Source organism: Massilia phyllostachyos (genome assembly GCF_021044825.1).
Taxonomy (GTDB): Bacteria; Pseudomonadota; Gammaproteobacteria; order Burkholderiales; family Burkholderiaceae_D; genus Telluria; species Telluria phyllostachyos.
In genome coordinates this window covers 54,578-111,874 of the sequence record NZ_JAJNOC010000012.1, presented here as the reverse complement: position 1 = coordinate 111,874, position 57,297 = coordinate 54,578, and the positions used below count along the sequence as shown (strand labels likewise).

Below are 57,297 nucleotides of genomic sequence, written 5' to 3'. Positions count from 1 at the left end.
CAGGCCGCGCAGGGTCGAGAAGCGGTCCACCGGCACGCTCGCCTCAAGCAGGATGTCGCCGGTGTCGAGGCCGGCGTCCACGCGGTGGACCGTGACGCCCACGCTGTCTTCGCCGTTGTGCAGTTCCCAGAAGCCGGGCGGCATGCCGCGGTAATGCGGCAGGCGGCCCTTGTGCAGGTTGATGGTGCCCATGCGCGGCAGCGCGAACAGGGCCGGTTTCAGGATTGGTGCGCCGAGCGCGATGCCGAGGTCGGGCTGGCGCTCGGCGGCCCAGGCGCAGGCTTCCGGCCCGTTAATGGCCGCGACCCGCTTGATGGCGATGCGCGGATGCTGCTGCAGCGCTTCCAGGGTGAAGGCCTGGCCGGGACGGTCAGGACTTTGCTGTGGACGCGATGCGAAACGGCCGGCCGCCAGTCCCACGATTTCCGCACCCTGGTAGGGAATCCAGCGCCAGCCGTGGCGGCGCAGGTTCTTCCACTGGTTGCGCAGCAGGGTGGACGCACCCTTGCGCGGCGCATGGACCAGCACCGAGAACCGGCAGTCTGGGTATTGGTCGGCCAGCGAGACGATATTCCACCGGACATTGAAATCGAGATGGGCGGTGAAGATGACGATGTTCATGTTCTGTTGTCTTATTGTTGCCGTGCCTGTACCAGGGCCGCATCGATCGCGCCGAAATTCTGGGCCAGGAAGGTGCGCAGGATGGCGCGCGCCGCGTCCTGGCTGTCGGCAGCCGGAGCGGCGAGCGCCAGCAGCGCGCCGTCGTCGCCGCGGAACTGCAGCTTGCCCTGGGCCTGGCGCAGCTTGCCGGCCACGTTGCTGGTCGTGTACTGGCCGTCGACCCACAGGACGTGCCATACCACCAGCGGGCCGTCAGGACCGCGCATGATGGCTTCGCGCAGCGCCAGCGAGCGGCCGCCGGCCTGCTCGGTACGCACGCTGGCGGCGATCTCGTGGTAGGCGGCTTTTTCGCCGGCGAGGCGGTTGACCGAACTGATCAGGCCTTTCTGCTTGGTCTGGTTGCGGTAGTACAGCAGCTGCATCTGCACCAGGCGGCCGTCCGGCGCCGCGTAGACGCGCTTCACGCGCGCGTCCGGCTCCATGTAATGGACTTCCCAGTCGGCGAAGCCGGCCGCCTGCGGCCAGGCCACGCCCGGTTCGCCGAGCTTGACCGGCTGCGGATTGTAGTTGGCGCGCTCGTTGACGACGGCGAAGGCGGGCCATGCGGCGCAAACCGCCACCACCGCCACCGCCATCGGCAGCAGCGCACCGGCTTTCCCGGCGCTCCCGACCGCCGGGGCCGCTGCCTTGCCTCCTGCCGCGGATGCGGGCTGCTCGTCCTCGCGCCAGTAGCTGCCGATCCAGAACATGATGAACATGATCAGGCCGAAGAACAGCCAGCCGTAGACCAGGTGGTCGACGCCGGTGGCCAGCTCCATGCCGCTCATGTGGCCGATCATCACGATGCCGTAAGCGCGCAGCCAGTTGGCCACGATCGGCACCACGATCGACAGGCCGATGAAGACGGCACGCCGCGTGTTCGAGCGGTAGGTCAGGTAGGCGTACAGGCAGCCCAGGGTGATCGAGGAGATCAGGTAGCGGATGCCGCTGCAGGCCTCGACCACCGACCAGCTGCCGGTCGGCAGTTCGAAGCGGGTGCCGTTGCGCAGCACCGGGATGCCGGTGGCCTGCACCGCCCACACCGTGAAGTCGGCGGTGTACTCGATCAGGGGGCCGACGAAGATCTCGCCGAACGGCACCGCGAACAGCAGGAACAGCAGCGGGAAGGTGAATTTCGAGGCCAGGCGCGGCCCCAGCAGGGTCAGCGCGGCCAGCGGCAAGGTCGCGACGAAGGCGTACTGCATCACCACCTGCACGTCGCCCATGCGGCCGGCCAGCCAGGCGGCGCCGGCGCCGGCCAGCAGCACCAGGCCCGGCCACCAGGGCCGCGCCGGCAAGAGCGCGAACCAGGCGCGCTGGCGCCAGATCAGGCCGAGGCTGATCGGCAGGATCACGTAGCCGTGGGCGAAGGTCTCGGAGCTGTTCCAGATCGCGACCATCGAGGCCGCGGTCTGCCAGTACAGCAGGAAGGGCGCCAGCAGGGCCAGGGCGAGCGCGACGACGCCGGCGCGCGGCAGGTTCACGGGCGCCGTTGCCGGCAGGGCGGCGGCGTCGACGCCGGGTGGTGGTTTCAAGAACATTCCAGTCGCTCCCCGATGCAGGCCAGGTTGCTCGGCCAGCTGTATTTGCGTTCAACCCTGGCGCGTGCCGCCAGGCCGATGTGATTGTCGCTGCGCGCCAGCAGGGCCGCGATCGCATCGACGTAGCCGCCGGCATTCTGCGCCAGCACCAGTTCGCGCCCCGGCTCGGCCTCGATGCCTTCCAGGGCCTGCGGCGAGACCACCACCGGGGTGGCCATCGCCATCGCTTCGAGCACCTTGTTCTGGATGCCGCGCGCGATGCGCAGCGGCGCCACCGCGGCGCGCGCGTGCGCGATGTAGGGGCGCACGTCCGGCACGGTGCCGGTCACGAAGATGTTCGCCTGCTTCGCCAGTTCCAGCACCGCCGGGGCCGGACGCGCGCCGACGATGTAGAAGCTCAGGTCGGCAAAGCGCGCGCGCAGCAGCGGCATCACGTCCTGGGCGAACCACTGCACCGCGTCGACGTTGGGCCAGTAATCCATGGCGCCGGTGAACACGATGGCGCGCTCGCCGTCCTTGAACGGCGAAGGGCCGGCGGCGGCCGGCGAGAAGTAGTCGGTGTCGACGCCGTTGCTGAAGAAGCCGATGCGCGCGTCGCTTTCCGGCGCCAGCTGGCGGAACAGATCCGCTTCCGGGGCCGACACGAACAGCGAGGCGTCGTAGTCGCGCGCCACCTGGCGCTCGTAGGACAGCAGCTGGCGCGCCTCGTGACGGTACAGCCAGCTCATCGGCCAGGCTTTCTTGTCCGCGTACTGGCGCCACTTGTCGGAGTCGACGTCGCAGAAGTCGACCACGCGGCGCGCGTTCGGGTACTTGTCGGCGTACTGCGCCATCGCCGAGGAAAACACCAGCACGCGCTCGATCTTGTGCGCGGCGACGGTCTGGTCGACCCAGCGCGCCAGGTTGGCGTCGCGGTAATAGTCGAGCGAGAGCGAGCGGTTCTTCACCAGCGCGCCGAGGCTGCGCACGCGCGAAAGCAGGGGGTTCAGGCTGGCGAAGTGGCTGCTGGCGCACATCTTCTCCACCGTCGGCACGTGCTGCCAGTCGTCGGCGTCGTCCACGAACGTGGCCAGGTGCACCCGGTAGTCGCGCGCCAGGTGCTTGAGCAGGTGGTAGGAGCGGATCTTGTCGCCCTTGTTGGGCGGGTAGGGGATCCGGTGGATCAGCAGCAGCAGGTCTTCCACGTCTTATCCCAGGTTGCGCACGATGTAGGGGCCGATGAAGTTCGCCACCGGCAGCGGCAGCTTCTTCCACATCTTGATGAAGAGCTGGTATTTGGGGTTCAGCGGATTATTGTCCGGCAGTTTGTCGGCGCCGTACAGCTTGTACTCGTAGGGCAGCGGCGTCGCCGTGAAGCCCCAGTTCTTCTTGAAGTCGTAGGCGCCGGTGCCCAGCTTGCTGCGGCCGTAGTCGAAGATGCGGCAGCCACGCGCGGCGGCGGCCTGCATCAGGTTCCAGTACATGAAGTCGTTGCCGGCCACTTCGCGCGCCAGGTCCATGCCGCCGCCGTAGTAGGGCACCACTTCGTCGCGCCAGTAGAACGACAGCACCGAAGCCACCAGGCGGTCGTCTTCGGTGTAGATCGAACGCACCTCGCACTCGTCGCCGAAGGTCTGCTGGAGCAGGGCGAAGTATTTTTTCGGGAACACCGGGGTGCCCAGGCGCAGCACGCTGTGGGCATAGGCTTCGAACATGCGGTCGACGTTGCTTTCTACCACGCCCTTCAGGCCCAGCTTGATCCCCTTGCGCACCATGGCGCGCTGCTTGCGCGGGATGGCGTTCAGGTTGGCTTCGTCGTCGGCACTGATCTCCTTGCGGAAGGTGACGTACAGTTCCTTGGTGTGGAAATCAGGGTCGTCCGGATGGGCGCGGGTCATGCCGCGGTATTCGAGGTGGCCGACGCCCAGCTCGCGCGCCAGCTTGTCGGCCGCGCCGTCGAGCAGCAGGCGGGCGCCGTCGTCGAGGGTGGCCGGGCCGCCGTAGACGCAGAAGGGCATGGCGCCCAGCGAATGGCCGAACAGGCGGCTCTTGATCTCGGCCAGCGGCAGCACGCCCAGGATGTCGCCGTCCTGCTCGACGTAGTAGAACCAGGTCTTGATGCCGAAGGATTGCTCGATGACTTTCTGCCAGCCAGACAGGTGGAAGAAGGTGGCGTCCGGGCAGGCGCGCACGAAGGCATCCCAGCGGGCATAGTCGGCGTTCTGCAGCAGTTTGAGGGTTTGCGGCCCGGTCGCGGGCGCGGCGCGCCTGGCCTGCGCGGCTTCGATGATCGAGTTCATTGCCTTGCTTGTTTCTGGTCGAGGAAGATGCGGTCCATGCGGTCCCACGCGAAGTCGCGCGCCAGCTGCTCGAGGCGGCCTTCCATGCGCTCGATGTTGACGTAGTGGCGGAAGCGCGACTTGGCGTCCAGCCCTGCGGGGCGCGGTTGGCCCGGGTCGAGTTCCCAGGGGTGGAAGTAGAAGAGGGCCGGCTGGCGGTCTTCGCGGTTCACCTTCTGCATCATCCAGCGCGACAGGGCGTAGGGCAGCAGGCGGAAGTAGCCGCCGCCGCCGGCCGGCAAGTTCCGGCCCAGCATGTTGACGGTGGTGACCGGCACTTCCAGCAGGCCGTCCGGGCCGTGCGGGTAAAAAGCGAAGCGCGGCGCGTCCGGCATGCCGTAGTGGTCATGGGCGATCGGGTAGATGCTCGAGCTGTAGCGGTAGCCCGCTTCCTGCAGCGCTTCCAGGGCCCACAGGTTGGCGTGGCCGATCGAGAAGCTCGGCGCGCGGTAGCCGATCACGGCCTGGCCGCCGATGTCTTCCAGCAGCGCCTTCGAGGAACGGATGTCGTTGTCGAACTGGGCGCGGGTCTGGTCGGAGGCGCGCAGGTGGCCGTAGCCGTGGCTGGCCAGTTCGTGGCCGGCGGCGACGATTCGTTTCACCATCTGCGGATAGCGCTCGGCGATCCAGCCCAGGGTGAAGAAGGTCGCCTTCACGCCGTGGCGCTCGTAGATCGCCAGGATGCGTTCCATGTTGGCTTCGACGCGGCATTCGCGCGTGGGCCAGGAATCGCGGTCGATGTAGGGGGCGAAGGCCGAGACCTGGAAGTAGTCTTCCACGTCGCAGGTCATGGCGTTGCGGATGCGTTCTCCCGGCGCAGGCAGGGGACGGGCTGCTGGTTCGTAGAGTTTCATTCCTGGTTGTCCATGTGCTGGGCCGCCGCGCCTTGCGGCGTGGCGACGATTTTCTTCAGGATCGACAGTACCGAGACGATCGACTTCTCGAGGCGCATCATGCGTTCGTCCAGCACTTCCACGCTGGCCGCGCGGCGATCGCCCATGCGGTGTTCCGTGCGCAGTTCGCCCGGCAGCGCGGCCGGATCGGGCTCGCCGATGGCGTCGGGCAGTTCGAATTCTTCCGAGATGTCGCGCACCACCGTGTTGATGTCGGCTTCGGTGAAGGCGTGCAGCTCTTCCAGGTAGCCCATCAGGAGCACCCGGTCCATCAGGGTATTGGTCTTGCGCGGGATGCCGCCGCTGTAGGCGTAAACCGCGGCGTAGGCGCCGTCGTCGAAAGCGGGGTCGCCCTTCCAGCCCACGGTCGCCAGGCGGTGCTCGACGTAGGCGCGGGTCTCCTGCGCATCCATCGGGCCCAGATGGTAGCTGGCGATCACGCGCTGGCGCAGCTGCTGCATGCCGGGGCTGTGCAGGGTGGCGCGGAATTCCGGCTGGCCGAGCAGGAAAGTCTGCAGCAGCGAGCGGTCGTCGGTCTGGAAGTTCGACAGCATGCGCAGCTCTTCGACCGTGCGCGCGTTCAGGTTCTGGGCTTCGTCGATCACGAGCAGGGCGCGCTTGCCCTGGCGGTCGACGCCGCGCAGGAACTGTTCCAGGCGGTTCAGCAGCTCGGCCTTGCTGGCGCCTTCGAAGGGCAGGCCGAAGGCGGAGACCACCATGCGCAGCGTGTCTTCCGGGTCGAGGCTGGTGTTGACGATGTGGGCGGCGACGATCTGGTCGGTCGGGATCTTGTTGAGCAGGTTGCGCACCAAGGTAGTCTTGCCGGCGCCGACCTCGCCCGTGATGACGATGAAGCCTTCGCCCTGCGACAGGCCGTACTCGAGGTAGGCCATGGCGCGCTTGTGGCCCTTGGAGCCGAAGAAGAAGTGGGGGTCGGGGCGAAGCTGGAAGGGCTTGGCGGACAGTCCGTAATAGGTTTCGTACATCGTGCTTGTTTCCGCTTAGAGCGTCATCGAAAGGGTGGCGGCGATCGCGTGTTCGGTGTAGTCGCGCAAACGCGCGGCGCCGATGCCCAGGCCCTGGTTGCCGCTGCGGCGGCGCAGTTCCACGGTTCCGGTCAGGTGGCGTCCGAGCTTGGTATTGAAGGCTGCGCGCAGCTGGCGCTGGCGGTCCTCGATCCCGGTGGTGAGGGATTCGCTGCGGCTGTAGCTCGCGGTGCCGCTCAGGTCCGAGCGCGGGCTCAGGCGATAGACCCAGGTCGCGTTGGCGCCGGCCTGGCGCACGTTGTCGTTGAGCGAGGCCAGCTGGCTGCCGAGCAGGGCGCTGTCGCTTTCCTGGCTCGACAGGGCGGTGCGCTCGTTGCCGTACAGGCTCAGCAGCGCGCTGTTGCGCACGCCCTTGAACGCGGCCGAGGCTTGCAGCAGCTTCTGGCGCATGTAGCGGTTGCTCAGGTAGTTGACGCTGTCGGCCAGGCTGGGCGGCAGGCCGGCGGACTGGATATAGGCGGCTACCGCCTGGCGCCGCAACACCGGGTCCGGGATGGAGGTGAGGAACAGGCTGTCGAGCAGCGCGGTGGTGTCGATCGCCGAGGGCAGGGTGAACTGTTCGCGGGTATTGGTGATGCCGTCGCTGTAGTTCACGCTCCACACCGTGCGGCGGCTGCGCACGCTTGCCGCCAGCGAGCCGGTCTTGCCGAAGAAATGGCGGCCGAACGAGGCCTCGATGCTGGTGCGCTGGGACGGCGTCCAGGCGAAGCCGCCCGACCAGCTGCGTCCGGCCGTGCGGCCGCCCAGCGCATTGTAGTCGTAGCGGTCGTAGCCGGCGGTCGCGGTCAGCGCGAACTTGCTGTCCAGGCGGTAGCGCAGCCTGCTGTTCAGGTTCTCCACCGAGGAGTCGCCCGCCAGTTCGCTCTCCTGGTCCTGGTGCAGGTAGGACAGGCCCCAGGTCAGTTTCTGGCCGCTGCTGTCGTTGTTCAGGTCCAGCGACACCGAATCGGCGGTGCTGTCGCCGAAGCGGTTGCGCTCGTCGGTCTCCACGCCGTCGCGCGTCAGGCGCACGGTGGCGGCCAACTGGCGGCCGAAGCGGTGGCTCAGGTAGGGGCTGATGCTCCAGGTCTTGACCTGGGTGTTGTTCAGCGACGAGTAGGGATTGTCGATCACCTGGGGGCCGAAGGCCGTCAGGTTCTGCCGGCTCGAACTGGCGGCGGCGTCGACGAACAGCAGGTCTTCGGCGACAACGCCGGTCAGCTTGCCCGCATACTGGCTGACGTGGTCGTTGCGCGGCCGCGCCATGTCCGAATCGCGGTAGGCGAACTGGCGGAACGAGCCGCTGGCCGCGGCCTTCACGCGCCGGCTGTCGAGTGCGAAGTCGAAGGCCGGGGCGAGCTCGGACACCAGCTGGGTGCGGGCTTCCGGCTCCGGCAGCAGGTCGAGGTTGTCGGTCCAGGTTTGCGTCAGGCCGAGCGAGGGCGTGAAGCGCCAGTCGGCGCGCGCCGGTGCGGCGATCACCAGCGCGGCCACGGCGGCCGCGGCCGGAGCAAGGCGGTACAGGCGCCGTGGCGCCCCGTGGATCCGCTCAGCCGTAGTGATAGTCATACGTCTCTTCGATACCGGGGATGTCCCGGGTCTTGTTGTAGATGAGGTTGACGTTCTTGAAGCCTTCCAGCTTGTGCAGCGCTTCCTTGACCGCGTGCTGGGTCGTGGTCTGGGCTTCGACCACGACCACGATCTGGCCCATGTGTCCGGCCAGGACCCGCGACTCGCTGGTCAGGAGCAGCGGCGGCGAGTCGAAGATGACGACGCGGTCGGGATAGCGGTTGGCGATTTCGGTGACCAGGCCGGTCATGGTGGAGCTGGCCAGCAGCTCGGTGGCGCGCGGGGTGCTGGTGCCCGCGGGCAGGATGGCCAGCGTGTCGACGTTGGTGCGCAACAGGACGTCGGACACGTCGAGCTTGTCGTCCACCAGCAGGTCCATCAGCCCGCGCTCGGCCGGCATGCCGAGCGTGCGCAGCACCGAGGGGCGCGCCACGTCGGCGTCGACCAGCAACACCGTGTGGTCGAGTTCCATCGCGATGCTCATCGCCAGGTTGATGGCGCAATAGGTCTTGCCTTCGCCCGGCAGCGAACTGGTGACCATGATCAGGTTCGGCGGCATCTCGCCATCCTTGCGCTCGCCGAAGGCGCGCTTGAGCAGCGGACGCTTGATGATGCGGAATTCCTCGAGCAGGGAGGTGCGCCCGCCGGCGGCGGTGACCAGGCCCATGTCGCGCATCTTGGCCAGGTCCAGTTCGACCACGCGCGGGCTGCCGCGCACGGCGGCCTTCGCGGCGGCTGGCGTGACGGCTGGGGCGGCGGCTGCGTCGACCAGCGTCTCGCCGGGCGCGGCGGCGGCGCGCTGCGCCACCCGTTCGGGCATGGACAGGGGCGTGGCCTCGACCAGCGCGACATCCGCGTCGACGATGGCGTCGGCCGGGACGACGGCGGTAGTGGAAGTGGCGGCGGCGGCGTTGCGCTGCCGGTCGATACGGCTTGCTGCTTTTTCGATGATACTCACGTTGACTCCTTGGGGCGCCTTACAGCGTGGGGCGCGCGAGAATGGCCGCGACGCCGGCGCCATAGGTACCGAACAACACCAGGATGGCCGCGCCGAGCTGGATCAGGCGGCGCTTGCGGCGGACGGTCTGGGCGCCGGTCCAGTTCATGCTGATCGAGCCCAGGATCGGGATCCCGGTGCTCTCGCGCAGTGCGGCCTGGCTGAGGAAGGTCGGGCGCAGCTGGCTCATCAGGAGTGCTCCGGCCAGGCCCGCGGCCAGCGCGACGGCGAACACGGCCGAGAACAGCAGCAGGCGGTTGGGCCCGGACGGCTTGAGCGGCACCGATGGCGGATCGATCACGCGGAAGGTCAGCATGTCGGTGGCCGAAGACAGGTCGCCCGACAGCTTGGCCGACTCGCGGCGCTCCAGCAGCTTCTGGTAGTTCTCGCGGTTGACTTCGTAGTCGCGGTTCAGCTGCGCGAGCTGGGCCTCGATCTCGGGCACCGCCGCGCTCTGGGTACGCAGGCGCGCCACCCGCGACGAATACTCGGCCACGCGCGCCTGCAGCGAGGCGACGCGCGCTTCCGCTTCCGACAGCGATACGTTGAGCTGCTGCAGCATCGGGCTGTAGCTGGCGCCCGGATCGAGCGCGGTGCGCGGCTTCCTGCTTTCCTCTTCCTTGCGCGCCTGCAGTTGCTCGAGCAGGCGGCGGTTGGCGATGATGTCCGGGTGCTGCTCGGTGAATTGCAGGCGCAGCGCGTCGAGGTTCTTGGCGACCGCCGCGATGCGCGCTTCGAGTTCCGGGTCGACCGGGGCGGGCAGGGCGCGTTCGCCGGGAGCGGCCGGGGTGCCGGCGATCTGGCGGCGGATCGCATTGCGGGCCTGCTCGGCTTCGGCCAGTTCCAGGCGCGCCTGGTTCAGCGCTTCGCCGCCGCCGTTCATGCGCGAGGCGAAGTCCGCGCCTTCGCTCGGCAGCATGCCCATGTTGCGGATCTTGAATTCCTTCAGCTTGTTTTCGGCGCTAACGAGCTTCTCTTCATAGCTGCGGATCTGGTCGTCGATGAACTGCACCGCCTTGTCGGAATCGAGCTTCTTGCCGCCATAGCTGCCTTCGACGAAGATCGTCAGGAAAGCCTGCACGACTTCCTTGCCGAGCTGGGGATTGGGCGAGGTATAGCTGATGGTATAGATATCGTCGCGCTCGGTGCCGCCCATGCGGATTTCCGACATCAGCTTGTTGACCATCTCCTCGTGTTCCTTGGGGTCGGCGGTCTTAACGTCCAGGTCGACCATGCGCATGACCCGTTCCACATTGGGACGGCTGATGAGGGTGCGGCGCATGAACATCACCTGCTGCTCCAGGTTCGGCAGCATGGTCATGCCGGACAGCAGGGGTTTCAGGATACTCTGGGTATCCACGTACACGCGCGCCGAGGCTTCGTACTGGTTCGGCAGCTTGAGCACCACGGCCCAACCACACAAGGCGACGATCCAGGAAATGATCACCGCATGCCAACGGTACTTGCCGATGGCCTTCAGGAAGTTCAGGGTCAAGGCTGTTATTTCTGCCATCTCGTCAATCTCGTAGTAAGGTCCACTGGCTACCGCAGACTCAACAATCAATAAGTGTCTTGCATGATCGCTTGTGCATCGAGCAATTGCAATTGCGTGCAGGAAAATTGCGCATATTCAGGCGCAAATTCACCGACTTTGCAACACAAATTCCTATTAGCAATTTGATTTATCGCTAACAAGAGCATCGATGTAGGCCAAGGCTTGTGTCGAAACTTTGCTTGCCACAGCGAAAACCTTGCCTATGTTACATCATCTCATCTCCCCAAGTATTTTCTTGAGGAAACTGGGTTGCTTGCCCGAACTTTGCTATTGTAGTGTTGATCAGTCGAAATAGCTTGCACGATTGGTTGCTATTTGAATACATTCTTTACACGAGATTGATGAGATGCCAATGACAAGAACATGGCGTGCCTGGGCCAGGGCTTGCTCGCTTCCGGTGCTGTTCCTGGGGCTGTGCGCCGGGGCGCAGGCCCAGCTGACCAAGACAATCCCGGTCGTGAAACGCTCGGTGGTCGGGGTCGGGACCGAACTCCGGACGCGCAGTCCGGCCATCGCTTTTTTCGGCACCGGCTTCGTGGTCGGGGATGGCCTGAGCGTCATCACCAATGCGCACGTGGTGCCACCGGTATCGGCGGACGCGGGCAAGGAGACGCTCGGCATCGTCCTGCGCGAGCGCGGCAATGTCGCCTTCCGTCCCGCGCGCCTGGCGGCGATCGACCGCGAGCACGACCTGGCGCACCTGCGCCTGGAGGGCGAGCCGCTGCCGGCGCTCCAGCTGAGCGAGAGCGGAGGCGAAGAGGGCCAGGACCTGGCGTTTACCGGTTTTCCTCTTGGAATGGTGCTGGGCCTGCATCCGGCCACGCACCGCGCCACGCTGGCTGCCATCACGCCGGTCGTCACGCCCTCGCTCAGCTCGGGAAAGCTCGATGCGCGTGCGATCACGCAGTTGCAGCGCTCCAGCTTCGATATTTTCCAGCTCGACGGCACGGCCTATCCGGGTAATAGCGGCAGTCCGGTCTATGATCCCGAGACCGGCGTCGTACAGGCAGTGATCAATATGGTGTTCGTAAAGGGGCTCAAGGAAACCGCGATCACCAATCCGAGCGGCATCACGTATGCCGTACCGGTGCGCCATGTACGCGCTTTATTGCAACAGAAGTGAACACGGCTGGCGTCTTGAAAGGCTTTTCAGGAAATAGTCGGTATACAATACAGCTCGGCCATTCATGGCAAAACAACAATTTGATGATAGGTGGCTCTGTACTTGGCCTGTCGGGAAGGAATTTGACGTGAGCATGAACAAGATGATGAAGCAGGTTGCCCTGATGCTGGCTGCCGCACTGGCCCTGGCCGGTTGCGCCACGCCCATGCCACCGAGCGCGGCGGCACTGGAACCGGTCAATCCGGACTACCTGATCGGGCCGGGCGACAACGTCACCATCACCGTCTGGCGCAATCCCGAAGTGTCGGGTGCGGTACCGGTGCGCCCGGACGGCAAGATCACGACACCGCTGGTGGAAGACCTGCCGGCCGCCGGCAAGACGTCGACCCAGTTGGCGCGCGACATCGAAGCCGCGCTCGCCAAATTCATCCAGCAGCCGGTCGTGACCGTGATCGTGACCAACTTTGTTGGGAACTATGGCGACCAGATCCGTGTCATCGGCCAGGCGACGCGTCCACAAGCACTGGCTTACCGTCGCGACATGTCCCTGATGGATGTGCTGATCACGGTTGGCGGCATTACCGAATTTGCTGCAGGTAACAAGGCGAGTGTCATTCGCAACGTCAACGGCAAGCAAGAAAAATTGAACGTCCGCCTGGATGACTTGATCCGCGATGGCGACATCTCGGCCAATATGCCAATGCGTCCAGGCGACGTTTTGGTCATTCCTGAGAGCTTTTTCTAAACAGCTGTCGATTTTTCTTACATGCTGAACCATTAGGAACTAAAATTGTTGTGACGAAATTGCGGTGTACATTTCTGTTCGCCGCAACTTTTTGTTTCCAAACACTTTTTTCCCAAGTGCATTTTCCGGCATCTTTCTTGCTTGAACTGGTTCACGGCCGCCGTGCGGTCACTCCCGAGGACGCACATGTCTGACCAACCCCAACCCGACAACGTGAACGACACACGGCCGACCGCATCGGCAGGGCCTGCCTTGAGCGAATTGGGCAAGCGCGGTGCGACGCGCCGTCGTCTCGGCAAAGCCGGCATTGGCGCCGCCGGCGTTTTCTGGACGCTCGACAGCAAGGCAACCGGTTTCGCATGCCGCACGCCTTCCGGCTTTTACTCATCGAAAATCCACAACAGCGCGACTGCGCCGAAGACGATGTGCGAAGGCTGGCCACCCAGTGTCTGGTGCTACATCGGCAGTTACTACTGGCCCAGGTCGTGCGGTTCGGATGTCATGTTCGCCAGCATTTTCCCATGTACTACGAGCGGCACGCGCGCCTGTTACGGCAAGGCGACCATGCTGCAGGTCCTGAAAGGCCTGAGTGGGGACAAGGATCGCCTGGGCGCAGAGCTTGCGGCAGCCTATCTGAATGTGTTGACCGATAAAGTGAAGATGATCGACGCAAGCGACCTGACCAATATGTGGAAACAGATCCAGGCCGGCGGCGCCTACAAGGTGTCGTCGACGGTTTTCCTGGCCTGGAAAGATCTGGCGGATTTCCTGAAACAGACCCACTATTGATGTGATGTGGCAGGTCATTCCAGGTCAGTCCCTGGCCGCGCGCCAGTGGGATGACGAACTGGTCGTGTTCAATTCCTTGTCCGGCGCCACCCACCTGCTGGGCCTCGGCGCGACACTGTTGCTGGGCGTCCTGCAGGAAGGCCCCGCGGACGAATCCACCCTTGCCGCCGCGCTGCACGCCGAATTCGCGCTCGATGCCGCCGAAATCGGCGCGCAACTCCCTCACATGCTGGCCAGGTTGGCCAAGCTCGAACTGATCCAGCCATGCCCCTGCTCGGCAGTCTGACGCGCGCCGAACTCCGGCGTCGTCTCGGCAGCGGCGAGCTGGTAGTACGCACCGGGCCGTTCACGACCCGCATCCGCAGCGACATCGTACAGGTTGCCGAGGGCCTGGCGCGGCTGTACGCCGCGCATCCGGTGGAAGCCGCCGAATCGTTCGCCGATTTCCAGGTGAACCTGCTGCGTTCGCGCGGATGGCGGCGCTGGGTTCGTCCGCAAGTCCTGTTCGATCATGGCGGCGATGCCCCGTTCACGCCCTTGCCGCTGGCACAGAGCCAGCCCATGTTCGAGTGGGTGATGAACTGGTGCGTATCCAACCATGCCCACAGCTACCTGATCGTGCACGCCGCGGTACTGGAAAAGCACGGCCGCGCCATCATCCTGCCGGCGCCGCCCGGTTCCGGCAAGAGCACGCTGTGCGCGGCCCTGGCGATGCGCGGCTGGCGCCTGCTGTCCGACGAACTGGCGCTAGTGCGCTGCAGCGACGCCTTGCTGGCGCCGCTGGTTCGCCCGATCAGCCTGAAAAACGTTTCTCTCGACGTCATACGCGGGTTCGCGCCCGGAGCGCGCTTCGGCGATCCCGTCCACGGCACCATCAAGGGGACGATCGGGCATCTCGCTCCACCACGCGACAGCGTGGCCCGGGCAGGCGAGCTCGCGCGGGCGGCCTGGGTGGTGTTTCCGCGTTTCGAACCGGGAGCGGCAACCAGCCTGGCGCCGGTATCGAAGGCCCGGACCTTCATGCGCCTGATCGACAACGCCTTCAATTACGCCCTGCTCGGCGAGCGCGGTTTCGAGGTGCTGGCGCAGCTGGTCGACGGCTGCACGGGAAGCGATTTCGTGTATAGCAGCCTGGACGAGGCGATCGCCGTGTTCGACGGCCTGGCCGGAGATGCTCCGTGAAGCCGGCATTGCTGGTCGAGGTGCTGCGCGAGCCTGGACGGACGTCGGGGCTCGCGCCGCGCGAATGGGAGCTGCTGCTGTCGCAGGCGCGGGCGGCCGGCCTGCACGGCGCCTTGCCCTACCTGCTGGAAGACGCCGGCGTCCAGGCGCCGCCGGGGCCGCGCCTGCACCTGGACTGGCTGCGCACCGAAGCGCAGCGTCACCGTGACAGCATGCGTAACGAGGTACGGCTGATCGCGCGGGCGCTGGCCCAGGCGGGGCGGGGCGCCGAGCTGCTGCTGCTCAAGGGCGCCGCCTACCTGATGGCGGATCTGCCGCTGGCGCGCGGCCGCATGTTTGGCGACATCGACATCATGGTGGCCAAGGACGCCCTGCCGGCAACCGAGCGCGCGCTCGTGCTGCAGGGCTGGGCCGGCACCAAGCTCGATGAATACGACCAGCGCTATTATCGCGAATGGATGCACGAACTGCCGCCGCTCGAGCACATGCAGCGCGGCACCACGATCGACGTGCACCACGCCATCCTGCCCGAAACGGCGGCGCTGCGCCCGGATCCGGCCCGCCTGCGCGCCGCAGCCGTTCCCATCGCATGGCCGGACGGCATGGCGGGCGACTGTCCCTTGTACACCCTGGCCCCGCATGACATGGTGTTGCACAGCGCGCTGCACCTGTTCTGGGACGGCGAATTCGACCATGGCCTGCGCGACCTGTTCGACCTGCACCGGCTGCTGGCCGCATTCGGTGACCGACCCGGCTTCTGGGAAGCGTTGCCCGGGCGTGCCCGGGAACTCGAGCTCGCGCTGCCGCTGTTCTATGCCTTGCGCTATACCACGCGCTTGCTGGGCACCCCCGTGCCGCCGGAGGTGTCGGCGGCCCTCGCCGGCGCCGCCCCGAGCCCGCTGCGCCTGGCGTGCATGGATGCGCTGTTCCTGCGCGCGCTGATGCCGATGCATCCCGCCCCTTCCGGCGCGCTGGACGCACCGGCGCGCTTCGCCCTCTACGTGCGCGGCAACTGGCTGCGCATGCCTCCCCTTTTATTGGCGCGTCATCTGTTTCACAAAGCCTTTCTTTCGCCACGCAAGGAAGAGCGCCAGGAAGCTTGAGGCCGGCTTTCGAGTGACAGATGAACAGGAATTGTGTTGAAATTAACATAACTCATCCCTGGTATCGTGGACACCGGCATGCATGCAGCGCACCCCCCTTCCTTTCCCCTGCTTTCCCTGCAGCGCTTCCTGGCCGGCCAGGCGCTGGCGCCCGACATCGATGCCCAGGCCGCACTGGCGGCCTCCCTGGTCGACGCCGCCAGTTGTTCCGTCATGCTGCTGGACAGCCCGGATGACCCGGGCAGCAGCATGCGCATCCATGCCCATCACGGCCGTTTGCCCGACACGGCGCTGCAGGCCGCGATTCGGCGTGGAGAAGGCATCTCGGGACAGGTGCTGGCCAGTGGCAAGGCAGTGCTGGTGACCGACATCGGGCGTTCGGAATTCGCGGCCCTCGCGCGGCGCGGCGCCGGCTTCGGCGAGAGCCTCATCAGCGCGCCGATTCGGGTCGAGGGGAAGGTGGTCGGCGTGATCAACGCGGCCAACGGCGCGGGATCCCCTCCATTCGACGATACCGCCCTGGCCTTGCTGGAAACGGCGGCTCTGCTGATCGGCCAGACCCTGCAGCTGCGCCAGTTGCGCCACCTGCTCGGGTCGGGATTCGCCCGGCAGGCCATGCTCGCCGAAACCAGGAATGCTGCGCAGGACACGCGCCTGGCCTATCGCAACCCGGATGAGGTGGCGCGAATCCTGGCGCGCTCGTTCTTTCGCGAACTGAGCAGCGCGGGCTTCGGCTCGGCCCAGGTAGTCGCAGCGGCGTCCGAATTGATCGGGCAGCTCAACCGCGACTTGCGCGCCGAGCGTCAACAGGAAGACTGAGCCCGGACAATCCGGCATTTTGTCGAAAAATTTTACAGCAGTAATTTATTAATAACATTCTTAGAGAAGTGTTATTGCAATTATTGCCACCATTCGTGGGGGTGGACCGAAACGGGCATGACCCATATGATAAAAAATAAAACTTGCCCATATTAATTTATTGATACCTTGAAACATCGGATGCTATGATGGGAAGCAGTCCCGACTGGGCATGATGCGTCCATTCCCGCCTGGAGAGTACAGATGATCGATACCGTAATGACAACGCAGGTCGGCCAGGGAAGTACGGCCGACCACGGCAGCGATACGTATTCGCCCAGCATCGTCGACGTCACCCTCAATGAAAGCGTGTTCGGTATCCGTGCCGCCGACGTCGACGAGCAACGCAACTCCGCGAGCATGCTCATCAGTAAGATGTATGCATGGCGCGGCTATGGCGGCAACCACCAGGTGGGCCGCGACCCGAACCGCATCACGCTGACCGCGTCCACCAAGGGCGAAGTGCTCGGCACCCTGAGCCTGAACCTGGATTCCGAGGTCGGCCTGCTATCCGACCAGGTATTCAAGGATTGCATCGATCCTTATCGCGCCAAGGGAGCCAGGGTATGCGAGCTGATCAAGTTGGCAATCGATCCCGGCGTCAAGTCCAAGGCGGTGCTCGCTTCGCTGTTTCACGTGGCCCTGATCTATGCCCGCGACCTGCATAATTGCAGTGAGATCTTTATTGAGGTCAATCCACGCCACCGCCGCTTCTATGAGGCGATGCTGGACTTCGTGGTCGAATGCGAATCGCGTCCCAACCCGCGGGTCGATGCTCCCGCGGTCCTGCTGCGCGGTAACACCGCCGTGGGCACCCGACGCATTGCCGAGGTCGCGGGGCAAGGCGACCATGCGGTCGGCGACCGCTCCTTGTTCCCCTATTTCTTTTCACCGCGCGAAGAGGCCGGCATCATCGCCCGCCTGAAACGCATCGGCTGACTGCATCCAGCCCCCTCGCAGAGGGGAAGCTGGGCGGCATGACTTGCCTGGCCCGCCGGAACCACCTATATTCGCTGCTTCGATTGCCCCTGCTCTATTTCATTAACAAGGACTACCCATGACGATCGGTAAGACCCGCGACGAAATCGCCGAAGCCTATTCCTCCGAGCCATGGTGGTACGACATACGCGGCTTCTTCATTCTTACCTTCGCCTATAACAGTACGATCGGTACGCAGATGCGCTTCTTCGGGCCGAATTTCGGCCCCGATCACCTGGAAGTGGCCTGTGGCACCGGCACCCTGCTGGAAATGATCCTGAACTGGCGCCGCCGCCGCAAGCTGCCCAAGGTGAACGTGGTTGGCATCGATTACGCGCCGTCGATGCTGGCGGGGGCGAAAAAACGCTTTGCCAGGGACCCGCAGGTCAAGGTGCAGCATGCCGACGCGGCCGACCTGCCGTTCGCGGACGATCACTTCGATACGGCCAACATCGCCAACTCGATCCACTGCTTCCCGACCGTCGACGGGGCGCTGCGCGACATCCTGCGCGTGCTGAAGCCGGGCGGAACGCTGGCGGCCAATGTGCTGCTGTATCCGAGCGGCTTCGCCCCGCTGCGCTGGGCGGCGCAGAAGATCAACGATTGGGGCATCAAAAAAGGCATCCTCTACAGCCCTTTCCATGAATCCGCGATTCGCCAGAAGATGCTGGATGCCGGCTATGAGATCGCTTCCGAGTTTAAGTCTGGCAACACTTGGAATGTCGTTGCGCGCAAACCGCTTCGCTGAGCGTCCAATAACTGTCGAGTTTTTTTACATCGCCATGCACCCGGCCTAAGAGAGTCTACTAACTCATTGAAATTAAAAGGATTTAATTTCTGGCACAGTCTTTGCTAATAGTGCTGTGTAAGTTCAGACCCATTTAGGAGAAAATAATGAAGGCACTGTTGTCGAAGAAGATGATTGCTGGTGCAGCCGCTGCACTGTCGCTGTTCGCTACCACCGGCGCGCAAGCTGCCGCTACTTTCCCGGATTTCCAGGTTCAACGTCCTGACGTGGCCGGCACTGCCGGTAGGTTTACTGCTGACAAGATCACCGGTAACTATACCGAAGTCGCAACCTTCAACACCGACGGCACCTTCAATGTGTCGCTGCTGTGGACCGCTGGCCAATTCGTCCGTAACGACGGCAACACCGCACTGCCTGGCGCTGGTACCGGCCTGGGCAATACTTATGGCCTGTATGCCACCTATACGGCTTCGGGCCGCGTCATCCAGAACGGCGCGGTAACGACCTTCCTGTTCACTCCGGGCACTGGCAATCTGAGCCTCTTCCTGGACCGTAACAACAACACCACCACCACCCTGATGGGCGACCCGCTGTACACCGCGCCGATCAGCGGCTCCGGCGCGTTCACGTTTGATGCGGCTCTGAGCTCGGACGACATCGTGCTGGCAACCGGTAAAGCGCTGACCGGCGAAGGCAACCTGAACCCGACGCTGAGCACCTGCAGCAACACCAACCCGAACGCGATCAACTGCGGCAGCTTCGGCTCGACCACCAGCTTCAACCTGACCGCGGACGGCATGAACTTCTTCATCGATCCGCGTCCGTTCTACAACCTGTCCTTCCAGGCAGGCCAGCTGAACAACTTCACCCCGGCCGGTACCCAGGTCATCAATGGTTCGCTGGACGTGGTGTTCGGTGTGCCGGAACCGACCTCGCTGGGCCTGCTGGGCCTGGGTCTGCTGGGTCTGGGCGCTGCTGCAAACCGCCGCAAGCAAGCCAAGTAATGATTTCCCCGACCCGGCATGCCGGGTTCGGACGAAAAAAATCCACTGCCTAGACAGTGGATTTTTTTTGGTCGCTCAGTGTTCTCAGTGTTGCTGGAGTTTGCCGAACTGGCGCTTGCCGATCGCGATCGCGATCTTCTGGATCGGGTGGCTGTTGCCGCCTGGGCGCCAGGTTTCTTTGAGCTTGTTCCGGAAGGCATCGAACTGCATGCCGTAGGGCGCCGCCAGCACCTTCCCGCGCCCGAGCAGGATCTTGAGCGCCTCGGTCCCCACGATGCCGGCGCACAGCTGGCAGGCCATGAACGTCGACGGGCCCCGCTGCTCCTCGAAATTGACCGAGGACGGCAGCACCAGATAGGGACGGTGCAGTCCCGCCGGCGCGAGGCCGATCGCAAAGCGGATCGCCTTGTCGATGTCCGGCAAATCGCCCCACTGGAAATATTCTTCGAATGTCATCCGGCCCGGCATGAAGTTCAGCAGCGCCGCGCCCATGCCCAGGGGAGCGGCCGTCGTGGCCGGTATGCCCAGTGCTGCGCATTTGGCGAAGGTCAGGCGGCGCGCATCGAAGGCGAAGAAATCCAGGCCATCGACGTACAGGTCGGCATTGCCCAGGAACGCATCGATATTCCCGGCATCGACACCGGCCGGGAATACTTCGATTTCAACTTCCGGGTTGATGTCACGGGCCATGCGGGCCAGTACCTCGGCCTTGGGCTGGCCCAGGGTCGACATCATCGCGCCGACCTGCCGGTTGAAATTCGGGATATCGAATTCATCGAAATCGGCGATATTGAATTTCGAGATGCCAAGCCGGGTCAATGTCAATAGATGGACGCCGCCGACGCCACCGATGCCGGCGATCGCCACGCGCTTGCCGCGCAAGGTTTGTTGTTCTTCAGGAGTGATCCAGCCGATATTGCGTGCAAAAGCCTGCTCGTAGCGAAACGGGTTGTTCATCGAAGGGATGGAAACAGTTGATGGAAAGCGCCCCCACCGGCGCGTCATGACACCGCGAGGTATCAGGGAAGATTCTGCTCATCCATGCGCAAGAGGCGGTTGATGATACCGCGTTCCTCGCGAGGCGAAAAGAAATAAGGGTAGAGCGAGCGTTCCGTGCCGCCGGCGGCCGAGTCGAAGGTGCCCCCGAACCGTTCGACCTGTTCGCCCACATAATCGAGCGACAGGTGCATCAGATAGGCGGGGGCATTCACCCGCGGATTGATCTTCAGTTCTCCCTGCTGCCGAAAACCCAGCATGCGTTCGTAGAAACGCAAATGGCGTGGATTGATCTCGATGATCACGTCGGTGCAGTCGTACAGGTCGCGTGCGTAGATTAGCGCCAGGTGGAACACATTGGCCAGCGGGACGCGCGAGCGTTCCGACAGGTCGAATGCGAGCTTGGTGCATTCGCAGAGCCGCGCCCCGCGCGCCCGGTGTTCGTCGAGGATGTCCTTGAACAGTTCGTCGGCCATCAGGCCGCGGTCCGAGTCGATGCCGATCGTGACGGTTCCCACCACGTCGCCGCGGTCGGTCGCAGTCAGCGTCACGCGATTGGTCTCGTCGAGAACATGACGCGTGCCGGCATACCCGCGACGGGCATACATCCGTTTCACCAGCATGCTGGCCGAATTGCGGCCATCGGCAGTATCGGTGAGACGAATTCCGTACGAATCGTCATTCACGATAAAACGTCCTCGAAAAGAAGAGGCTGCCATCGTAACGCGATCCACGCCGGACGAGCGTTCGCTAGGAAGCAGCCAATTGACCTCGGTCGCCAGGGCGAAAAAGTAATGCACCGCAGGGCGCTGACAGCACGCTTCGGCGGTTCTGGATAATCCGGGTTTTGGCCAGTGCCTGCGCTTTCGATGAAGCGCGGCTTGTTGTATCGGATTCCGGGCCCGATCATATCGGGACGCTTTTCAGCCGAGGGCGCAGCGCCTCACGGAATCCGTTGAATTGATAATGTTATATTATCAACTCAAAGCGTTTTGAGCAATGCGCGCGCGGCTTCGATATCGCTGAAAGGCGTGTTTTGCGCCAGCGCCTTGTCGATCTCCCTGCGTGCAGCCTGCTTGTCGCCGGATTTGTGCAACGCGACGCCCAGGTGATAGCGGATTTCAGCCGATTCCGGCGCCTTGTCCACTGCTTTCTTCAACAGCGGCAGGGCGCGCGTGGTATCGCCCTTTTCCACCAGCAGCCAGGCCAGCGTATCCATCACGCCGGGATTCTCGCCGGCCACCTTGAATGCCTGTTCCGCCGTCGCCAGCGCGCGCGGATCCTTCTCCTGCTGGTAGGCCCATGCCAGGTTGTTGAGCACCAGGGGATTATCCGGCGCCGTCTTGAGCGCCCGCTCGAGCACCGAGATGGCAGGCTTGTATTCCTTGCTGGAGAAATTGGCTTGCGCCACCATCAAGGCAATACCCACGTCGCCGGGATGCTGGTTCAGCCACTGCGCGCCGCGCGCCTTGACCTCCTTGGACTTGCCGGCGATCGCCAGGGCCTGCATCGTCTTGCCGAACAGTTCTCCCGAAGGCGCGATCGCTTGCGCTTTGTCATAGGCGGCGATTGCCTGGTCAGCCTTGCGCTGCGCCAGCATTACATCGCCTTCGAGCACGTGGCCAACCGGTGAGCGCGGCTCGAGTTTCTGCACGTCGCGCGCCACCTGCAGCGCCTCGTCCGGCTTCTTGGCGCGCATCGCCATTTCGATCTGGGCCAGGCGCGCCGGGAGGAAGGTCGGCTGCAGTTCCACGGCGCGCCTGATATGGGTTGCCGCCGAGGCATCGTTGTTCATGACCTGGTAGACGGCGGCCAGGCGCATCTGGGCCAGTGCGGATTTCGGCATGACGTTGACCAGCTTGCCGTAGGTGTCCAGTGCGCCCGCGGTGTCCTTGGTCGCCATCTGCGCCTGGCCCAGCAGTTCGAGCACGGCGCCGTTGGTCGGATTGGCCGGCTGCAGCTTGCGCGCCAGGGTCAGCGCCTTCTGCGGCTGCTTGGTGCGCAGGTATTGCATACCCAGGTTGACGGCGGGCGCCACGGCTTCCGGATTGGCATTGCTGGCCTTCTCGAGCCAGCTGGTCGTTTCTTCCGGACGGTTTTGCGACATTGCCAGCTCGGCCAGCGCCGTCATCGCCTCGGGATTGTTCTTGTCCTTTTCCAGCACTTTCAGGAAACGCTGCTTGGCGGCATCGGGGTTCTTTTCCTGCAGGTCGAGGCGCGCCAGGTTGGCGACGGCGGCCATGAAGGCCGGCTGCAGCGCCACCGCCTTGTCGAAGGCGGCGCGGGCCTTGGCCGAATCCCCCTTGGCTTGGTACGCAATGCCTTTCAGGTTATGAACCTGCGGATTGTCCGGCTGCTGCTTTTCCAGCGCGCTCACCGTTTCCAGCGCCTTGTCGTACTGTTTCATGCCCATCTGCGTCTGCATCAGGGCGATGCTGGCCTCGGCCGACTTGGGGTCGAGCGAGGTTGCCAGTTCCAGTTCCTTCATGCCGCGCGCCTGGTCACCCTGGGCCAGCCTGGACAGGCCGAGCGAGGTACGCACGCCGGCAGCCTTGGGCGCCAGTTCCGCCGCTTTTTCCAGGTAGCCGCTGGCCTTGCCGAAGTCGCGCACCTGCATATAGGATTGCCCAGCCAGCGCCAGCAACTGGGCATCCTGGGTACCGTCCTTCAGCACCGGCGCCAGCGCCGCGGCCGCGTCCGCCGGCTGGCTGGCCTTGAGCAGGGTCTGGGCCAGCAATTTGCGCGCGTAGACGTTATTGGGGTTGCTCTCGACGTATTTGCGCAGGTGCTGTTCGGCCTGCTGGATCGAGCCGAGGTTCATCTCGGATGCGCCAGCCAGCAGCAGGGTCGGCATATGGTCGGGCGCCACCTTCAGGATCTTTTGCAGCGATTCCTGGGCGACGGCATACTTCCCTTGCGAGAATTCGTACAGCGCGCGGGTGTAGGTCACCAGCAGATTGCCTGGCGCTGCCTTCTCCGCGCCTTCGATGGCCGCTTTCGCCTCAGGGAATTTGCCACGCGAGATTTCAACGTAGGCTTTCTCGATATAGGCGTCGCGATAATTCGGCTTGATCTTCAGGACCTCGTTGTACGCCGCGATGGCCTCGTCCGGCTTGCCGCTCATGCGATGCACGGTGCCTTGCGCCATCCAGACATCCGGGTTCTTCGGATCCTTGGCCAGCGCCTGCGCCAGGAACAGTTCGGCGGCGACCTTGTCGCCAGACTGCATCGCATGGCGCGCCAGGCCCAGCAGGGCGGCGCCGGCATTCGGGTCGGCCGCCAGCGCGGCGTTGAACGCCGCCTTGGCTTCATCCAGCTTGCCGCTGGCCAGCAGGGCGTCGCCGCGCAGGGTCAGCAGCGGAGCCGAACCTTTGGCCTTGTCTTCGCTGATCTCGTCCAGCACTTCCTTGACGCGGCCCTGCTGCATATTGGCCTTGCCCAGCAGCGGCAGGACGCGGCCGTCGTCGATGCCGAGCGAGCGCGCCTTGCGCAATTCCTTGTCGGCCGAGACGGCGTCGCCCATTTCAAGATGCAGCATGCCCAACTGCATACGTGCTTCTCCATCCTCCGGGCTGTTTGCCACGGCATTCTTCAGCTGAATGGCGGCAGCCTTCAGGTCACCCTTCTGCTGGTATTGCTTGGCCTCGGCCAGTAGGGTGGCGGTCGATTCGGTCTTGCCGCAGGCGCTCAAGCCGGCCATCAGGACAGCGCTGGAGAGAAGGGCGGCGGAAAGCTTGTGGAGCGTGGAGACGTGGCGCGGCATCGTGATTCCTTGTGGGGTTGTCTGGAGCATCGCATGTTGATGCGAATTAACTCGGCAACAATAATACATGATGGAATCGTGTGCCAACGCAATGTCGAGGCTGGTTTGTTGCGGATTGTTCCCAATAGTTTCTAAGGAAAAATGCGGCAGGGAAAGTTGCAGAATTTGGCCCAAATTTGGGCCGAGTCATGTCTATTCCGGTGTCCCGCCTTTGCGCAAACGGGACAGCAAGGCTTCGACATTGTCGCCCACCGGCAGGCCGTGGCGGCGCAGCAGCTGGACGTGCAGCACCAGGTTTTCCAGCACCAGCTTGGCCGACACCGCCAGCAGGGTCGTGATGCGGTCTTCGGTGCTGAAATTCTCCATCGCGGCCGCCATCTCGCACAGGTGGGTCGCCACCAGGGTGCGCAACTCGTCCTCGGGAAAAGGCAGGTCGGCGAAATCGATCGGGTCTTCCTGTTCGACTTCGTGCATCAGGGCGGCGAGTTGTTCGGGCTGGATCGGCATGAATGGACTCCACTGGTGGGGTAGAGTCCATTCTAAGCCTTACATATTGCGTCGGTACTGGCCGCCGACCTCGAACAGCGCGGTCGTGATCTGGCCCAGCGAACAGACGCGCACCGCGTCCATCAGGCGCGCGAACACGTTCTCGTTGTCGATCGCGGCTTGCTGCAGGGCGGCCAGGGCGGCCGGCGCCTGCCCCGCGTTGCGGGCGTGGAAAGCTTCCAGGCGGGTCAGCTGCGACTGCTTTTCGTCGTCGGTGGAGCGCGCCAGTTCGATCGTCGCCGGCGCCCCCGCACCCTTCGGATTGCGGAAGGTGTTGACGCCGATGATCGGCAGGGTGCCGTCGTGCTTCTGGTGCTCGTACAGCATCGACTCTTCCTGGATCTTGCCGCGCTGGTAGCCGGTCTCCATCGCGCCCAGCACGCCGCCGCGCTCGGCGATGCGCTCGAATTCCTGCATCACCTGCTCTTCGACCAGGTCGGTCAGCTCGTCCATGATGAACGATCCCTGGTTCGGGTTCTCGTTCTTCGCCAGGCCCCATTCGCGGTTGATGATCAGCTGGATCGCCAGCGCGCGGCGGACGGATTCGTCGGTCGGCGTGGTGATCGCCTCGTCGTAGGCGTTGGTGTGCAGCGAGTTGCAGTTGTCGTAGATCGCGATCAGGGCCTGCAGGGTGGTGCGGATGTCGTTGAAGTCGATCTCCTGGGCGTGCAGCGAGCGGCCCGAAGTCTGGATGTGGTACTTCAGCTTTTGCGAGCGCTCGTTGGCGCCGTACTTGTCGCGCATCGCCACCGCCCAGATGCGGCGCGCCACCCGGCCCAGCACCGTGTATTCCGGGTCCATGCCGTTCGAGAAGAAGAACGACAAATTTGGCGCGAAGTCGTCGATGTGCATGCCGCGCGCCAGGTAGGCTTCCACGAAGGTGAAGCCGTTCGACAGCGTGAAGGCGAGCTGCGAGATCGGGTTCGCGCCGGCTTCGGCGATGTGGTAACCCGAGATCGACACCGAGTAGAAGTTGCGCACCTGGTGGTGGACGAAATACTCCTGGATGTCGCCCATCACCTTCAGCGAGAACTCGGTGCTGAAGATGCAGGTGTTCTGGCCCTGGTCTTCCTTCAGGATGTCGGCCTGCACCGTGCCGCGCACGTTCATCAAGACCCAGTCCTTGATCTTCCGGGCTTCGTCGTCGGTCGGCTGGCGGCCATTGTCAGCCACGAACTTGTCGATCTGCTGGTCGATGGCGGTATTCATGAACATCGCCAGGATGGTCGGGGCCGGGCCGTTGATGGTCATCGAAACCGAGGTGCTCGGGCTGCACAAATCAAAACCGTCGTACAGCACCTTCATGTCGTCCAGGGTCGCGATCGACACCCCCGAGTTGCCGACCTTCCCATAGATGTCGGGACGCAGGGCCGGGTCGGCGCCGTACAGGGTGACGGAGTCGAAGGCGGTCGACAGGCGTTTCGCATCCATGCCGGTCGAGACCAGCTTGAAGCGTTTATTCGTGCGGAAGGCGTCGCCTTCGCCCGCGAACATGCGGGTCGGGTCTTCGCCTTCGCGCTTGAAGGCGAACACGCCGGCGGTGTAGGGGAAGGAGCCCGGCACGTTTTCCAGCATCAGGAAGCGCAGGATCTCGCCGTGGTCCTCGAATTTCGGCAGCGCCACCTTGCGGATCGGGTTGCCCGACAGGGTCCTCGAGACCAGGCGGGTGCGGATTTCCTTGTCGCGGATTTTCACCACGTAGTCGTCGCCCGCATAGGCGGCCTGCATGTCCGGCCACATGGCCAGCAGTTTTTTCGCGCCGACTTCCATGGCGCCGTCACGTTCGGTGATCAGGTCGTCCAGCACCACGTCGCGGTTGGCGGCCGCCAGCATGCGCTTGGTCTCGCTCAGCTGCTGGCGCTCGCGCGCGAGCTGCACCTGCTTCTTCACATTGCGGTGGTAGCCGCGCACGGTGTCGGCGATCTCGGCCAGGTAGCGGGCACGCGCCGGCGGAACGATCACGTTCTTGCCGCTCGAGTACTTCTGGGTCGGGGGAGCGAGTTTGCTCGGTTCCAGGGTCAGGCCGAGTTCCGCCAGTTTCGGCAGCAGGCCGTGGTACAGCGCGGTCACGCCGTCGTCGTTGAAGCGCGACGCTTGCGTGCCGTAGACCGGCATCTCGTCCGGCTGGCGGCTCCACAGTTCGCGGTTGCGCTGGTACTGCTTCGCGACGTCGCGCAGCGCGTCCTGGGCGCCCTTGCGGTCGAATTTGTTGATCGCGATGAAATCGGCGAAGTCCAGCATGTCGATCTTCTCGAGCTGGGAGGCGGCGCCGAATTCCGGGGTCATCACGTACATCGAGGTGTCGACGTGCGGCACGATGGCGGCGTCGCCCTGGCCGATGCCCGAGGTCTCGACGATGACGAGATCAAAGCCAGTGACCTTGCAGGCCGCGATGACGTCCGGCAGCGCTTGCGAGATCTCGGAACCGGCTTCGCGCGTCGCGAGCGAGCGCATGAACACGCGCGCCTGGCCGTTCCACGGATTGATCGCGTTCATGCGGATACGGTCGCCCAGCAGGGCGCCGCCCGACTTGCGGCGCGAGGGGTCGATCGAGATCACGGCGATGTTGATGCGGTCGCCCTGGTCGAGGCGGATGCGGCGGATCAGTTCATCGGTCAGCGAGGACTTGCCGGCGCCGCCGGTGCCGGTAATGCCCAGCACCGGGGCCTTGACGGTGTCGGCCGCTTCCATGATCTGCGTGCGCAGGCCTGGGTCGACCTTGCCGCTTTCGAGGGCGGTGATCAGCTGGGCCAGCGGGCGGTGGCGGTCGGCGATGTCGCCGGCGCGCAGCGCCTCCAGCGAAGTGGGGGCGTAGGACGACAGGTCGACGTCGCAGGTCTCCAGCATCGAGCGGATCATGCCGACCAGGCCCATGCGCTGGCCATCTTCCGGACTGAAGATGCGGGTGACGCCGTAGGCGTGCAGTTCCTCGATCTCGCTCGGGACGATCACGCCGCCGCCGCCGCCGAACACCTTGATGTGGGCGCCGCCGCGCTGGCGCAGCAGGTCGATCATGTACTTGAAGTATTCGACGTGGCCGCCCTGGTAGCTCGAGATGGCGATGCCCTGCACGTCTTCTGCGAGGGCGGCGGTGACGACTTCGTCGACCGAGCGGTTGTGGCCGAGGTGGATCACTTCGGCGCCGTTCGACTGCAGGATGCGGCGCATGATGTTGATCGAGGCGTCATGGCCGTCGAACAGCGAGGCGGCGGTGACGAAGCGCACCTTGTTGGCCAGTTTCGGCTGCTCCGGCAAGTCCAGTTTGGCGGCGGGGGTGATGTCGTTCATGGATGTGGTCCTTGGGGGAATTCGGGCGGACGAGGGTATCCTGCTACGGTATATGACGTTTACGTTAACGTCAAGGAGACGACGTGCTCATGGGCGCCACAACCCCTGCTTTGGATGTGTGTTTGTGAAGCAACAAATGGTGATTGTTGGTAAAATGGTTGATATACTGCATCCAAGGTGCATAAGCACCCAATATTACGGAGCAGAGTCGGACCATGTTGAAAAAGGTGGATGCATCGCAGCTAAAGATCGGCATGTTCATTCATGACCTCGATTGCGGCTGGATGGAACATCCCTTCGTGCGCAGCCGCTTCCTGTTGAGCACGGAAGACGAGATCGTCAAGATCCGCAGCGCCAGGATCCGCGGCGTGGTGATCGACTGCAGCAAGGGCATGGACGTCGACGACGCCCCGACCCTGGCCCAGGCCGAAGCCGCGCTCGACGCCGAAGTCGCCGCGATCGCCGCCAGGCCGATCGTGGTGGCGCGCGTCTCGCTGGGCGAGGAACTGCAGCGCGCGGCTCAGATCCGCAAGCAGGCCGTGGGCCTGGTGCGCACCGTGATGGCCGACGCGCGCCTCGGCAAGGCGGTCGAGCTGGACCAGGTCAGCCCGGTGGTGCAGGCCGTGACCGAATCGATCCTGCGCAATTCCGGCGCCCTGCTGGGCCTCCTGCGCATCAAGAACAAGGACGACTACACCTTCCTGCATTCGGTCAGCGTGTGCGCGCTGCTGGTGGCGTTCTGCCGCTCGCGCAAGATGGACGATGAGACGATCTACCAGGCCGGCCTGGGCGGGCTGCTGCACGACACCGGCAAGGCGCTGGTGCCGGATGCGATCCTGAACAAGGAGGGCCGCCTGACCGACGAGGAATTCGAGGTCATCAAGCGCCACCCGCGCGACGGCTACGACATCCTGGTGAAGACGCCGGAGATCGGCCACATCCCGCTCGATATCACGCTGCACCACCACGAGCGCCGCGACGGCAGCGGCTATCCGGACCGGCAGCCTGAAAGCGAAATCAGCGAACTGGCCCAGATGGCGGCGATCGTCGACGTCTACGATGCGATCACCTCGGACCGCTGCTACCACAAGGGCATGCCGGCGGCCGAAGCGCTGCGCAAGATCTACGAGTGGAGCAAGTTTCACTTCAACCCGACCCTGGCCCAGGAATTCATGCGCTGCGTCGGCATCTACCCGGTCGGCACCCTGGTGCTGCTGGAATCGGGCCGCCTGGGCGTGGTGATCGAGCCGCACGAAACCAGCCTGCTCACGCCCAAGGTCAACGTGTTCTTCAGCACGAAGAACCAGGCCTACATCAAGCCCCAGACCCTCGACCTGTCCAAGCCCTTCGGCTTCGGCGGCGGCGACAAGATCGTGCGCCACGAGTCGCCCGAGAAGTGGCAGGTCAATCCGCTGCAGTTCCTGAACATCGCCTGAGCCGCGGCTGCAGCTGCTGCTGTGTGCTGGGCGCCGACACCAACCCCGGAGGAGGGCAGGCATGGCGGCGGCTATCGCATTCCGGTTCGAGTTCGGCAGCAACTACAGCTACCTGGCGCTGATGCGCATCGAGGCGCTGGCGAAGCGCGCTGGCGTGGCGCTGCGCTACGACCCCTTCCTGCTCGGACCGGTCTTTCGCGCACTCGGCTGGCAAGCGGGCACGCAGGCGATCAAGGACGCCCTGCGCGCGCGGACGGCCAGGGCGCGCGCGCTCGGCATCTTCGGGGCGCCAACCTTCATCGTGGCGGGCAAGATATTCTGGGGCAACGACCGCCTGGAGAATGCGCTGGACTACGCGCAATCCCTGCGCACCTGAGGCGCTTTACAACGCGTTCAGAAGAATTCGGCGGTGTCGTTGGTGGCGACGGTCTGCAGCAGGCCGCCCGCCACCAGCTCCTCGTAGTGGCAGGCGCGGTTGCGGCCATGGGCCTTGGCGAAGTACAGGGCCTGGTCGGCATGGCCGAGCGTGACCACCGGCGAGTCGGCCGCGCTGATGCTGGTGAAGCCGACGCTCACCGTCACCCGTCCGACCTGGGGGAATTCGTGCGCTTCGACGTTGGTGCGGAAGCGGTCGATGATCTTGCGCGCATTCTCCAGGGTCGTCGAACGCAGCAGCACCACGAATTCCTCGCCGCCGAAGCGGAACACCCGGTCCTGGGCGCGGAACGACGACTGCAGCAGATTGGCGATCAGGATCAGCACCTCGTCGCCGTACAGGTGGCCGAAGCGGTCGTTGACCAGCTTGAAGTGGTCGACGTCGACCACGGCCAGCCACTGCTTTTCTTCCAGCCCGTGGTGGCGGCGCTCGGGCTGGCCCGGCACCAGCGTCTCGGCATCGACGGCGTGCAGCATGCGCGCCAGTTGGTCGTCGAAGGTCTTGCGGTTGAGCAGGCCGGTGAGCGAATCGCGTTCGCTGTAGTCGAGCAGGTTCTGGAAGTTGCGGTAGACGCTGACGATCCCGCTGATCATGTGGACCGCATCGGCATTGAAGCTGTGCTCGTGGGTGATCTCGAGGCAGGCGCCGGCCTGATCGCCGAACCAGATCGGCAGCCACAGGCGGCGCAGGCCGTCGCTGCCCACGCCTTCCGCGCGCGAGGCGTGCTGGTCGAGGCAGGCGGCCAGTTCGGGGAAGGCGGCGATCGGCTCGCCCGGGCTGCTGTCCTGCGGCTCTTCCGGACAGGCCACGCCGCCGGCGCGGATGCAGGCGCGCGAGCGCACGAAGCGCTGGCCGCAGACGGTGGCGATCGCCAGCACCCTGGCCTGCGTGGCGCCCGACAGTTCCTGTACCGCTGAAATCACGGAAATGTCCAGCATCGTGTGATCGCGGTGGCCAGTCATGTCCACCATGTGTCTCAGCAGGGAATCCATGTCGTCAGAAACAAAGTCAGGCAAAAAGCTAGGCTCGTCGGCAGTAGGGGATTGCCGCTTTTTTGAGCGGAAAAGGAGACAGCATAAAGCGTTTTTGTATTGTAGGCAACTATTCTTGACAATATTAATCGTTTCTTGGCGCAACTTATTCAAGTGGAAACGTATCCTTTACGCCGCCTCAACCGCGATGGGATGAAATCATTTCCACAAGGAAAACTTGCACAACATCAACTTGCCGTGTGGAACTATTCGCTACAGTGAACTCACTGACAGACGCAGTCGTAAGCAGCACAAGACGGGGCCCCGTCTGTCAGTAAGTCCCTTCAACCACCACAAGGAGTTTCGTCATGAGCACCATTACTACCGCGATCAAGACCTTCATTGCTGATGAAGACGGTGTGACGGCCATCGAGTACGGCCTGATTGCCGCCCTGATCGGCGTCGTGATGGCAAGTGTCGCAGGCGATGTCGGCAACAAGATCAAGGATGCGTTCACCTACATCGCGGAGCAGTTCGACGCTGTTCCGGCTGCTGGCGCCTGATCGCCTGTGTCCCCCGGGGCGCCGTCCGGCCCCGGGGGGCTTTTTTTTGGAGCGGATCATGGTTGTTGCACCCTATCTCGATACCCTGTTGCTGCTGCTTGCCGCCGCCGCCGCGATCAACGACCTGGCCAGCCGGCGCATCCCGAATCTCCTGCTCCTGTGCGGCCTGGCGGGCGCACTGGTCCTGCACGCGCTCTCGGCCGAACCCGGCGCGGCCCTGCTGTCCAGCCTGGGCGGCTTCGCCGCCGGACTGCTGATCTTCCTTCCCTTTTACCTGGTGCGCGGCATGGCCGCCGGCGACGTCAAGATGATGGCCACGGTCGGCGCCTTCACCGGACCGGCCACCGCCCTGCACATCGCCATCATGGCCTGGTGCGCCGGCGGCGCGATGGCGCTCGCCATCATCGTCTTGCGCGGCCGGCTGCGCCTGGCCGTGGGCAACCTCTGGCGCATCGGCCGCGCCGCGCTGCTGCGCATGCCGGCCGGCGCAGCGGGCAAAAGCGAAAGCGCCGGTTCGATGCCGTACGGGGTGGCGATCGCGGCCGGCACCATCTACGTCATCGCCATGCGCTACAGCTGAAGCAGGCCGAAGCCAACCATTTTCTTGCGGCTTTTTTGCGTTCTTCTTGCGCTGGTTTCAAGCATGTTTCGGGCAAGTTTGCGCGCCGGATCGAGCGCTCCCCCTTCCTTGCTGGGCGTCAAACGGGGTGGAGGGGGTGGTGGCTAGAATCAATTTAACAAATGTAAGAAATATCCGTATCCAGCAGGAGGTTTCTTTATGGAAGCATTGTCAGCATCGCCGCCGGCCATCGCGCGTGGCGGCGCCCTGGACGCGGCGGGCGGGATCGAGGCGGCGCCGGTCCTGCCGCGCCAGGCGCGCACGGTGCGCGATACCGGCCTGGAGCCGCGTGTCGTCACCGCCCTGGTGCTCAAGACCATGCACGCCGGCGGCAAGACGGCGCTGTCGATGCTGACCGGCCGCCTGCGCCTGTCGACCGGGGTGGTGCGCGAAGTGCTGCAGGGCCTGGTGGCGGAGCAGCTGGCCGAAGTCGCCTGGTCCGGCGACAGCGACATCGACGTGCACTACCAGCTCACCGCCTTCGGCCAGCGCGCCGCCGCCGAGCACCTGGCGCAATCGCGCTATACCGGCCCGGCCCCGGTGACCCTGGACGCCTGGCGCGCCGTGGTCGAGGCGCAGTCGCTGCGCCAGCCTGACGGCGCCCGCGTCACGCCCGCCGAGCTGCAAGCCCTGCTGCAGGACGACGGCATCGAACCGGCGCTGCGCGAGCTGCTGGGCGCGGCCCTGCACTCGCAGCGCCCGCTGATGCTGTACGGCCCTGCCGGCGGCGGCAAGACCCATCTGGCGCGCAAGCTGGCGCGCCTGCGCCAGGATCCGATCGCCGTGCCCTACGCGGTGCTGGTCAAGCACGAGATCGTGCAGGTCCACGACCCGGCCCTGCATCCGGCGCCGCTGCAGGCGCGTTCCATGGAAGACCGGCGCAGCTGCGATGCGCGCTGGGCCCTGTGCCGGCGTCCGCTGGTCCACGTCGGCGCCGAGCTGGCGCGCGACATGCTGGAACTGCGCGTCGACGCCGCCAGCGGCGTGCTGCGCGCGCCGCCGCACCTGCTGGCCAACAACGGCCTCCTGATCCTCGACGACCTGGGTCGCCAGCGGGTGCCGCCCGCCGAGGTGCTGCACCGCTGGCTGGGGGCGCTGGAAAGCGGCGTCGACCACGTGGCGGTGCCGAACGGCGCCAGCCATGCGCTGCCCTTCGACGTCTCGCTGGTGCTGGCCACCAGCCTGGCGCCGGAGGCGGTGCTGGACGAATCCTGCCTGCGCCGCATCGGCTACCGGATCCCGGTCGGCCCGCTGTCCGAACCCGGCTACCGCGCGCTGGTCCGGCGCCAGTGCCGCTTGCGCGGGATCGAACCGGACGAAGCCGCGATCGATTACCTGGTCCACGAGCTGCACCGCCGCACCCGGCGTCCACTGCTGGCGGCCTGGCCGCACGAGCTGCTCGGCCGCATCCACGACTTCGCCGGCTTCGCCGGCCAGGCCCCGCGCTTCGACTGCGCCAGCCTGGCGCGCGCCTGGGGCAGCCTGTTCTCGAACGACACCGGGCCTGATGCAAGCGGCAATCCGGGCGGCGCACCCCTTTCGACACCAATGCCCGCGTCCAGCGAGCCGGGAGACACCCCATGAAGAACAAGCGTGCCGTGATCGTGATGACGCTCGCGATCCTGTTCGGCCTGGCCGCCGTGGTGCTGGCCTCCACCTGGCTGCTGCGGCAACCGGCGGCCAGCAGCGGGCGCATCGTGGTGGCCGCCGCCGACATCAACATCGGCCAGCGCCTCAACCCCGACATGCTCAAGCTGGTCGAATGGCCGGCTCATAGCGTGCCGAAGGGCGCCTTCGACGATCCGCAGAAACTCGGCGGACGCGTGCTCAAGACCAGCATCCTGATGGGCGAGCCGCTGAGCGAAGCCAAGCTGGCGCCCAGCGGCACGGTCGGCGGCCTGTCGGCCCTGATCACCGAGGGCAAGCGCGCCATCACGGTGCGCGTGAACGACGTGATCGGGGTGGCCGGCTTCGCGCTGCCGGGCAACTACGTCGACATCATCGTCAGCACCGAGACCGAGCCGCCGCCGCAGGCCGAGCAGCCGCGCAAGCAGAGCATCTCGAAGATCGTGCTGGAGCGCATCCTGGTGCTGGCGGTGGCGCAGGAAGTCAACCGCGACGAGACCAAGCCCAAGGTGGTCAATGCGGTGACCCTGGAAGTCACGCCCGAACAGGCCGAGCAGCTGGACCTGGCGCGCAGCGTCGGCACCCTGTCGCTGGCCCTGCGCAACCAGGTCGACCCGGCCGCCGCCGCGACCCTCGGCGCGACCAAGCAGAACCTGCTGCCGGCGCCGCCGCTGCGGCCGGTCGCGCTGCCGGTGCAGCGTCCGCGTCCGCCCGCCCCGCGGCCGGCAGCGACGCCGGCGCCACGCAACTGCGTCAAGGTCATCAACGGCCTGCACACCTCGCAGGAATGCTTCTGACCTATCTACCGGGATCGATGCCATGAACAGACGCTTCTTCTTCGCACCGCTGGCCGTCGGCCTGGCCATGAGCGCCGTGCAATCCGCCAGGGCGGCCGACAACGCCGCCGCGGCACCGGCCGCCGCTCCCGCCGTGGCGAACGCCAGGGCGCCTGCCAAGGCGCCGCCGCCGGCCAGATCCTCGGCCTCCGCCAAGCCGAAGGCCGCGGCGGCGGCGCCGGAAGCGCGCGCACCCGCGGCCGGCTGCAGCGGCGAAGCCGCGCGCCCGGCCACCCTGAACCTCAACATGGGCAAGTCGACCATGCTGCGCCTGCCGGAAAAGGTGGCCAACCGCAGCGTCGGCAACCCCGCCATCGTGCAGGCCATGCTGGTGGCGCCGGACACGCTGTACATCGCCGGCGTCGACGTCGGCACCACCAACATGATCGTGCAGGGCAGGAGCGGCTTGTGCAGCGTGGTCGACATCGTGGTCGCGATGGACCCGGCCGCCCTGCAGGCGACGCTCGCCGCCGCGATGCCGGAGGAAAAGGAGATCCGGGTGATCGCCGCCGCCGATTCCCTGGTCCTGACCGGCACCGTCAGCGACGCCGGCGCCATCGCCCGCGCGGTCGAGCTGGCGACGGCCTACGTGCGGCGCCCGGTGCGCCAGCTGCCGTCGGCGGACAAGAACAACGACACCGACGGCGTGGTCCCGCTGAGCGCCAACGGCGCCAGCAGCCTGAATAACGGCGGGAGCGGCGCCAGCGCGGCGGCGGCCAGGGTGGTGAATATGCTGAACGTCAGCGCACCGCAGCAGGTGCAGCTCGAAGTCAAGATCGCCGAGGTGTCCAAGACCCTGCTCGAGCGGCTCGAGACCGACGCCGCGTTCAGCTTCGGTTCCGGCAGCTGGACCACGCGCCTGGTGTCGAACTTCCTGACCGGCCGCGCCCAGGGCGGCCTGCGGTTCGACAAGGACAACGGCAACCGGCTGGTGGGCGAGGCCGACAAGCAGGACGGCCTGGTGCGGGTGCTGGCCGAACCCAACGTGCTGGCGATCAGCGGCCAGGAAGGCACCTTCCTCGCCGGCGGCAAGTTCTTCATCCCGGTGGCCCAGGACAACAACAAGGTCACGCTTGAGGAAAAGGAATTCGGCGTGGCGCTGCGCTTCACCCCGACCGTGCTGGCGGGCGGCCGCATCAACCTGAAGGTGGCGCCGGAAGTGTCGGAGCTCTCGCGCGAAGGCGTGGGCGTGTCGGCGGTCGGCATCACCGGCAACGCGATCCTGCCGCTGGTGACCACGCGCCGCGCCAGCACCACCGTGCAGCTCCACGACGGCCAGAGCTTCGCCATCGGCGGCCTGGTGAAGAACAACCTGGTGGCCAACCTGAAGGGCTTGCCGATGCTGGGCGAAGTGCCGGTGCTGGGCGCGCTGTTCCGCAGCACCGACTACCAGCAGGACCGCACCGAACTGGTGTTCGTGATCACGGCGCGCCTGGTCAAGCCGATCGCCGGGCCGGGCTATGTGCTGCCGACCGACAAGGTCGGCATCCCGTCGCGCGCCGGCGTGCTGCTCGGCGGACGCCTGGAAGGCGAAGCACCGGCCACCAGCACCGCGGCCGCCTCCACGCCGCCGGCCGCACCTCCCGCCGCGCAGACCGCCGGCGGCTTCGAACTCAGATAGGAGCCAGCGTGAATACCCCGACCCGATGCATCGCCCCCGCCCTGTTTGCCGCCCTGCTAGCCGGGTGCGTGAACACGACCCCGCGCTGGGACGCCCAGTTCGGCGCCGCCACCCGCGCCAACCTGGCGGTCCAGGTGCTGGACCCGGCGGCTGGCCGCAACCAGAATCCCACGCTCGGGGTCGACGGCCGCGCCGCCAAGGGCGCGCACGACCGCTACCAGCGCAGCTTCGCGCAGCCGGAAAGCGCGCCGCCGCCGCTGGTCATCAACGCCGGCGCGCGCTGAACGGCCTTGTCGACTTCCTTCGCGACCGTCACGAGACCCGCCATGAAAGCGCTCCTCATCAGCCGCAACAGCCAGCTGTACGCGGAAATCGCCTCGCAGGGGGCGGCGCGCGTGCCGCCGCTGAACCTCGGGGCCGTGCGTGCCAGCCTGCGCGAAGCGCTCGACCGGCCGGAAAGCGACGCGCCCCAGCTCGTGATCGTCGACGCCACCGAGACCGAACCGTCGGAGGCGGCGCTGCTCGAACGCCTCGGACGCCAGTACCCGGAAGCCCACCTGATGCTGATGCTCGACAAGCACCAGCCCGACCTCCTGATCCACGCGATGCGCGCCGGCGTGCGCGAAGTGCTGCAGCTGCCGCTGGTCCACCGCGCCTTCCACGAATCGATGGACCGCGTCTCGGCCGCCGCCGGCGTGTCGAATCTGCGCGACGGCAAGGTGCTCGCCTTCATCGCCTGCAAGGGCGGCAGCGGCGCCACTTTCATCTCGACCAATTTCGGTTACGCCCTGGCCACCCTGGCCGCCAAGAAGGTCCTGCTGATCGACCTGCACGGCCAGTTCGGCGATGCCGCGCTCTACGTCTCGGACCAGAAGCCGGCCATGACGCTGTCCGACGTCTGCGCCCAGATCGCGCGCATCGACGGCCCCTTCCTCGATTCCTGCGTGGTGCACGTCACGCCCGGCTTCGGGGTGCTGGCGGCGGCCGACGACGCCGCGCACGCGAAGGAAGCAAAGCCGGAACACATCGACACCATCCTGCGGGTGGCGCGCCAGCACTACGACTACGTGCTGCTCGACGTCGGCCGCCAGATCGACGCGGTGTCGCTGCGCGCGCTCGACGTCACCGACACCATCTACCCGGTGCTGCAGCTGGCCCTGCCCGACATCCGCGACGCCCGGCGCCTGCTCGACATCTTCCGCTCGCTCGGCTACGTGCTCGACCACATCCGCCTGATCGTCAACCGCTACGAAAAGGGCGGCAAGCTGCGCCTGCAGGACCTGCATGCGGCGCTGGGCTGCGAAGTGGTGCACACCTTCCCCAACGATTACATCGCGGTCACGGATTCGGTCAACCAGGGCGTGCCGGTGCTGCAGCTGTCGCGCTCGAGCGCGGCCGCGCGCAGCCTGGCCGACATGGTCGAACTGGTGACCACCCGGCGCGTCGCCGAAAGCCGCGGCCTGTTCGACCGCCTGTTCGGCCGCGACGACTGAACACCCAAGGAGAATCCCATGTCCCTGCGCGAACGCCTGGCCAGCACCACCCCGGAGCGCCCCAGCGGCGCGGTGCCGCCGGAAGCGGCCAACCAGGCCTACCAGGAACTCAAGAAGCTGATGCACCAGATGATCCTGGACCGCATCGATCTCGAGCGCCTGAAGCGTCTCACCGCCGAGCAGTTCAAGCACGAGCTGGCGCTGCTGGTCCAGCGCATCATCGAGGAAGAGCGCATCGTGCTGAACCAGCACGAGCGCCACCACCTGGTGCTCGACATCCAGCACGAGATGCTGGGCTTCGGGCCGCTCGAACCCCTGCTGAACGACCCGACCGTGTCCGACATCCTGGTCAACACCGCCAACAAGGTATATGTCGAGCGGCGCGGCAAGCTCGAACTTACCGACATCACCTTCCACGACAACGCCCACCTGATGAAGATCATCGAGAAGATCGTCTCGCGCGTGGGCCGCCGGGTGGACGAGTCGAGCCCCATGGTCGACGCGCGCCTGCCGGACGGCTCGCGCGTGAACGCGATCATCCCGCCGCTGGCGGTGGACGGGCCGCTGCTGTCGATCCGCCGCTTCGGCGCCACCCCGCTGACGGTGCAGAACCTGCTCGACTACAAGAGCCTGACCCCGCCCATGATCCGGGTGCTGGAAAGCCTGGGCACGGCCAAGGTCAACATCCTGATCTCGGGCGGCACCGGCAGCGGCAAGACCACCCTGCTGAACCTGATCTCCGGCTTCATCCCGGCCAGCGAACGGATCGTGACGATCGAGGACGCGGCCGAGCTGCAGCTGCGCCAGCCGCACGTGGTGCGCCTCGAGACCCGGCCGCCGAACATCGAGGGCAAGGGCGAGGTCACCCAGCGCGCCCTGGTGAGGAACGCCTTGCGGATGCGCCCCGACCGCATCATCCTGGGCGAGGTGCGCGGCGCCGAGGCGCTCGACATGCTGCAGGCGATGAACACCGGCCACGAGGGCTCGCTCGCGACGATCCACTCGAACAGCCCGCGCGATGCGCTCTCGCGCCTGGAGAACATGGTCAGCATGGCCGGCGTGAACCTCACCGCGCGCGCGATCCGCCAGCAGATCGTGTCGGCGGTGACGGTGGTGTTGCAGGTCTCGCGCCTGACCGACGGCACCCGCAAGCTGGTCAGCCTCCAGGAAATCACCGGCATGGAGGGCGAGATCATCTCGATGCAGGAAATCTTCCGCTTCGAGCAGAGCGGGGTCGACCCGGACGGCAAAGTCAAGGGCCGCTTCAGCGCGACCGGCGTGCGTCCGCGCTTCGCCGACCGCCTGCGCATGTTCGGGGTGCCGGTACCGGAAGACAGCTTCGATCCCGACCGCGTGTTCGACTGACCTCACGATAAGGGAAGAAGACATGGACGCGCTGTTCTACGCATTCGTGGTGTTCCTGTTCGCGGCCGCGGTCCTCGGCATCGAGGGCGCCTACCTGTGGTGGGTCGGCAAGCACGGCGCCGCGGCGCGCCGGGTCGCGCGCCGGCTGCAGGTGATGTCCGGCTCGCCCGGACGCAGCGGCGAACGGATCTCGATCCTCAAGCAGCGCCCCTACAGCCGCAACGCTGCCCTGGACCGGCTCCTGCACCGCGTCACGCTGGCGCACCGCATCGACGCGCTGCTGGTGCAGGCCGGCGCCGCCAACACGGTCGGCCAGTTCCTCGCCCTGTCCGGCGGCTGCATGGCAGCGGTCCTGCTGCTGTCGCTGGCCTGGCCGCTGCCGGCGCCGGTGCGGCTGCTGCTGGCACTCGTCGGCCTGTGGGCGCCCTGGGTCCTGCTGCTGCGCGCGCGCCAGCGCCGCCTGCTGCGCATCGAGCAGCAGCTGCCCGACGCCGCCGACTTCATCGCGCGCGCGCTGCGCGCCGGCCACTCCTTCAGCAACGTGCTGCAGATCGTCGGCAACGAGCTGCCCGAACCGCTCAGCGGCGAATTCCGCATCGCGCGCGAAGAAATCAACTACGGCGTGCCGATGAACGAAGCGCTGCACGGCATGGCGGCGCGCATTCCGCTGACCGACCTGCGCTACCTGATCATCGCGGTGCTGATCCAGCGCGAGTCGGGCGGCAACCTGGCCGAGATCCTGGGGAACATCAGCGGCATCATCCGCGCCCGCCTCAAGCTGGTGGCGCACGTGCGGGTGCTGTCGGCGGAAGGGCGGATGTCGGCCGTGATCCTGACCGCGCTGCCCTTCGCCGTGCTGGGCGTGATGCTGGCCACCAATCCGGCCTACATCAGCATGCTGTGGACCGATCCGAAGGGCCAGCGCATGCTCTGGTACAGCCTGGGGATGGTGGTGGTCGGCGTCATCTGGCTGCGCAAGATCATCCGCATCCGCATCTGAGCGCCCTGCCTATCCTCGAGGTGAACATGACGTCTTCCCAGCTGATCTTCCTGCTCGTGGTGCTGTGCGTGGTGTGCGGCCTGGCCTGGCTCGGCCTGGTCCTGTTCGCGCCGCTGGCGCTGCGCGAGCGCCTGCGCCACTTCCTCGGCGCCGCCGAGCCGACCCAGCTCGAGGCCGGCAATGGCTGGGTCGAACGGGTCGCCAGCGCCGCCAAGCCGTTGACCCGCCTGTCGATCCCGGAAGAGGGCTGGGAAAAGTCGACCCTGCGCACCCGCTTCATGAACGCCGGCTGGCGCAATCCGGCCGCGCCGACCCTGTATTTCGCCGCCAAGACCGGACTGGCGCTGCTGCTGCCGGCGCTGGCCGCGCCCTTCCTGGTGCTGTACGCGGCCAGGTTCGAAGGCGGCCACGTGCTGGCGCTGCTGCTGCTGGCGGCCTCGATCGGCTACTACCTGCCGAACATGGTGCTGGACCGCATCGTGCGCCGGCGCCGGCGCGAGATCTTCGAGACCATCCCCGACGCCCTCGACCTGCTCACCGTCTGCGTCGAAGCGGGCCTGAGCCTGGAGCGGGCGATGGTGAAGGTGGCCAATGAAATCCACATCAAGAGCGCGGTGCTGGCCCAGGAGCTGCAGCTGGTGCTGATGGAGATGCGCGCGGGCTTCAGCAAGGAGAAAGCCTTGCGCAACTTCGCCCTGCGCTCGGGCGTGGAAGACGTCGACACCCTGGTCGCCATGCTGATCCAGTCGGAGCGCTTCGGCACCAGCGTCGGCGACTCGCTGCGGGTGCAGTCCGACAACCTGCGCCACAAGCGGCGCGTGCTGGCCGAGGAGTGCGCCGCCAAGATCGGCCTGAAACTGCTGTTCCCCCTGATCTTCTGCATCTTCCCCCTCCTGCTGACGGTGCTGCTCGGACCCGCCGCGATCCAGATCTCGCGGACCCTGAGCACGCTGCCCGGCGCGCGCTGAACCTTTTGGAGCCAGTCATGCGAACCCCGATCCTGCTCACCCGCCTGGCGCTGCTCGGCCTCGGCGCCAGCCTGCTGGCCTGCGCGCCGATCTCCGGCCGCGTCGAACGGCAGCGCGCCACCCCGGCCGCCGACGATGCCTACCTGGCCGGGCGCAACCACCACCTGGCGCGCCGCTACGAGGAAGCGCGCGCCGACTACGAGGCCGCCCTGCGCATCGCGCCGGGACACGTCAACGCGCGCAACGGCCTGGCCACGCTCCACGCCGAACAGCGCGAGTTCGGCCCCGCGATCGCCCTCTGGCGCGCGCTGACCGAATCGGTGAACCTGTCGTCGGGACCGGCCAAGGCCTATCTGTTCAGCAACCTCGGACACGCCCTGTTCCTCGACGGGAACTACGACGGCGCCCTGGTCGCCCTCGAGAAAGCCTGTTTGCTGGACCCGCTGAACGACCGTGCCTGGCGCCTGCTGGGCGAGACCCTGCGCAAGCTCGGCCAGGAAGAGCGCGCTGGCCAGATGCTGGCTCAGGCCGAGGCCTTGCGCGCCCACGACCTGCGCGCCGACTACGCGGCCCTGGGCGCCGCCCCCACGGTCGCCGCCATCGACCGCGCGGCGAAGGCGGAGCCGGCCGGGCAGGGGGGCTGGAACCAGTTGCAGCTGCACGTCGGCGTGGACGGGATGCTGGAGCTGCGGCGCGATCAGGTAGCGGCGGCTGCGGCGGCGCTGCCCCAGCCGTCCCCGCAGCCGGCGCCGGCCCGCGGCACCCAAGACACGCCGCTGGTGCTGCTCGAAATCCGCAACGGCAACGGCATGCGCGGCATGGCGCGCAAGCTGGCCGGCCAGCTCGGGGACGATGGCATGAAGGTGGCGCGGATTTCGAACCAGAAAGGTTTCGGGGTGCGCCGCACCCGGGTCGAGTACGAGCCGGCCTGGCGTACCCAGGCCGAGCGCCTGGCCGAGCGTTTCGGCGGCGCCGAGCTGCAGGAAGTGGCGCGCTGCGCACCGGCCAACCTGCGCGTGGTGCTGGGGCGCGACGTGGCGCGCCGCGGCTTCGCCCTGCGGCCTGCCGGGCCGGCGCCGGCACCCGAAGTGTCCGGGCCGCGCATTGCGGCGAACAAGGCCTCCTGAAAAAGGTCCGTTTGCACGTTTGTCCGGCATCAAGCGCCGAACCCTGTATCCCGAGAGAATGGGCTGGTCCGCCTTCTCCCGGGAGCCGTCATGAAGCTGCTATCGCGCATCCAGAACGTCCGCCTCCAGCTGATCCTTGCCGGTCTGGTGCTGGCCATCCTCAGCGCCTGCGCGCCCAGCGGCACATAGCGCGGCACGCCCGGCGTCAAGGAAGTGCGCAACAGCATGGTCGTGCGGGAGCCGCGTCCTGGCGAAGCTTATTTGCGGGCGCTTAGGTCCAGCGATCACTTCCAGGCGACCTTGCCCATCCCGCTGGTGTTGGCGCGACGGCTGGCCGGCTTGCCATAGACCGTGGCCGAGCCCATGCCGCTCAAGTCGACATCGGCCGCCTGGGTCGCGTGGACCGTCGCGCCGCCCAAGCCGGACATGTCGAGGTCGACGGTTTCGGCGCGCAGTTCCTTGGCATCGAGGCTGCCGACGCCGGCCAGTGTGGCGTGCAGTACCTTGCTTTCGCCGCTGACATTGATGCGGCCGGCGCCGCCCAGGTTCAGGTCGAGGCGCTCGGTGCGCACGCCATTCAGGTTCAGGCCGCCCACGCCGCCCAGGCGCGCATCGATGCTGCGGTAATTGCCGTTCAGCGTCACCGCGCCGGCGCCTTCCAGGGCCACGCGCAGGCTGTCGCCCGAGAAGCCGGTCAGCTGCGAGGCGCCCACGCCTTCCGAGCTGAACTCGGACAGTTTCGGCACCGTGAGCTCGGCGCGCAGCTTGTCATGCCGTTCGCCGCGGCGGTCGTTCAGCGATTCGGTGTCGATTTCCAGGGTGTCGCCGCGCTGCGAGGTGGTGATGCGCTGCACGTAGCGCTTGTCGCCCGAGACGACCAGGGACGGGGTCGCGCCCTGGCGCACCACCAGGTCGACCACGCCGCCCAGCTTGACCTTGGTCACTCGCGCATCGACATTGCGGCTTTCGCGGACGACTTCGTCGGCCAGCGCGGGGGCGGCCAGCAGGGCAAGCGCGGTGAAGAATGCGGCGGGCTTCAGCAGGGTGTTCATCGTGTTCTCCGGTAGGTGGCGATGAAAACAGCATAGGACAGGGCGGCGCCGCCTTCTGGCCGATTGCGATGAACTGCACGATCGGCGGTCTGGAGCGCAAAAAAGCCGGTCTGGCGCGATCCTGCCCCGCGAAGCGATTTATTTGTTACCGCCGCGCCGCACCGCTCTTGCGGTACACCCGCACCCAGTCCACCAGCATGCGCTGCGGCAGCACCGTGGTGCCGTCCGGATTGCCGGGCCAGTAGCCGCCGACGGCCAGGTTCAGCAGCACGAAGAAGGGACGCTCGAACACCCAGTCGCCCTTCACCAGCTCGGGCCGCGCCGTGTGGAAGTGGACGCCGTCACGGTACCAGCGGATCTCGCCCGGCTCCCACTCCACCGCGAACACGTGGAAGTCGTCCGCATAGCTACCCTGTGCCAGCCGCGCGGGAGCGCCAAAGGCTTTCTCGCCCGAGTAGCCTGGTCCGTGCACCGTGCCGTGCACGATGTCCGGCTCCTTGCCGATGTTTTCCATGATGTCGATCTCGCCGGCGCGCGGCCAGCCGATCTTGCCGATGTCGGCGCCCAACATCCAGAAGGCCGGCCAGATGCCCTGGCCCCGGGCCACCTTGATGCGCGCCTCGAAACGGCCGTGCATCTGCTCCATCAGGCCGGCCGTCTTGATCCGCGCCGAGGTATAGGCGTTGCCGCCATACGCTTCGCGGCGCGCCTCGATCACCAGCAGGCCGTCTTCCACCCGCACGTTCTCGCGCCGGCCGGTGTAGTGCTGCAGCTCCGCATTGCCCCAGCCATGGCCACCGGTTTCCGGCGTCCACTTGCCGCGATCGAGGTCGGCGCCGTCAAATTCGTCGCTCCAGGCCAGCGTCCAGCCGGCGGGCGCGCCGCTCGCAGGGGCGGTAGCTGGCGCGGCACAGCCCGCCAGGTTGAGTGCCAGCAGGGCGGAACAGAGGGAAAGGGACAGGCGGAACGGTTTCATGGTGCTCCCGGTGTGGTCGGCGCCGGCTTGAGGCGGGCCTGTTCGCGCCGAGCGTGGCGCATGATGTCGAGGAAGGTGCCGGTCCAGTACTCCCGGCGGTTGGCGGCCAGGAAGCGCACCAGCTCCTCGTGGGCCTGGGAGGAAACGGTGAGGTAGTCGCCGCCGATGCCGTGGAAGGTGAAGTTCACCATCGTGCCGCGCCTCGCCGCTTCCTTCACGATGGCGATCAGCTGCGCGCCGCTGGCGCCCACCGGCGCATGCACCGGCACCGCATGGGGATCGAGCGTCTCCATCGCATCGACCACGCCGTCGCTGCTGCCCACCTTGATGGCGACGAAGGCCGCGTGCAGCCCAGGGAGGTAAGCGCGTCCGCCGGCCAGCTTGTCGCCACAGGGCGCCGTATAGGTCCGTTCGTGGCGGCCGTCGATCGCCATCAGCATCGTATTGGCGAGCAGCACCTGGTCGCGCATCTGCTCGGCGCTCGTGGTGTCGAGATCGCGGTGGGCCTCGACCCAGCCGCGCTCGGCCTTGCTGCGCGCGCACTGGTGGAACAGGCTGTGGTTGCCGAGTTCATGCCCGCGCCTTGCTGCCGCCCGCCATGCTGCCATGCGCTGCGCCACCGCCGGGTTCGACAATTGCAGGTAGAAGGTGGCGCGGATGCCATGGCGGTCGAGCACGGGCAAGGCATGGTCGAGCTGGGAGTCGAGCGCGTCGTCGTAGGCCAGGCTGACGGCGGCGCGGGCGCCGTTCGGCCAGGCGAAAGCGCGCGCGGGCTCGGCCGCATGCGCCGATCCCATGCCGGCAAGCGCTCCGCCCAGCAGCAGGCCCGAGAGCAGGGCGCGCACGCGCACCGTCACGGCGCCGGCGCGTCCCGCGCTCACGCTCCGCCTTGCCCCATGCCGCATCCGCGCCTCCTTCGTCTGATTTTGGAAACGTTACCAGTTTGTCAACCCGACTATAGCATCCGCGATTTTGCAGTGTCAATGCCGGTGCGTTGGGCGCATATCGACTGCAAATCCCTCCGTTTCACAGCGTGCCGCCGCGGGTGTTGCAAATCAGCCGCACTTCCCGCCTTAACTGTATGGAATATTCCGTTGACAATTTTTTTTGCTAACCCTAATATTCAGACAAGCGATATGGAAACGTTTCCATGCGCCAGATGGATTGCTTGAACAACGAATGCATCACGCATGCATACGGGGCGATTACAGATGAACGAGCGCAAGGCGCCAGCTTTCGAACCAAGCCCTCCAGCGAGGACATCGGCCCCGGCCGCATGTCCTCGCTGCGCCGCTTGGTGGACGGGAAACCGCCCGCGCCGCTCCTCGATCCGAGGAGGTGCCCAGGCGTAGGGAGCAAGGCGGGAACAGCATGAACGCCGGCAGCGTGCAGCCAGGTTGACGCCGGCAAAGGTAGTGGAGACACCGTCGGAAGGGTGACGGTCAAATACTTAAAAGAACAGGAGAGCACCATGTATTACCCGAAGGCCAAACAGACATTGATGAGCCTGGCAGTAGCCAGCGCGTGCGCGGCATTCATGCCGGCCTATGCCCAGGAGGTCGCCTCGACCCCGGGCGCGGCCGCCACCACCGACCCGGCCGGCCAGGAGGCGACCTCGCCATCCTCTCCGGCGGGCGTCCAGACCGTCGTCGTCACCGGCCTGCGCGCCAGTCTCGAATCGTCGATGAACCTCAAGCGCAATGCGCAGGGCTTCGTCGACGGCATCGTCGCCGAAGACATCGGCAAGTTCCCGGATACCAACCTGGCCGAATCGCTGCAGCGCATCAGCGGCGTCTCGATCGACCGCAGCATCGGCGAAGGCTCGAAGGTCACCGTGCGCGGCGTCGGTCCCGACTTCAACCTGGTGCTGCTGAACGGCCGCCAGATGCCGACCTCGAGCCTGGGCGACCGTCCGGGCCGCGCCTACGACTTCGCCAACATCGCCTCGGAAGCGGTGTCGCAGCTGCAGGTGTACAAGTCGGCGCGCGCCGAAACCCCGACCGGCGGCATCGGCGCCACCATCAACGTCCTGACCGCGCGTCCGCTGTCGCGTCCGGGCATGCAGGCCAGCATCGGCGTCAAGGGCGTGTACGACCAGTCGGTCGACAACCTGCCGAAGGACATCACCCCGAGCGACAAGCTGACGCCCGAGATCTCGGGCATCTACAGCAATACCTCGGCCGATGGCCGCTTCGGTATCGGCATCTCGGCCAGCTACCAGGAGCGCAACCTGGGCTACAACCAGGCCGGCGTGCCGGGCGGCTGGAAAGGCCCGTTCCGCGGCGACGAGAACAACTGGGGCACCATCCCGCAGCCCGGCACCGCTGGCTCGGAAAACATCACCAACCGTCCGAAGCCGGGCGACCTGTACCAGGTGCCGCAGAACCTGAACTACAACATGAGCGGCATCCAGCGCCAGCGCACCAACGGCCAGCTGGTGTTCCAGTTCGCCCCGACCAAGGCGCTGACCACGACCCTCGACTACACCTACTCGGAAAACAAGATCCAGACCCGCCGTCAGGACCTGTCGGCCTGGTTCAACTTCGGCCCGTCCACCAGCAACTGGACCAACGGCCCGATCGCCGGTCCGCTGTCCTACGGCGAAATCATCAGCCCGGCCACCAGCGACATCGCGATGGGCGGCGCCGACTTCGCCACCAAGACCCAGAACAAGTCGCTCGGCTTCAACGCCGCCTGGCGCGTCAACAGCGATATCCGCCTCGAAGTCGACGCCCACAAGTCGACCGCCGAATCGGTGCCGGACAGCCCCTTCGGTTCGGGCAACACCCTCGGCACCGCCAGCTTCAGCCGCGGCACCACCACCGTGGACTTCTCGAAGGACTTCCCGGTGATGAGCATCCAGGGCGCCGACTTCGCCCGCGCGCCGCAGCAGGTGACCGGTTCGGTGTTCGAGAACGGTTATGTGAAGAGCGAGATCAAGCAGCTGCAGACCCACGCCAGCTGGAAGATGCTGGAAGCGTCCGAGCTGAAGTTCGGCCTGGCCACCACCGACGTCAACAACCGCTCGGCCTTCTCGGTCCAGCAGCGCGACGACACCTGGGGCGGCGCCACCAAGGCATCCGACTACCCGGCCAGCTACTTCCACCAGGAGAGCCTGAGCCAGTACTTCGACAACATCAAGGGCAGCGACAACCCGGCCCTGTTCAACACCTTCTACACCTTCGACTTCGCCGCGCTGCGCGAACTGGCGGCCAAGGTGACCGGCCTGCCGGCCCTGTACCTGCCGCGCAACGACTACACCACCGACCAGCGCACCCGCGAAAAGTCGAAGAGCTTCTACCTGCAGTTCAACACCGACTGGGACCTGGCGCTGCCGGTGCACACCGCGATCGGCGCGCGCTACGAGAAGACCGACGTCACCTCGACCGCGCTGGTGCCGATCGCCACCTCCTACACCTGGACCGCGAACAACGAGTTCGCAGTGGGCCTGGGCGCGCCGAACTTCACCACCCTGACCGGCAAGTACCACCACTGGCTGCCGAGCTTCGACGCCGATGTCGACCTGCGTCCGGACATGAAGGGCCGCTTCAGCTACGGCGAAACCATCGGCCGCGCGCGTTACGACCAGCTGACCGGCGGCCAGGTGCTCGAGCCGCTGGGCCGCGTCGAAGGCGGCACCGGCCGCCAGGGCAATCCGGGCCTGCTGCCGGTCAAGTCGAAGAACATCGACCTGGCCTGGGAGTGGTACTACAACAAGTCGAGCTTCGTCTCGCTCGGCCACTTCCGCAAGAACCTGGAGAACTACGCCGGCCAGTCGCAGGTCATCGCCCAGCCCTTCGGCCTGCACACCCCGGTCAACGGCGCCTACTGGAAGGAAGCGCTGGCCAAGGGCGGTTGCGTGAACGGCGACGCGACCTGCATCCGCAACTACATCTTCCGCAACTTCAACGGCCAGCCCGGCGTGACGCGCGGACCGGATGACGTCAACGGCAATGCGACCGGCAAGATCGTGGGCCAGCCGAACGACCCGATCGCGGACTTCCGCATCACCAGCTACTCGAACCAGAAGGAAGCGCGCCTGCGCGGCCTCGAGTTCAACGTGCAGCACATGTTCGGCGCCAGCGGCTTCGGCGTCTCGGCGAACTACACCTACGTGAACTCGGGCCTGAAGTACGACAACGCCAGCATCGGCGAGCAGTTCGCGCTGGTCGGCCTGAGCGACTCGGCCAACCTGGTGGGTATCTTCGAGAACGAGAAGTGGAATGTGCGCGCGGCCTACAACTGGCGCGACAAGTTCCTGTCCTCGACCTTCGACGGCTCGGGCCCGAACCCGAACTATGTCGAAGCCTACGGACAGCTGGACCTGAGCATCGGCTACAACGTCAACAAGAACCTGACCTTGCAATTCGAAGGCATCAACCTGACCGACGAGATCAAGCGTATCCACGGCCGCACCGAGCGTAACCTGCTGTTCGTGGAACAATCGGGTCCGCGTTACATGCTGGCAGCGCGCTACAAGTTCTGACCCGCCGGCGCCCGCGCGAGCGGGCAGCATGGAGAACCGAAAAAGCCGCGGCCCCACCGTGGCTTTTTCGGGTTAGACTTGCCCGGCATTCGTCTTATTGGGATCCACCATGGTGAGCACCACCACCAGGCACGTCGTCATCGTCGGCGGCGGCTCCGCCGGCTGGCTGACGGCCGCCGTTCTCGCGTCCGGCCTCCAGTCCCAGGAAGCAGGGGGCCTGCGCATCACGCTGATCGAGTCCCCCGACGTGCCGATCATCGGCGTCGGCGAGGGCACCTGGCCGACCATGCGCGACACCTTGCGCGCGGCGGGCCTGTCCGAATCCGCTTTTTTCCGCGAGTGCGACGCCGCCTTCAAGCAGGGCTCGCGCTTCGATCGCTGGGTCACGGGCGGCGATGAGGACCACTACTTTCACCCCTTCGCGCTGCCCCAGGGCTGGGGCGACGCCGACCTGGCCGGGCGCTGGCTCGCCCAAGGCGGCGATGCGCCGTTCGCCGGCACGGCCAGCTTCCAGCCGCAGCTATGCCTGCACGGCCGCGCGCCGAAGCAGGCGCAGACGCCGGAATTCGCGGCCGTGGCCAACTATGGCTACCACCTCGACGCCGGCAAGTTCGGCCAGTTCCTCAAGAAGCACTGTCTAGAACGCCTCGGCGTGCATTATGCGCCGGACCACGTCACCGGCATCCGCTCCCATGACAACGGCGATATCGCAGCCCTGCATACCCGGGCCCATGGCGACCTTGAAGCGGACCTGTTCGTCGACTGCACCGGCATGCAGTCGCTGCTGCTCGGGCAGCACTACGGCGTGCCTTTCATCGCGCAGCGCGGGGTGCTGTTCAACGACAGCGCGCTCGCGGTGCAGGTGCCGTATGCGCACGAGATCGCGCCCATCGCCTCGCAGACCACCTCCACCGCGCAGCACGCCGGCTGGATCTGGGACATCGGCCTGCCGACCCGGCGCGGCATCGGCCACGTGTATTCGAGCGCGCACACCACGGATGAACAGGCCGAGCAGGCGCTGCGCGACTACGTGCGCGCCAGCGGCGGACCCGAAGACATCACACCGCGCAAACTCAGCTTCGAGCCTGGCTACCGCGAGCGCTTCTGGCATCGCAACTGCGTCGCCATCGGGCTGTCCGCCGGCTTCATCGAACCGCTGGAAGCCTCGGCCCTGGCCATGGTCGAACTGTCCGCCGCCATGCTGCTGGAGGAGATGCCGGTCACGCGCGCCCAGATGGACATCTGCGCGGAGCGCTTCAACACGACCTTCACCTACCGCTGGGAGCGGGTGATCGACTTCCTCAAGCTGCACTATGTGCTGAGCCGCCGTGAAGGTGGCGCCGACCCGTACGGCTACTGGCGCGACAACCGCTCGGGCGAATCCATCCCGGGGCGCCTGGCCGACCTGCTGGCGCTGTGGACCCACCGCCCGCCCTCGCGCCAGGACTTCGGCCGCCACATGGAAGTGTTCCCGGCGGCGAGCTACCAGTACGTCCTGTACGGCATGGGCTTTCGCCCCGAACCGGGTCTGGCACGGCGCGCGCGTCCGGGCGAGCCGGATGCGGCGAATGCCGACGCCTTCTTCCGCCAGGCGCGGGAGCTCACGGAGCGGATGCTGGCCGGCCTGCCCGACAACCGCGGCCTGCTCGCGCACATCGCGCGCCACGGCCTGCCGCGCCACTGAATCACCACCACCATAACAACGAACAAAGAGACACCACCATGGCCAATCCGGTACTGCTGAATAATATCGATCACAAGGACCTGCGCATCGTCACCCGCCCCGGCGCCGACCTGGGCGACGCGCGCGCCTTCGTCCAGACCTTCCCGGCCGAGTTCCGCCAGCTGCAGGCGCATTACCCGATCATCTTCCGCAAGGACGACGCCAGCCAGGCCTACGAGCCGATCGCCCTGTTCGGCTTCGAAAGCGACGAGAACCTGTTCCTGGAAGGGCAGACCTGGGATGCGGCCGCGATTCCCCTGCTGGTGAGCCGCATGCCTTTCCTGATCGGCCAGCACGGCGAGGAACTCATGATCCACGTCGACCTCGACAACCCACGCGTCAGCAAGGTCGAGGGCGAGGCGGTGTTCCTGCCGCACGGCGGCATGTCGCCCTACCTCGAGAACGTCAACTCGATGCTGCTCGCGATCCACGAGGGCATGCAGGCCAATGCCGGCTTCATCGAAGCGCTGTTGAAGAACGAGCTGCTGGAAGGCTTCTCGCTCGACATCACGCTCGACGACGGCTCGCAGCACCGCTTCGGCGGCTTCTACACGGTCAACGAGGAGCGCCTGGCCGTATTGGATGCGGCGACGCTCGACAGCCTGCACAAGGCCGGCTACCTGGCCGCGATCTACTTCCAGATCGCCTCGCTGTCGAACTTCCGTAGCCTCATCGATCGCAAGAACCGCAAGAACACATCCTATGCTGCCCGCGGCTAAACCGATCCGCGAGCTCACGGGCCTCACGCCGCGCGATCTCGGACCGGGCATTCTCGCGTCCACCGAACCGGTCGTGCTGCGCGGCCTGGTCGCAGGCTGGCCGATGGTGCAGGCCACCAGTGCCGACGCTTACCTGCGCCGCTTCTACCGCGGCGCCCCCGTCACCGCGATGCTCGGCCCACCGGAGATCGGCGGCCGCCTGTTCTACAACGAGGACCTCAGCGGCTTCAACTTCGCGCCGGTGCAGGTCCGCCTCGACCAGGTGCTGCACGAGCTCGAACGCCACCGCGGCGCCGACAAGCCGCCGGCGATCTACGTCGGTTCGACCACCGTCGACACCTGCCTGCCGGGCTTCCACGACGAGAACCTGATGGACCTGGGCGGACGCGATGCACTGGGCTCGATCTGGATCGGCAACCGCACCCGCATCGCGGCCCACTACGACCTGCCGGACAACCTCGCCTGCGTCGCCGCCGGCCGCCGCCGCTTCACCCTGTTCCCGCCGCAGCAGGTGAGCAACCTGTATATCGGCCCGCTCGACTTCACGCCGGCCGGCCAGGCCATCAGCCTGGTCGATTTCCACAAGCCCGACCTGGAACGCTTCCCGCGCTTCGCCACCGCGATGGAACACGCGCTGGTCGCGGAACTGGAAGCCGGCGATGCGCTGTTCATTCCGAGCATGTGGTGGCACCACATCGAGGCGTTGGAAGACTTCAACGTGCTGGTGAACTACTGGTGGCGCCAGTCGCCACCGTACATGGACACGCCGACCAACGTCCTGATGCACGCGTTGATGACGGTGCGCGAGCTGCCGCTAGAGCAGCGCCAGGCCTGGCAGGAGCTGTTCCGTCACTACGTGTTCGAAGCCGATGACGACACCGCCGCCCACATTCCGCCGGCCGCGCGCCGCATCCTGGGACCGCTCGACGAAGACGCGGTGCGCAACATCCGCGCCCAACTACTGAAAAGAATGAACCGCTGAGGAGACCGCCGTGGACACCCGATCGAACAACATCAATGGCATGGGACGCCCGGTGCGCCGTGTCGTCATCGTGGGCGGCGGCACCGCCGGCTGGATGGCTGCCGCCTGCATCTCGAAGATCCTGGGCAAGCGCCTCGACATCAAGCTGGTCGAATCCGACGAGATCGGCACCGTGGGCGTGGGCGAAGCCACCATTCCGACCCTGCTGAACTTCCACAATCTCCTCGAGATCAACGAGCAGGAATTCATGGCCGAGACCAAGGCGACCTTCAAGCTCGGGATCAGCTTCGAAAACTGGCGCAATGTGAACGAGCACTACATCCACTCGTTCGGCCTGACCGGCACCGACCACTGGACCGCCGGCTTCCAGCACTTCTGGCACAAGGGCCGCGAGCGCGGCCTGGCGGGCGACTACGGCGACTACTGCCTCGAGCTGCGCGCCTCGCAAGAGAACAAGTTCGCCCACCTGCCGCGCCAGGGCATGAACTACGCCTACCACCTGGACGCCAGCGCCTACGCGCGCTACCTGCGCAAGTTCAGCGAGCGCTTCGGCGTGCAGCGCATCGAGGGCAAGATCGTCGACGTCACCACCAGTGCGCTCACGGGCCACGTGCGCTCGATCACGCTGGAGTCGGGCCTTGATGTCGAGGGCGACCTGTTCATCGACTGCACCGGCTTCCGGGGCCTGTTGATCGGCCAGGCGCTGGGCGTCGAGTACGAGGACTGGTCGCAGTGGCTGTTCAACGACAGCGCCGCCGCGCTGCAGACGACTTCCGTGGGCGACGCCATCCCGCTGACGCGCTCGATCGCCCATCCCTTCGGCTGGCAGTGGCGCATCCCGCTGCAGCACCGGGTCGGCAACGGCATCGTGTTCGCCAGCCGCTACGTGGAGGACGAACAGGCGATCGGAGCGCTGATGGGGAACGTCGAAGGCGAGCCCCTGATGAAACCGCGCGTCATCAAGTTCACGCCGGGCCAGCGCAAGCAGGTGTGGAAGGCGAACGTGGTGGCGGTCGGCCTGTCGAGCGGCTTCCTGGAGCCGATCGAATCGACCAGCATCCACCTGATCCAGCGCAGCATCCTGCGCCTGATGCAGATGTTCCCGAGCGAAGGCATCGTCCAAAGCGACGTCGAGGAGTTCAACCGCCAGGCCGCGACGGAAGTGGAGCACATCCGCGACTTCATCATCCTGCACTACAAGGTCAACAACCGCATCGACGCGCCCTATTGGGTCGACGCGCGCAACATGCCGGTGCCGGCGTCGCTGCAGCACCGCATCGACCTGTTCCGCGAGACCGGCCGCGTATTCCGCTTCCCGACCGAGCTGTTCGCCGAGAACTCCTGGATCCAGGTGATGCTGGGGCAGGGCATCATGCCCTACCGGCGCCACCAGACGGCCGACCTGATGGGCGACGCTGAGCTGTCGCACTTCCTCGGCGGGATCAAGGAACAGGTCGACCGCACGGTGGCGAGCCTGCCCTCGCACCAGTCCTACGTGGAGCGTTACTGCGCCGCGCCGAAGTAGGACAGGAACATCGACACCGCCGCCTCGACCACGGCCTCCTGCTGTTCAGGGCCGAGCGGGGCGGCCCCCATCGCCACTTGCGGCCAGAAGGCGAAGGCTTTCACCTGGCCCTGCAGCATGGTGGCGGCAAAGGCCGGGTCGCCCGGCTTGAGTTTGCCGTCCGCCTGCGCCGCACGGATCCATGTCGTGACCCCTTCCTCGCGCTCGTTCAGGCGCGCGAACACCGGCAGCGCGCGCTCGGGCGCGTGGATCGCTTCCGAAATCGCCACCCGCGCCAGGTCCAGGAAATCCCGCTGTTCGAGCGTGCGCATCTTCAGCCGCACCAGTTCCGTCAGCTGTTCGCGCAAGCCCACGTCGCTGCGATAGGCCAGTTCCTGCTGCGCCGCGCTGGCTTCGAACAGCTGCACGATGGTCTCGGCGAACAGCTCTTCCTTGCTCGGGAAGTGGTTGTAGACGGTGCGTTTCGACACCTCGGCAACGGCGGCGATGCGGTCCATGCTGGTCGCTTCGAAGCCGTTGGCGCGGAATTCGGCAGCCGCAGCCTGGACGATGGCCTTGCGTTTTAGGTCGGTAAGACGAGGAGCGTTCATCCAATTATTTTACACTCACTAGTTTACTTTTCCAAAAAGTGAAACTACACTGTGTAGTGTACATCTGACGGATCAACAAGACATGCGCACCCTGTTCGCCACCCTTTTCCTTGGAATCGCCGCCATCATGAGCTACTGCACCCTGGCCACCGCTGCCCCCGCACATACCGAATCGCCCCAGTTCGCGGACGGGAAGTTCCGCAACCCCGTTACGATGCGCGAACACAGCGTCGGCGAGATGGCGCGCCTGTGGTGGAACTTCATGTTCAACAAGCCGAAGGGCACCATGCCGACGGGGACGGTGCCGGTGCGTCTCTTGAGCCAGGCCGCGCTGCTGGCCGCGCCCGACAACACCCTGTACCGCCTCGGCCACTCGACCATGCTGATCAAGCTGAAAGGCGCCTTTTATCTCACCGACCCGGTGTTCTCGGAACGCGCTTCGCCCGTGCAGTGGGCCGGCCCCAAGCGCTTCCACGCGCCACCGATCGCGATCGACGAGCTGCCGCCGATCAAGGCCGTGATCCTCTCGCACGACCACTACGACCACCTCGACCATGCGGCAGTCAAGGCGCTGGCCGCGAAGACCGAACACTTCCTGGCGCCGCTGGGCGTGGGCGACCGTCTCATCGAGTGGGGAATCGATGCGAAGAAGGTGCAGCAGTTCGACTGGTGGCAGGGCACGCAGATCGATGGCGTGCGCCTGACTGCGACGCCGTCGCAGCACTTCTCGGGCCGTTCGCTGAACGACCGCAACTCGACCCTGTGGGCCTCCTGGGTGATCCAGAGCGACGAGCTGCGCGTCTTCTTCAGCGGCGACACCGGCTACTTCGACGGCTTCAAGGAAATCGGCCGCCGCTACGGCCCCTTCGACGTCGCGTTACTGGAAACCGGCGCCTACGACAAGCAGTGGCCGGACGTGCACATGCAGCCGGAAGAGACCTTGCAGGCCTTCCTCGACCTGAAGGGCGCGTGGATGCTGCCGATGCATAACGGGACCTTCGACCTGGCCCTGCACCGCTGGCAGGACCCGTTCGAGCGCATCGTGGCGCTGGCCGAGGGGAAGGGCGTGAAGCTGGCGACGCCGGAGATGGGGGAGCCCTTGAATCTCAAGGACCCCCAGCCCGGCAGCCAGTGGTGGAAGACGCTGGACTGATTAGCCGGCGCTGACCGGCTGCTTGTGCAGGTTGGCGTACTTGATCCCGAAGTAGAGGATGAACAAGTAGCACACCGCCGGCACCAGGAAGGACGGCTGCAGGCCGATGGTGTCGGCGAACATGCCCTGCACGAACGGGATCACGGCGCCGCCCACGATCGCCATGCACAGGATGCCCGAGCCCTGGCCGGTGAACTTGCCGAGGCCATGCAGAGCCAGGCTGAAGATGGTCGGGAACATGATCGAGTTGCACAGGCCGACCGCGACGATCGCCCACTTCGCCACCGAGCCTTCGCCGAAGGTCGCGGTGAGCACCAGCGCGATCGAGCCAAGGGCGGTGACGGCCAGCGACTTGCCCGGGCTGACGTAGCGCATCGCCGCGAAGCCGATGAAGCGTCCCACCAGCGCGCCGCCCCAGTAAAGGCTGACGTAGTGGGCCGCGTCCGCGTGGCTCAGGCCCGCGATATTGCCCTCGCCGAGGAAGTTGATGAGGAAGCTGCCGATGCTGACTTCCGCGCCCACGTAGAGGAAGATCGCGACCGCGCCCAACACCAGGTGGCGGTAGGCCATGGCGCCGCCCTTGCCGTCGACCGCCGGGGCGCCGTCGTCGGCGTGGCTGATCTTGGGCAGCTTCGCCAGCGCGAACAGCACCGCCAGGATGGCCAGCGCCGCGGCCAGCGCAAGGTAGGGGCCCTGCACCGCGGCCGCTTCCGCCGCCTTGTGCGCGGCCTGCTCGGCGGCGGGCAGCGCGGCCAGCTGGTCGGCGCTCAGGGCGACAGTCGACAGGATCAGGATGCCGCCCAGCGCCGGCGCCACCGTGGTGCCGAGCGAGTTGAAGGCCTGGGTCAGGGTCAGGCGGCTGGACGCGGTGCGCGCCGGGCCGAGCACGGTGACGTAGGGGTTGGCCGCCACCTGCAGGATGGTGATGCCGCTCGCCAGAACGAAGAAGGCGAACAGGAACAGGCCGTAGCCGCCGTTCGAGGCCGGGTAGAACAGGGCGCAGCCGCCGGCCGCGATCATCAGGCCGGTGACGGCGCCGTTCTGGTAGCCGATGCGGCGGATCAGGGCGCCGGCCGGCAGCGACACGATGAAGTAGGCGCCGAAGAAGCAGAACTGCACCAGCATCGCCTGCAGGTAGGTCAGCGTGTAGATCGACTTCAGGTGCGGGATCAGCACGTCGTTGAGCGACGTGAGCAGGCCCCACATGAAGAACAGGATGGTGACGATGACGAGCGCGCCGGTGTGCGGGTTGTGCTCGGCCTCGGGGACTTGGGCCAATGAGGGCGCCTGCTTGGGGGCGGTGCTTTGCATGATGTCTCCGTTCGTTATTGTGGTATTGCTAAGCGCCCCGGTTCGGCGCGATCTGATCGTCCAGCAGCGCGGACACGCCGTGCAATGCCGGATACGGCTCGGTGACCAGGTAGGTCGGGATGCGCGCCAGGTAGGGGCTGAGGCGCCCCTTGTCCTCGAAGCGCGCACGGAAACTGGACTCGGTGAACAGCTTGCCCAGGCGCGGCACGATGCCGCCGCCGATATACATGCCGCCGGTGGCGCCCAGGGTCAGCGCGACGTTGCCCGCGACGCTGCCCAGGATGGCGCAGAAGGTCTCGACCGTGCGCCGGCATCCGGCCGAGGAACCGTCGAGCGCGGCGCCGGTGATCGACGGCGCATCGGTGCGTACGCCGTTCAAGGCCCAGTGGATCAGTTCCAGTCCCATCCCCGACAGCAGGCGCTCGGCCGACACGTGGCCGTACTCGCTCCACAGCGCTTCCAGGATCGCGACTTCGTCCTTGTTCGCCGGCGCGAAGCTCACGTGCCCGCCTTCGCTGGCCAGCGCGATCCAGCGCCCGTCCGCCGGAATCACGCCGGAGACGCCCAGGCCGGTGCCGGGGCCGATCAGGCCGATCGGACGGTTCGGCAGTTCGAGGCCGCCGCCGATGCGCTCGCGCCCATCCTCCTTCAGATGCGGCAGCGACATCGCCAGCGCCGCGAAGTCGTTCACCACCAGCAGCGTCTCCAGGCCCTGCTCGTCGCGCAGCGCCTCGATCGAGAAGCTCCAGTGGTGGTTGGTCATGCTGACCCGGTCTTCCTCGACCGGGTTGGCGATCGCCAGCGCGGCCTGGCGCAGGTCCGCCACCGCCAGGCCGCGCGACGCCGCCTTGCCGAGATAGGCGCGCATCGCCTCGCCCAGGGTGGCATAGTCGGCGCAGGCCAGCACCTCGATGTCGGCAAACGTGTTCTGCCCCGGCTCCTGCAGGGCGAAGCGGGCGTTGGTCCCGCCGATGTCGGCGAGCAGGCGCAGGCTCATTGCAGCTCCCCGCACTTTACGGCGCCAGCCTCGTTCGCGCC

The 57,297-nt window shown here is 66.0% G+C and carries 51 protein-coding genes (2 of these 51 only partly in view); 29 read left to right on the top strand and 22 right to left on the bottom strand.

All coding sequences use genetic code 11. From position 1 onward, the window contains the following. The 9 genes in view from LQ564_RS24060 to LQ564_RS24020 are tightly spaced (at most 19 nt apart) and all read right to left on the bottom strand, a layout consistent with a single transcriptional unit that may run on beyond the window. Positions 1-621, bottom strand: partial view of a polysaccharide deacetylase family protein gene (locus LQ564_RS24060; protein ID WP_231060652.1) — the beginning only. It extends 987 nt beyond the left edge of the window; 621 of the gene's 1,608 nt are visible here — the first part of the coding sequence; its start codon is at positions 619-621; its stop codon lies off the left edge, out of view. Between the two features lie 11 nt (positions 622-632). Beyond that, a complete protein-coding gene (xrtA, locus tag LQ564_RS24055) occupies positions 633-2,201 on the bottom strand; it encodes an exosortase A (RefSeq protein WP_231060651.1) in 1,569 nt (522 codons plus the stop codon). Then, positions 2,192-3,385, bottom strand: coding sequence for a TIGR03087 family PEP-CTERM/XrtA system glycosyltransferase (locus LQ564_RS24050; RefSeq protein WP_231060650.1), 1,194 nt, complete (start codon positions 3,383-3,385; stop codon positions 2,192-2,194). The genes xrtA and LQ564_RS24050 overlap by 10 nt, the downstream gene beginning before the upstream one ends. A gap of 3 nt (positions 3,386-3,388) precedes the next feature. Further along, positions 3,389-4,480 (bottom strand): FemAB family XrtA/PEP-CTERM system-associated protein, encoded by a 1,092-nt coding sequence (locus LQ564_RS24045; protein WP_231060649.1) that lies wholly within the window; start codon positions 4,478-4,480, stop codon positions 3,389-3,391. After that, positions 4,477-5,373, bottom strand: coding sequence for an XrtA system polysaccharide deacetylase (locus LQ564_RS24040; protein WP_231060648.1), 897 nt, complete (start codon positions 5,371-5,373; stop codon positions 4,477-4,479). Before LQ564_RS24040 ends, LQ564_RS24045 begins: the two co-directional genes overlap by 4 nt. After that, positions 5,370-6,398 carry an XrtA/PEP-CTERM system-associated ATPase gene (locus LQ564_RS24035; RefSeq protein ID WP_231060647.1) on the bottom strand — a complete coding sequence of 343 codons (1,029 nt, stop codon included), beginning with the start codon at positions 6,396-6,398 and terminating at the stop codon, positions 5,370-5,372. Before LQ564_RS24035 ends, LQ564_RS24040 begins: the two co-directional genes overlap by 4 nt. A 15-nt stretch (positions 6,399-6,413) precedes the next feature. Then, complete coding sequence (locus tag LQ564_RS24030; protein ID WP_231060646.1) at positions 6,414-8,006, bottom strand: TIGR03016 family PEP-CTERM system-associated outer membrane protein; 1,593 nt, start codon at positions 8,004-8,006, stop codon at positions 6,414-6,416. Further along, positions 7,987-8,964, bottom strand: a complete 978-nt coding sequence (locus LQ564_RS24025) for an XrtA-associated tyrosine autokinase (protein ID WP_231060645.1) — start codon at positions 8,962-8,964, stop codon at positions 7,987-7,989. Before LQ564_RS24025 ends, LQ564_RS24030 begins: the two co-directional genes overlap by 20 nt. A gap of 19 nt (positions 8,965-8,983) precedes the next feature. Further along, the gene (locus LQ564_RS24020) at positions 8,984-10,516 is read right to left on the bottom strand and encodes an XrtA system polysaccharide chain length determinant (protein WP_231060644.1); all 1,533 of its coding nucleotides are present in this window, start codon (positions 10,514-10,516) and stop codon (positions 8,984-8,986) included. 394 nt (positions 10,517-10,910) lie between these two features. On the opposite strand from LQ564_RS24020, the gene LQ564_RS24015 reads away from it, so the two are divergent. From LQ564_RS24015 to pepA, 10 genes are all read left to right on the top strand, one after another. Further along, positions 10,911-11,681 (top strand): S1 family peptidase, encoded by a 771-nt coding sequence (locus tag LQ564_RS24015; RefSeq protein WP_231060643.1) that lies wholly within the window; start codon positions 10,911-10,913, stop codon positions 11,679-11,681. A gap of 133 nt (positions 11,682-11,814) precedes the next feature. Next, complete coding sequence (locus LQ564_RS24010) at positions 11,815-12,426, top strand: XrtA/PEP-CTERM system exopolysaccharide export protein (RefSeq protein ID WP_231060642.1); 612 nt, start codon at positions 11,815-11,817, stop codon at positions 12,424-12,426. A 186-nt stretch (positions 12,427-12,612) separates the two neighbouring features. Then, the gene (locus LQ564_RS24005; RefSeq protein ID WP_231060641.1) at positions 12,613-13,215 is read left to right on the top strand and encodes a hypothetical protein; all 603 of its coding nucleotides are present in this window, start codon (positions 12,613-12,615) and stop codon (positions 13,213-13,215) included. Between the two features lie 4 nt (positions 13,216-13,219). After that, positions 13,220-13,501 carry an HPr-rel-A system PqqD family peptide chaperone gene (locus tag LQ564_RS24000; RefSeq protein WP_231060640.1) on the top strand — a complete coding sequence of 94 codons (282 nt, stop codon included), beginning with the start codon at positions 13,220-13,222 and terminating at the stop codon, positions 13,499-13,501. Continuing rightward, complete coding sequence (locus tag LQ564_RS23995; protein ID WP_231060639.1) at positions 13,480-14,397, top strand: HprK-related kinase A; 918 nt, start codon at positions 13,480-13,482, stop codon at positions 14,395-14,397. Before LQ564_RS24000 ends, LQ564_RS23995 begins: the two co-directional genes overlap by 22 nt. Next, positions 14,394-15,500, top strand: coding sequence for a nucleotidyltransferase domain-containing protein (locus tag LQ564_RS23990; RefSeq protein ID WP_231060638.1), 1,107 nt, complete (start codon positions 14,394-14,396; stop codon positions 15,498-15,500). Before LQ564_RS23995 ends, LQ564_RS23990 begins: the two co-directional genes overlap by 4 nt. Positions 15,501-15,578: 78 nt before the next feature. Next, entirely contained in the window at positions 15,579-16,319 is a 741-nt protein-coding gene (locus tag LQ564_RS23985; RefSeq protein ID WP_231060637.1) for a GAF domain-containing protein, read from the top strand. 243 nt (positions 16,320-16,562) lie between these two features. Further along, positions 16,563-17,297 (top strand): GNAT family N-acetyltransferase, encoded by a 735-nt coding sequence (locus tag LQ564_RS23980; protein ID WP_231060636.1) that lies wholly within the window; start codon positions 16,563-16,565, stop codon positions 17,295-17,297. Between the two features lie 118 nt (positions 17,298-17,415). Then, complete coding sequence (locus LQ564_RS23975) at positions 17,416-18,084, top strand: class I SAM-dependent methyltransferase (protein WP_231060635.1); 669 nt, start codon at positions 17,416-17,418, stop codon at positions 18,082-18,084. Positions 18,085-18,230: 146 nt separating this feature from the next. Continuing rightward, complete coding sequence (pepA, locus tag LQ564_RS23970; protein ID WP_231060634.1) at positions 18,231-19,088, top strand: flocculation-associated PEP-CTERM protein PepA; 858 nt, start codon at positions 18,231-18,233, stop codon at positions 19,086-19,088. 84 nt (positions 19,089-19,172) lie between these two features. On the opposite strand, the gene LQ564_RS23965 is transcribed toward pepA, so the two are convergent. The 5 genes from LQ564_RS23965 to icmF form a co-directional block, all read right to left on the bottom strand. After that, positions 19,173-20,045 carry a ThiF family adenylyltransferase gene (locus tag LQ564_RS23965; RefSeq protein WP_231060687.1) on the bottom strand — a complete coding sequence of 291 codons (873 nt, stop codon included), beginning with the start codon at positions 20,043-20,045 and terminating at the stop codon, positions 19,173-19,175. Positions 20,046-20,107: 62 nt separating this feature from the next. Beyond that, on the bottom strand, positions 20,108-20,770 hold the full coding sequence (locus tag LQ564_RS23960) for an N-acyl amino acid synthase FeeM domain-containing protein (RefSeq protein ID WP_231060633.1): 663 nt from the start codon (positions 20,768-20,770) through the stop codon (positions 20,108-20,110). A gap of 296 nt (positions 20,771-21,066) precedes the next feature. After that, positions 21,067-23,847 carry an XrtA/PEP-CTERM system TPR-repeat protein PrsT gene (gene prsT, locus LQ564_RS23955; RefSeq protein WP_231060632.1) on the bottom strand — a complete coding sequence of 927 codons (2,781 nt, stop codon included), beginning with the start codon at positions 23,845-23,847 and terminating at the stop codon, positions 21,067-21,069. Between the two features lie 192 nt (positions 23,848-24,039). Continuing rightward, complete coding sequence (locus tag LQ564_RS23950; protein WP_231060631.1) at positions 24,040-24,354, bottom strand: hypothetical protein; 315 nt, start codon at positions 24,352-24,354, stop codon at positions 24,040-24,042. A 39-nt stretch (positions 24,355-24,393) separates the two neighbouring features. Next, a complete protein-coding gene (gene icmF, locus LQ564_RS23945; protein WP_231060630.1) occupies positions 24,394-27,681 on the bottom strand; it encodes a fused isobutyryl-CoA mutase/GTPase IcmF in 3,288 nt (1,095 codons plus the stop codon). A gap of 215 nt (positions 27,682-27,896) precedes the next feature. Between icmF and LQ564_RS23940 the strand changes: the two genes are divergently transcribed. Together LQ564_RS23940 and LQ564_RS23935 are read left to right on the top strand one after the other, a co-directional pair. Next, positions 27,897-29,117, top strand: a complete 1,221-nt coding sequence (locus tag LQ564_RS23940) for an HD-GYP domain-containing protein (RefSeq protein ID WP_269143663.1) — start codon at positions 27,897-27,899, stop codon at positions 29,115-29,117. 61 nt (positions 29,118-29,178) lie between these two features. After that, a complete protein-coding gene (locus LQ564_RS23935; protein WP_231060628.1) occupies positions 29,179-29,493 on the top strand; it encodes a DsbA family protein in 315 nt (104 codons plus the stop codon). 17 nt (positions 29,494-29,510) lie between these two features. Here LQ564_RS23935 and LQ564_RS23930 read toward each other — a convergent pair whose 3' ends face one another. Next, positions 29,511-30,545, bottom strand: a complete 1,035-nt coding sequence (locus LQ564_RS23930) for a GGDEF domain-containing protein (protein WP_231060627.1) — start codon at positions 30,543-30,545, stop codon at positions 29,511-29,513. A gap of 347 nt (positions 30,546-30,892) precedes the next feature. On the opposite strand from LQ564_RS23930, the gene LQ564_RS23925 reads away from it, so the two are divergent. The 11 genes from LQ564_RS23925 (at position 30,893) to LQ564_RS23875 (ending at position 41,742) form a co-directional block, all read left to right on the top strand. Next, positions 30,893-31,087, top strand: a complete 195-nt coding sequence (locus tag LQ564_RS23925) for a Flp family type IVb pilin (protein ID WP_231060626.1) — start codon at positions 30,893-30,895, stop codon at positions 31,085-31,087. 58 nt (positions 31,088-31,145) lie between these two features. Then, a complete protein-coding gene (locus LQ564_RS23920) occupies positions 31,146-31,667 on the top strand; it encodes an A24 family peptidase (RefSeq protein WP_231060625.1) in 522 nt (173 codons plus the stop codon). A 198-nt stretch (positions 31,668-31,865) separates the two neighbouring features. Further along, positions 31,866-33,290 (top strand): ATP-binding protein, encoded by a 1,425-nt coding sequence (locus tag LQ564_RS23915; protein ID WP_231060624.1) that lies wholly within the window; start codon positions 31,866-31,868, stop codon positions 33,288-33,290. After that, on the top strand, positions 33,287-34,129 hold the full coding sequence (cpaB, locus tag LQ564_RS23910) for a Flp pilus assembly protein CpaB (RefSeq protein WP_231060623.1): 843 nt from the start codon (positions 33,287-33,289) through the stop codon (positions 34,127-34,129). The genes LQ564_RS23915 and cpaB overlap by 4 nt, the downstream gene beginning before the upstream one ends. A 22-nt stretch (positions 34,130-34,151) precedes the next feature. Then, positions 34,152-35,789: a type II and III secretion system protein family protein gene (locus LQ564_RS23905; RefSeq protein ID WP_231060622.1), complete on the top strand. Its 1,638-nt coding sequence runs from the start codon at positions 34,152-34,154 to the stop codon at positions 35,787-35,789. 8 nt (positions 35,790-35,797) lie between these two features. Further along, on the top strand, positions 35,798-36,073 hold the full coding sequence (locus LQ564_RS23900; RefSeq protein ID WP_231060621.1) for a hypothetical protein: 276 nt from the start codon (positions 35,798-35,800) through the stop codon (positions 36,071-36,073). Between the two features lie 42 nt (positions 36,074-36,115). After that, positions 36,116-37,282 carry a CpaE/TadZ family protein gene (locus LQ564_RS23895; protein ID WP_231060620.1) on the top strand — a complete coding sequence of 389 codons (1,167 nt, stop codon included), beginning with the start codon at positions 36,116-36,118 and terminating at the stop codon, positions 37,280-37,282. A gap of 18 nt (positions 37,283-37,300) precedes the next feature. After that, positions 37,301-38,647, top strand: a complete 1,347-nt coding sequence (locus LQ564_RS23890) for a TadA family conjugal transfer-associated ATPase (protein WP_231060619.1) — start codon at positions 37,301-37,303, stop codon at positions 38,645-38,647. 22 nt (positions 38,648-38,669) lie between these two features. Further along, positions 38,670-39,647, top strand: a complete 978-nt coding sequence (locus LQ564_RS23885; RefSeq protein WP_231060618.1) for a type II secretion system F family protein — start codon at positions 38,670-38,672, stop codon at positions 39,645-39,647. Between the two features lie 26 nt (positions 39,648-39,673). Then, positions 39,674-40,615 carry a type II secretion system F family protein gene (locus tag LQ564_RS23880; RefSeq protein WP_231060617.1) on the top strand — a complete coding sequence of 314 codons (942 nt, stop codon included), beginning with the start codon at positions 39,674-39,676 and terminating at the stop codon, positions 40,613-40,615. Positions 40,616-40,632: 17 nt separating this feature from the next. Then, entirely contained in the window at positions 40,633-41,742 is a 1,110-nt protein-coding gene (locus LQ564_RS23875) for a LytR C-terminal domain-containing protein (RefSeq protein ID WP_231060616.1), read from the top strand. Positions 41,743-42,026: 284 nt separating this feature from the next. On the opposite strand, the gene LQ564_RS23870 is transcribed toward LQ564_RS23875, so the two are convergent. The 3 genes from LQ564_RS23870 to LQ564_RS23860 all read right to left on the bottom strand — a co-directional run bounded on the left by LQ564_RS23870 (position 42,027) and on the right by LQ564_RS23860 (position 44,651). Further along, on the bottom strand, positions 42,027-42,794 hold the full coding sequence (locus LQ564_RS23870; protein WP_231060615.1) for a head GIN domain-containing protein: 768 nt from the start codon (positions 42,792-42,794) through the stop codon (positions 42,027-42,029). Between the two features lie 145 nt (positions 42,795-42,939). Further along, complete coding sequence (locus LQ564_RS23865; protein ID WP_231060614.1) at positions 42,940-43,770, bottom strand: glycoside hydrolase family 16 protein; 831 nt, start codon at positions 43,768-43,770, stop codon at positions 42,940-42,942. Continuing rightward, complete coding sequence (locus LQ564_RS23860) at positions 43,767-44,651, bottom strand: polysaccharide deacetylase family protein (protein WP_231060613.1); 885 nt, start codon at positions 44,649-44,651, stop codon at positions 43,767-43,769. The genes LQ564_RS23865 and LQ564_RS23860 overlap by 4 nt, the downstream gene beginning before the upstream one ends. Positions 44,652-45,271: 620 nt before the next feature. Between LQ564_RS23860 and LQ564_RS23855 the strand changes: the two genes are divergently transcribed. The 5 genes from LQ564_RS23855 to LQ564_RS23835 all read left to right on the top strand — a co-directional run bounded on the left by LQ564_RS23855 (position 45,272) and on the right by LQ564_RS23835 (position 53,205). Then, a complete protein-coding gene (locus LQ564_RS23855; RefSeq protein ID WP_231060612.1) occupies positions 45,272-48,256 on the top strand; it encodes a TonB-dependent receptor in 2,985 nt (994 codons plus the stop codon). 109 nt (positions 48,257-48,365) lie between these two features. Continuing rightward, the gene (locus LQ564_RS23850) at positions 48,366-49,940 is read left to right on the top strand and encodes a tryptophan halogenase family protein (RefSeq protein WP_231060611.1); all 1,575 of its coding nucleotides are present in this window, start codon (positions 48,366-48,368) and stop codon (positions 49,938-49,940) included. A 38-nt stretch (positions 49,941-49,978) separates the two neighbouring features. Next, on the top strand, positions 49,979-50,698 hold the full coding sequence (locus tag LQ564_RS23845; RefSeq protein ID WP_231060610.1) for a SapC family protein: 720 nt from the start codon (positions 49,979-49,981) through the stop codon (positions 50,696-50,698). Continuing rightward, entirely contained in the window at positions 50,682-51,680 is a 999-nt protein-coding gene (locus LQ564_RS23840; RefSeq protein WP_231060609.1) for a cupin-like domain-containing protein, read from the top strand. The genes LQ564_RS23845 and LQ564_RS23840 overlap by 17 nt, the downstream gene beginning before the upstream one ends. Positions 51,681-51,690: 10 nt before the next feature. Continuing rightward, positions 51,691-53,205 carry a tryptophan halogenase family protein gene (locus LQ564_RS23835; RefSeq protein WP_231060608.1) on the top strand — a complete coding sequence of 505 codons (1,515 nt, stop codon included), beginning with the start codon at positions 51,691-51,693 and terminating at the stop codon, positions 53,203-53,205. Here the strand turns inward: LQ564_RS23835 and LQ564_RS23830 are convergent. Next, positions 53,184-53,795 (bottom strand): TetR/AcrR family transcriptional regulator, encoded by a 612-nt coding sequence (locus LQ564_RS23830; RefSeq protein WP_231060607.1) that lies wholly within the window; start codon positions 53,793-53,795, stop codon positions 53,184-53,186. The two genes, LQ564_RS23835 and LQ564_RS23830, sit on opposite strands and share 22 nt — an antisense overlap. Before the next feature lie 82 nt (positions 53,796-53,877). Here LQ564_RS23830 and LQ564_RS23825 point away from each other — a divergent pair, with 82 nt between their 5' ends. Further along, a complete protein-coding gene (locus LQ564_RS23825) occupies positions 53,878-54,948 on the top strand; it encodes an MBL fold metallo-hydrolase (RefSeq protein ID WP_231060606.1) in 1,071 nt (356 codons plus the stop codon). Here LQ564_RS23825 and LQ564_RS23820 read toward each other — a convergent pair whose 3' ends face one another. The 3 genes in view from LQ564_RS23820 to LQ564_RS23810 are tightly spaced (at most 28 nt apart) and all read right to left on the bottom strand, a layout consistent with a single transcriptional unit that may run on beyond the window. Beyond that, complete coding sequence (locus tag LQ564_RS23820) at positions 54,949-56,259, bottom strand: sugar MFS transporter (protein ID WP_231060605.1); 1,311 nt, start codon at positions 56,257-56,259, stop codon at positions 54,949-54,951. Positions 56,260-56,287: 28 nt separating this feature from the next. Beyond that, complete coding sequence (locus tag LQ564_RS23815; protein ID WP_231060604.1) at positions 56,288-57,256, bottom strand: glucokinase; 969 nt, start codon at positions 57,254-57,256, stop codon at positions 56,288-56,290. Then, a protein-coding gene (locus tag LQ564_RS23810) for a glycoside hydrolase family 3 protein (RefSeq protein WP_231060603.1) crosses the window boundary here: on the bottom strand, positions 57,253-57,297 show its 3' end. It continues 2,463 nt past the right edge of the window; 45 of the gene's 2,508 nt are visible here — the last part of the coding sequence; its start codon lies beyond the right edge, outside the window; it ends in the stop codon at positions 57,253-57,255. Before LQ564_RS23810 ends, LQ564_RS23815 begins: the two co-directional genes overlap by 4 nt.

Coding starts and splice junctions, on each gene's coding strand:
- LQ564_RS23905 (WP_231060622.1), top strand. CDS start 34,152: ATGAACAGACGCTTCTTCTTCGCACCGCTGGCCGTCGGCCTGGCCATG.
- LQ564_RS24035 (WP_231060647.1), bottom strand. CDS start 6,398: ATGTACGAAACCTATTACGGACTGTCCGCCAAGCCCTTCCAGCTTCGC.
- LQ564_RS23845 (WP_231060610.1), top strand. CDS start 49,979: ATGGCCAATCCGGTACTGCTGAATAATATCGATCACAAGGACCTGCGC.
- LQ564_RS23930 (WP_231060627.1), bottom strand. CDS start 30,545: ATGGATTCCCTGCTGAGACACATGGTGGACATGACTGGCCACCGCGAT.
- LQ564_RS23850 (WP_231060611.1), top strand. CDS start 48,366: ATGGTGAGCACCACCACCAGGCACGTCGTCATCGTCGGCGGCGGCTCC.
- LQ564_RS23870 (WP_231060615.1), bottom strand. CDS start 42,794: ATGAACACCCTGCTGAAGCCCGCCGCATTCTTCACCGCGCTTGCCCTG.
- LQ564_RS23950 (WP_231060631.1), bottom strand. CDS start 24,354: ATGCCGATCCAGCCCGAACAACTCGCCGCCCTGATGCACGAAGTCGAA.
- LQ564_RS24045 (WP_231060649.1), bottom strand. CDS start 4,480: ATGAACTCGATCATCGAAGCCGCGCAGGCCAGGCGCGCCGCGCCCGCG.
- cpaB (WP_231060623.1), top strand. CDS start 33,287: ATGAAGAACAAGCGTGCCGTGATCGTGATGACGCTCGCGATCCTGTTC.
- LQ564_RS23865 (WP_231060614.1), bottom strand. CDS start 43,770: ATGAAACCGTTCCGCCTGTCCCTTTCCCTCTGTTCCGCCCTGCTGGCA.
- LQ564_RS23875 (WP_231060616.1), top strand. CDS start 40,633: ATGCGAACCCCGATCCTGCTCACCCGCCTGGCGCTGCTCGGCCTCGGC.
- LQ564_RS24040 (WP_231060648.1), bottom strand. CDS start 5,373: ATGAAACTCTACGAACCAGCAGCCCGTCCCCTGCCTGCGCCGGGAGAA.
- LQ564_RS24000 (WP_231060640.1), top strand. CDS start 13,220: ATGTGGCAGGTCATTCCAGGTCAGTCCCTGGCCGCGCGCCAGTGGGAT.
- LQ564_RS23915 (WP_231060624.1), top strand. CDS start 31,866: ATGGAAGCATTGTCAGCATCGCCGCCGGCCATCGCGCGTGGCGGCGCC.
- xrtA (WP_231060651.1), bottom strand. CDS start 2,201: ATGTTCTTGAAACCACCACCCGGCGTCGACGCCGCCGCCCTGCCGGCA.
- icmF (WP_231060630.1), bottom strand. CDS start 27,681: ATGAACGACATCACCCCCGCCGCCAAACTGGACTTGCCGGAGCAGCCG.
- LQ564_RS23995 (WP_231060639.1), top strand. CDS start 13,480: ATGCCCCTGCTCGGCAGTCTGACGCGCGCCGAACTCCGGCGTCGTCTC.
- LQ564_RS23980 (WP_231060636.1), top strand. CDS start 16,563: ATGATCGATACCGTAATGACAACGCAGGTCGGCCAGGGAAGTACGGCC.
- LQ564_RS23840 (WP_231060609.1), top strand. CDS start 50,682: ATGCTGCCCGCGGCTAAACCGATCCGCGAGCTCACGGGCCTCACGCCG.
- LQ564_RS23830 (WP_231060607.1), bottom strand. CDS start 53,795: ATGAACGCTCCTCGTCTTACCGACCTAAAACGCAAGGCCATCGTCCAG.
- LQ564_RS23825 (WP_231060606.1), top strand. CDS start 53,878: ATGCGCACCCTGTTCGCCACCCTTTTCCTTGGAATCGCCGCCATCATG.
- LQ564_RS24020 (WP_231060644.1), bottom strand. CDS start 10,516: ATGGCAGAAATAACAGCCTTGACCCTGAACTTCCTGAAGGCCATCGGC.
- LQ564_RS23985 (WP_231060637.1), top strand. CDS start 15,579: ATGCATGCAGCGCACCCCCCTTCCTTTCCCCTGCTTTCCCTGCAGCGC.
- LQ564_RS24010 (WP_231060642.1), top strand. CDS start 11,815: ATGAACAAGATGATGAAGCAGGTTGCCCTGATGCTGGCTGCCGCACTG.
- LQ564_RS23890 (WP_231060619.1), top strand. CDS start 37,301: ATGTCCCTGCGCGAACGCCTGGCCAGCACCACCCCGGAGCGCCCCAGC.
- LQ564_RS23820 (WP_231060605.1), bottom strand. CDS start 56,259: ATGCAAAGCACCGCCCCCAAGCAGGCGCCCTCATTGGCCCAAGTCCCC.
- prsT (WP_231060632.1), bottom strand. CDS start 23,847: ATGCCGCGCCACGTCTCCACGCTCCACAAGCTTTCCGCCGCCCTTCTC.
- LQ564_RS24015 (WP_231060643.1), top strand. CDS start 10,911: ATGACAAGAACATGGCGTGCCTGGGCCAGGGCTTGCTCGCTTCCGGTG.
- LQ564_RS24005 (WP_231060641.1), top strand. CDS start 12,613: ATGTCTGACCAACCCCAACCCGACAACGTGAACGACACACGGCCGACC.
- LQ564_RS23885 (WP_231060618.1), top strand. CDS start 38,670: ATGGACGCGCTGTTCTACGCATTCGTGGTGTTCCTGTTCGCGGCCGCG.
- LQ564_RS23855 (WP_231060612.1), top strand. CDS start 45,272: ATGAGCCTGGCAGTAGCCAGCGCGTGCGCGGCATTCATGCCGGCCTAT.
- LQ564_RS23965 (WP_231060687.1), bottom strand. CDS start 20,045: ATGAACAACCCGTTTCGCTACGAGCAGGCTTTTGCACGCAATATCGGC.
- LQ564_RS23815 (WP_231060604.1), bottom strand. CDS start 57,256: ATGAGCCTGCGCCTGCTCGCCGACATCGGCGGGACCAACGCCCGCTTC.
- LQ564_RS23975 (WP_231060635.1), top strand. CDS start 17,416: ATGACGATCGGTAAGACCCGCGACGAAATCGCCGAAGCCTATTCCTCC.
- LQ564_RS23920 (WP_231060625.1), top strand. CDS start 31,146: ATGGTTGTTGCACCCTATCTCGATACCCTGTTGCTGCTGCTTGCCGCC.
- LQ564_RS24030 (WP_231060646.1), bottom strand. CDS start 8,006: ATGACTATCACTACGGCTGAGCGGATCCACGGGGCGCCACGGCGCCTG.
- LQ564_RS23940 (WP_269143663.1), top strand. CDS start 27,897: ATGTTGAAAAAGGTGGATGCATCGCAGCTAAAGATCGGCATGTTCATT.
- LQ564_RS23880 (WP_231060617.1), top strand. CDS start 39,674: ATGACGTCTTCCCAGCTGATCTTCCTGCTCGTGGTGCTGTGCGTGGTG.
- pepA (WP_231060634.1), top strand. CDS start 18,231: ATGAAGGCACTGTTGTCGAAGAAGATGATTGCTGGTGCAGCCGCTGCA.
- LQ564_RS23935 (WP_231060628.1), top strand. CDS start 29,179: ATGGCGGCGGCTATCGCATTCCGGTTCGAGTTCGGCAGCAACTACAGC.
- LQ564_RS23895 (WP_231060620.1), top strand. CDS start 36,116: ATGAAAGCGCTCCTCATCAGCCGCAACAGCCAGCTGTACGCGGAAATC.
- LQ564_RS23925 (WP_231060626.1), top strand. CDS start 30,893: ATGAGCACCATTACTACCGCGATCAAGACCTTCATTGCTGATGAAGAC.